Origin of the sequence: Shewanella yunxiaonensis (assembly GCF_018223345.1) — a bacterium.
Lineage (GTDB): Bacteria > Pseudomonadota > Gammaproteobacteria > Enterobacterales > Shewanellaceae > Shewanella > Shewanella yunxiaonensis.
Map to the genome: position 1 here is coordinate 3,649,646 of NZ_CP073587.1, position 57,671 is coordinate 3,707,316.

The window sequence follows — 57,671 nt, forward strand, 5'->3', positions numbered from 1 at the left end:
TGTCCGCCGCGCACTCAAACCGATTAGCGAACTGGGTCAGGCGGCACAAGCCTTTGCCCGCAACAAGCAGGTCCATGAAGTCAGCAATGACGGCCCTCGTGACCTAATGCCAACCATCGACGCATTCAACGATATGCAACATCAGGTCACTGATTACATTAGCGAACGAACCAAACTGCTGGCGGCGATTTCCCACGACTTACGAACTCCCCTCACCAGCCTGCGGTTGCGAGTGGAATTTATTGAAGAGGGAGAAGACAAACAACAGCTGTTGCGCACCATCAACACCATGGACAGCATGCTGACTGCGACCATGCGCTTCGCCAAAAATGATGCGGAAAAAGAAGCGCGGCAGATGACCAACATTGACAGCTTGTTGCAGACCATCGTCGATGAATATGATGAAAAAGGTGTGGCAATCCACTATCAGGCGCAAGATGGCCTAACCGGTAACATTCCGCCACTAAGCGTGCGGCGTATGACTGAAAATCTCCTCAACAATGCGATTCAGTATGCTGGCAACGATGCCCAAATCGCCCTGTCTGCGCTGCGGGATGCTGACAATCTTACGATCTGTGTCAGCGATAATGGTGTTGGTATTCCCGCCGATAAGTTGCAGGAAGTCGTTAAACCTTTTGCCCGGCTTAATGAGGCCCGAGACACCGAAGGTTCCAATGTCGGCCTGGGTCTGGCAATCACCCACTCATTGGCAACGGCTTATGGTGGCAGCCTGACGTTAGCGGCTAATCAACCCCACGGCTTAAAAGCCACTATCAGCCTGAGTCTGAGCTAAATCCACGGCTATCAAACCGCGAATAAAGACTTCTATCTCCGTTTTGTGATCCTTTCGCTACCCAAACGGCTCACCAGGCTGCAGTCTGGTGACTTTTCCACAACCGCTATGGAGAGAAAGGATGCGCCGCTCAATTTTCAGCGTTCTCATGTTGTCACTGACTATCACGGCAGTTCCTGGGATCGTCCCCCAAGCTTCAGCCTCAGTATTAAATATCAGCCGCCCATCACAGGGGCAGTTAGGCTTGGTGACCATTAATCCTTATGGTTATGCACCGCTGACCGCTATTATTGGGCTCGCCGGTCATATGCCCACCGATGTGCGGGTGACCGTCAAGGGTAAGGGCAAAGAGGGCGTCGATATCAGTTACAATGTCGGCCACACCCAACTGCTGACTTACGATGGGGTGCCGGTCTTCGGTCTGTATGCCAATTACCAGAACCAAGTGGAACTGCGTTACACCTTGGACGGTAAACAGGTCGATGAAACTTACCGGATCTTCACCCAGCCTTTGCTAGGGGTCAGTGTTGACAATGCGGTGTCAGCATATCCGACCGTAAAACCCGTTACTGTTGCCAAAGGCTTTAAACAACGTCTGTATTGGATCAATCACCTGGTTGCCGACCAGAACTCAGAATCTATCCGTTGGGCCAATGGTGGTGCGCTGGAGTGGGATCGCTGGCCGATTGAATTTATTACCGATACTCAAGGTGAAGTGCGCTGGTATCTGGATCCCTACAAAATTCACGATCAGAACGACATTGCCAAGCGCGGCATTCTGATGGGCGTGCATCAGCTCACCAATGGTGATGTGGTTTTTCTGCAAGGACAACGTTACTACCGCATGGACCTGATGGGCCGCATGGTCTTTCAGCGCTGGTTACCTCGGGGCTACATCGATATGTCGCATGACATGAAGGCCTTACCCAATGGTCATTTCCTGCTGAGAGCCGCCAAAAAAGATTATCATCGCCCCGATGGCAAAGTTGTGGATACGGTGCGCGATCAGATCCTCGAAGTCGATGCCGATGGCCGATTAGTCGATGTTTGGGATCTCAACCAAATTCTCGATCCCCTCCGCGATGCCTTGATGTCAGCGTTAGATCCACGGGCGGTGTGTCTCAGTGTCGACCTCAAAGCGAAGGATGCCAAGTTGGAGCCGGACGCGCCGTTTGGCGATCATATGGGCGTCGGAACCGGTCGCAACTGGGCGCATGTAAACTCGGTGGAATATGATCCGCACGATGACGCCATCATTATTTCACTCCGGCATCAAGGCGTATTCAAGATTGGTCGCGATAAACAGGTGAAATGGATTCTGGCGCCCCGCAAAGGCTGGAATGAAAAACTGGCCAGTAAACTGCTGACACCGGTGGATGCCAAAGGCCATCAGCTGGACTGCGACGAAAACGGCTTGTGTGACAACAGCAATTTTGACTTTGGTTATGCGCAGCACGCGGCTTATCTGGTCCCACAAAAAGGCACATTAACACTGTTTGATAATGGCGATGGCCGCCATCTTGAACAACCGCTATTTGCCAATCAGAAATATAGCCGTGCGGTCGAATACAAGATCGACGAACAGAAACTCACCGTGCAGCAAAAATGGGAGTTCGGTAAAGACAAAGGTTATGACTGGTACAGTCCGGTAACGTCTATCATCCGCTATCAGCCGGATACCGACACCATGATGGTGTTTTTTGCCACCGGTAAGTTGCTGGAACAGGAACTGACCGAACCCAAACTCGTCGAAGTCAAATACGGCAGCCAGCAGGTGGAAGTGGAACTGGATATGACCGCAACCACCTCACAACAAGCCTCTTATCGGGCCCTGGTGATCCATCCGGAACTGGCCTTCGGCCGTTAAGCACCATCAATAATCATCAGGCTGCTGTAATGGCAGCCTTTTTTTGTTTGGCTATATCCGCAGATAAGCTGTTTTCTTTTCAGTAATGCCCGTTACAATAATCGGCCAAGTTGTCGCCTCAAACTGTTGTTAACCGGTATTATTGAATGACCAAAAGCGCCCGAAATCTTTTACTGTTAGTTGCTGCACTGATCGTCGTTGCTGCCGCCGTTGCTGCTTATTTCTGGCAGACTCCCGCTCACAACCCAAATGCGTTATGGCAACTGATCAGTGAACGCTGCGTGCCAGACATGGAAGAGCATGGTAAGCCAGCCCCGTGCAGTGAAGTCAATGAATCGCTCGGGTATGTCACATTAAAAGATCGCAACGGCATTCTGCAATACCTGTTGATGCCGGTTGACCACATCTCCGGTATTGAAAGTCCAGAGTTGCTACAGCGCAATACCCCTAACTTTTTTGCCATCGCCTGGGAGCAACGCCAGTTAGCAAAAGCAATTATGGTGCAGCACCATCAACAGGTGCCGGATAGCGCACTGTCGCTGGCAATTAATTCCGAATATGGTCGTACCCAGAATCAACTGCATATCCATATTTCCTGCTTACGGCAAGATGTAAGACAGCAGCTGGACGTGTTAACCCCCTCGCTCAACGACCATTGGCAACAACACGAGCTGGGCCCCAACGATTATTGGTTACGAGAACTCAGTGACCAGCAACTGCATGATGAAAGTGCCTTCATCCGGCTTGCTCGGGAACTGCCAGATGCCAATGACAATATGGGTCACTATGGTCTGGCACTTGCCAATCTGCCGAATGGCAAATTGGTGCTGATGGCAATTAAGGCCAACTGGTTCGCGGCAAATAACGCTTCAGCAGAAGAGTTACAAAATCACAGCTGCCCGATCTTAAACACCAGGTTGTAACTGCGGGTTCGTGGCATCGTCTTTACCCTTTGCGATTCAGCCTAATCGCGCTTTAGGAGAACCACCACTTATGTATCGTTATTGCGGCTTTTTGTTGTTAGTACTGTCCAGTCAGGTACATGCCTGGGGCTTTACCGGTCACAAAGCCTTTTGTGAAGCGGCCTACGACCTGACTTCAGCAACCACCCAAAAAGCATTGGATGCTATTGCGGCAAAACAAGGGACTTACCATTCCTTTGCCGAAGCCTGCACCTGGGCCGATGACATCAAAAAAGACCACCAATGGGACTGGTCAAAACACCTGCATTACATCAATGTCAGTCGCAGCGAAACCACCCTGCACGATGCCGATTGCAATAAAGGGTGTGTGCTCAGCGCCATTGCCGAACAGGAAGCAAAACTGCAGCAAGATCCACAAAACTGGCAGGCACTGTTTTTCCTGGCCCATTTTGTCGGGGATCTGCATCAGCCGCTACACGTCAGCTATGCCGACGACTGGGGTGGCAATAAAACACAAGTCACTTTCTTTGGTGAACCGGCAAATCTGCATGGTGTTTTTGACTTTGGCATCATTGAACACATGGTAGGCGATGACTGGAAAGACTTTGGCGATCACTTGGCAAAACTCGCCAACAAGGACGATGCCAGCGGTACGCCTGAACAGTGGGGCGATGAGTCATTGGCGCTGACCCGCGAGATCTATGCTGGGTATCAGCCACATGAGATCCTGGGGCAACCTTACGTTGAACAATACGGCCCATTGATTGAACAGCAGATTGAAAAAGGTGCCGTGCGTCTGGCCAAAATTCTCGACCAAATCTATAACCCTTGAGCGTATCACTCAATAGCCCCAGCCCGGTCGTTCCAGGCTGGTCGCTATCTGAACAGGCTACGGCGTTCAGGCAAATACTGCTGACATGGCGCCAGAATAAAAGCCGCTGACAAACAGAAGTGCATCGCACGTCCGCATCGTTACCAGCGGCATGTTGGGGTCAGCCGAGATCAGGCATGAGCCACGGGATTGGCATGTTGCCCGGGCTTTCTCAGCAACATTAACAGGTAGAGGAACGAGACCCCCGCCATGGTCAGGAACAATAAGCCATCGGAATACTGCTGCATCAGCAGCGCGATCAAAGACGGCCCAAAAAGACTGCCGGTGGTGTAAGACAGCAATAATGCCTGATTCATCGAGACTAACTGTTGATGAGGCACTTTTTCACAGGCCCAGGCCATCGCTACCGGGTACAAAGTAAAACCCGCCGCACCGAGGATAAACAGGGCGGGGGTCAGTGCTGCATGAACCAGCATGGCTAATGACCCCAGAATCACCACGAACACCTGCACTCGCAACAACATCAGCCGGCCATAGCGATCTGCCAGTCGCCCCACCGGCCACTGACCTAAAATCCCTGCGCTCACCAGCAACGCCATCCAGAAGCCGACACTGGCATCAGACATCCCTTGATGATTGAGATATAACGGCATCAAGCCATAGAGCGACCCCAGTACCACCCCGGAAATCAAACAACCGTGAACGCCCAGTCGTGCCTGACGTAACTTCAGCATCGACCACACTTTCGGCGCCGGTTGACTCGGCTCCTGGGCATTGACAATGCGGGTAAACAACAGAGGTAGTACCGAACTCAGCACTAACACCAGCGCCCACGGCAACACACTCATCAGTGTCGTTGGTAATTTGGTCAGCAGTAACTGTCCGGCAACCGTGCCGAAATAGTACACCATCATATAGGCCGCCAATAAACGGCCCCGACTAGTTGAGGTACCACTGCACATCAAAGCGCTTTCGACGACAACCCAGATCATGGCACAGCCAACACCGGCAATAAATCGCCAGATAAACCAGCTGTAAAAACCCACCATTAACCCGAGACCGGCACAGCCGAGCGCAAACATCAGGGTTGCCACATAATAACTGCGATTAAATCCGTAACGACTGATAAATCGTCCGGCAATCAATGTGCCGAGCAAGTTACCGGCAAAATAGGAGGAACTCACCATACCCACTTGCCAGGTCGGTAAGCTTTCATGGGCCAGCCATAACGGCACCAGAGTGTTCAACACGGCAATCGCTAATGTCAGTAACAATAAGCCACTAAGCAGCAACAGCACAGGCCGGGTATAGATGGACATGCGGAGGAAACCGGAGAGGCAAGGAGTGAAAATGCGCGCATTATTCCACCGGCATCAACGGTGTCAATCGGCCGCTTTTGGCAGCAGCAGTGTCACGATATTTTTTGTATTAAAAAATTGACCGCAGCACATAAATAAACACATTAACATATTGATATGTATTTAATTATTTAAATTAGTCAGAACCAAAATAAGCGATATTCATCCAAAATATTTCATCAATATATTATTTCATGTGACACCAGCACGCCCCATAAAGACCTTGTTATCCCCATCATCGCGGCTATCTAGCTTATTGAAAATGCTGCGCTATGTGACGTGTTCATGCTATAACGCTGCTCAGCTATGTTAACGACTTGCCACAGTCCCAGTTTGCCATCCATGCCGACACCACATGAACAACATCAGTAGTCACAACAACCATCCTTCAGCATACAGCCTCAAAGGCCAGCGGGCGCAGTTGATAAAGGGGGCTATTGATATCATTCCACTGTGTCTGGCGGTATTGCCATGGGGAATTCTGGCAGGTTCGATGGCGATTCAATCAGGATTGGACGTGTGGCAGAGCCTGGGAATGTCAGCCATCATTTTTGCCGGGGCGGCGCAACTGGTCACCTTGAGTATGCTGATTTCCGGAGCCAACGTATTCAGCATTATTATCACTATCTTTTTCCTGACATCACAGCACTTCATTTATGGGTTAACGCTGCGTGAGTTTGTCACCCAACTAAAACTCAAATACCGATTACCCATCGGCTTTCTGTTGACCGATGAACTGTTTGCGCTCAGCGTGCCGAAAGTGCGCGAGCAGGCGCTGACCGTAAGTTATCTGATTGGGGCGGGACTGACGTTCTATCTGTTTTGGGTACTGGTGAGTGGTGTCGGCATCTGGCTCGCGGCGTCAGTTCCCGATCTGGCGAAATATCATTTGGATTTCTCCATCATCGCAACCTTTATCACCATCGTGGTGCCCATGATTAAAAACCTCAGCACATTGGCCGGGGGGCTTTTTTCGCTACTGCTGTCTGCGGTATTAACGCTAGCCCAAGTTGAAGGCGCTATCGTCATTGCCGGTATCGGTGGCATGGCCTTCGCCGTCACTGTCGCCCATTGGTTGCCTAAGCCCGCGGAGGAATCAGTATGAGTTGGCTGTTACTTCTGACGCTGGCCGTTATTGTCTTTTTCAATCGCTATCTGTTTCTGGAACCCAAACTGCCGCTGCGGATCCCGAAACTGGTGCGTGAAGCGTTATCTTACTCTGCCCCCTGTTTGCTTATCGCTATCTGTGCCCCGGTCATCTTGGTAGATCATGGTACTTTGCGACCGCTGCCAGACAATCCTTACCTTTGGGGAGCAATTATTGCCGTAGTGATTGCTTACGTTGTCAGGCACATGTTGAGTGCAGTAGCACTCAGTTTGTTGGCTTTTTATCTGCTTAACTGGTGGATGTCTGCGAGCTAAGCCCCGAACATCAGGCCATCTCCTCTTTACTGCTCAGATCAATCCTTCCTTTATGCAGCAATGCTTCCAACTGCTCAGCCGACATCGGTTTAGCAAATAAAAAGCCCTGTCCCTCTTCGCAACCGAGCTGTTGCAGCAGTGCCATCTGTTCAGGTGTTTCAATCCCTTCGGCAATAACCGTGCGATTGAGGGTATGACCAATCCCAATAATCGCCTCCACCAGTTGTTCATCCTTTTGGTCGCGTAGCGCGTTTATGACGAAGGAGCGATCTATTTTCAGTACTTTTACCGGTAAATCGCGTAAACGCGACAGGCTGGAATGCCCGGTGCCAAAGTCATCAATGGCCAGCGTAAACCCATACTGCTGCAAAGCCTGAAGCTGCGGCAAAATACGGCTCATATTGTCCATGAGGTTATTTTCGGTAATTTCTAGCTGCACATGTCGTGGATCAACCTCTAACTGCTGCGTTAACGACAGCACTCGTTCACTGATATTACGTCGCAGTAACTGCTTGGCCGAGATGTTGATGGCAACATCAACCGTAAACCCTTGTTGTTGCCACCATGACATCTGTTCAAATGCGCGCACCAGTACCCAGTCACCTAACTCCACGATTAACCCAGAGTCTTCCGCTATCGGAATAAACTCTGCCGGAGAAATCATGCCCTGTTGCGGGTGGTGCCAGCGCAATAGGGCTTCAACGCCGGCAATGCGACCATCGCGTAAGTCCACTTTGGGTTGATAAAACAACATCAGCTGTGCACAGTCACTCATCGCTAAGCGCAGTTCCTGATCCAACTTGATCCGTCGTGTCATCTTCGACGTCATAATGGGCTGGAAGAAACGGAAACAACTGCCGCCTTCATCTTTGGCAATCCGCATCGCCTGATTGGCATGCATCAGTAAACTACGGGCATTGGCACCATCGTCTGCATAACATGCCAATCCCAGTGATGCGGTCACATGTATGCAAAAGCTTTCCCCCTCAAACGGTTCCGCAATAGATTGCAGCAGTTGTCGCATCAGCTGCACTAACTCCAGATTTTCTTTGCGTTGGTCGAGGACAATGGCAAATTCATCACCGGTTATGCGCCCGAGAAACCCGTGATACTGCTGAACCAATCCTTGCAATCGCTCGCCGATCCCGATCAGCAGCTCATCGCCCTTATCGTGCCCCAGGCTATTATTGATGTCTTTAAAGCGGTCTAAACCCACCGAAATCACAACCAGTGAGCTGCCATTCTGCTGCGCCAACGTTATACAGGTCTGAATTTTTTCGAGCATGGAGATGCGATTGGGTAAGCCAGTCAAGGGATCATTAAAGGTTTGAAAACTGACCCGATGGGCAATTTCAGCATCCATCTTTCTAAGCAGCAGCAGGTACTGCTTTTCGCGACGATAGAGTGACAACAGCAGCGGGCGAAAGATAAACAACGCCTCCAGTAACAGCGTTATCAACATACCCATTAACGACAGTCGGTTGTACTGCTGTAATTTGGCAATGGCCGCTTCACTGTCTTTCTGAAATTGCAGTACCAGCGCATCCAACGCGTTAAGAATGTCATAACGCGCCATTGTGCTTAACGCCTGATAGGCTTGCTGTCGCGCAGTCAGCGGCAATGATTCGTCGACGATACTGTCAGCTAACTGAAAAAAAGCCTGTAGTCGTTGGTCGAGATTAATCGGCGGGCTGGTAAAGATTTTATGTATGGCGGCGGATTCCGGCGCGGGAATTTCCAGCGACAGAGACCCATGCATCAAGCCCTGATGGACTTTTTTCATGGTGGCAATAGCGTCGAGATATTCTCCCGGATAGAGCGTGATGGATTGATTACGTTTTTCCGCTAATAACTGCCCGGCGAACAGCGTAATACGTTGCGATAACATGCGCTGCCGCCCCGCTAGGTTTACCACTCTGGCGCTGGCTTCCTGCTGGTTGACGATGCTTTGCACTAAATAATGCGACAACAGTGCTAAGACCCCAATAATCAGCAATGCCAGTAGATAGGTCAGTGTGCCGCGTCGCCAATGCAACCGCAGAAGTTGAAGATTCTTAAACACTGGCCTTTTCATGCTGTAGACGCTCCTTGTTAACAGTATGCCCGACACGTAATTTTCCGATGGTGTAGCTACGGCGTTATCAGTAATGAGTGTAGTTTCAGCATCATCATAGAGCACAATTTTTCACCAAGCTAGATGCAGCCATATGAATAAGCGCTGTCATGCTTTTTATGCTGTAGCATCAGTTAGTCAATTTCACCGTTCATCGGTTAAAACCGCTAAGCAGTTCTTGATGCCTACCCACACTTAGTATTATCTATATGATTTTAATCGTAAATAATTCTGGCACAACATCTGCTATGTCTGAACCGAGAATTTCATCGCGGGGTAACGTCTATGGTTATTCCGCCCGATAACAAGGACTGACTGATATGTTTATCCGCTCAACACTGCTGGCAATAGCCTGCATGCTGCCACTTACCGGCTGCGTGTTTTATGTTAATGGCGCACCAAGTGAACCGTTGAATTTCGGTCACCGGACGTTGCAACTCAACGCTACCGATATTCAGCAGTTAAAAGCCGATACGGGTGCCGGGGATCTGGTGATTGTCGGTGTTGCCGGACAACAACAGATTACCGTGGATGCCGATGTTTATGAGTATCCAGATAACCCCGCCAAACTGACACTCGAACAGCATGGCACGCAAGCCGTGTTAGTCGCCAAGTTCGATAGTCACTTCAGCATCAATCGTAACTCGCCCCATATTAACTTGCGGGTTACCGTCCCGGCCGCTATCGCGCTTGATATCACCGATGGTTCCGGACAATTGGAGATCCGCGATATGACCGCCGATGTAACAGTCGTTGATGGTTCCGGCGATCTCACCATTCGCGGCGGCCATAACCTCGATATCGAGGACGGCTCAGGCAGTGTGTTGCTGGCAAACATCAGCGGTAAAATTCGCCTGGATGATGGTTCTGGTGACATCAACATCCGTAATGTCGCTGGCGATATTCGGATTGATGATGGCTCTGGTGGTATGACCGTTAAAAATGTCCAAGGCACTGTCACCATTGATGATGGTTCCGGCGACATTGATGTGCGCCACACTCTGGGGCTGAATATCGAGAGCGCGGGCTCTGGCGATGTGCACTTTGACGATATTAATGGGCCAGTAAAACTGAACAAGTAACAGAGCAGATGTAAAAAGCCGGGCATTTGTCCAGCTTATTTACGAGAACAACTTCAGCGTAACTGACTGTCTTTGGAACCCCGACGATTATACCCCGCAAAGGCCTGACGTTGTTTGTCTTGCGCTGCCTGACAATTCACGCACAAGCGCACACCCGGAATCGCCACACGTCGCGCCTCTGGGATCGTGTCGCCGCACTCTTCGCATTCAGTCAGACTTTCGCCCTTGGGAAGCTCACCGCGCACCCGGGCGAGCGCATCTTCAACAGTGCTGTCGATCTGTTGTTGCTCAGCCCCATCTTGTGCCCAACCTGATGCCACAATGACCTCCGCTTTTCTACTCAGTAACTGACGGCCGCGCCATCTCAAATTCGGTCGCGGCACTAATACCAAAATAGCTCGCCGGACCACCCGCACGCAAGATCGGCTCAGCCGCAATGGTTTGATAAATGCCATCTTTGATAAAACGCTTATCAATATGTACGCCCACGACTTCGCCCAGCACTAGCCAATTGTCCATCGGCTGTTTCGCCGCCGTTTGCAGCCGGATCAATTGTGTCAGCCTACATTCAAACGATGCCGGACTTGCCGCCACCCGCGGCACCTTCACCAACTGCGACGGCGCCTTTACCAAGCCCGCTAATTGAAACTCATCCACCTCGCTAGCAACGCCAGCACAACTGATATTCATCTGCGCCGCCAACGGCTTAGTGGCGAGATTCCAGCAAAACTCACCGGTTTGCTCAATATTGGCCACACTGTCTTTCCAACCCGAACTACAAAAGCCAATAATCGGTGGCACATCCGCAAACATATTGAAAAAACTATAAGGCGCGAGGTTCGCCACACCATCAGGATTACAGCTAGAGATCCAGCCAATCGGCCGCGGCGCAACAATCGATTTCAGCGGATTATACGCCAAGCCATGATCTTGCTTGGGCTGATAAAAATGAAACTGACTCGACATGCAGATCTCCTAACTTCCAAGGGTTTTTAGTAAGTTGCCATCAAGTGACTTAACTGGAGATGAGGTATCTATCTCAATATGGGTGTACAGATTCGGATTCAAGGAGTAACAGCTTATTCAGTACAACTCCAATAGAACACATGCGTTAGGCCTTATCACTCAATTGAATACTCATGTCGTACCACAATCTGTGACAAGAGCAGATAAACTATTACATGAATCAAACATGATGATACCGGATATACTATATGTAGTGTCATATCTAACTATGCAACACCATATAATCTAACAATAACTATATATTGTTGTTTTTAAAAAGGTTATTTTCAGTACGACTTGAATCGCAATATGAAAGTAATATCTTCACTATCTATTTTATTTAGGTTAGATTTATATTGATTCAGTACAAGGAAACTGTACAATTCGCGGCCAGTAAATGCGCATGTTCAAATGGGAGTCGATATGTTAACTCTAGTTAAGCAAGATAACGAAAATTCAAATGTAGATAAACGCTCGTCTAAAGCCGAGAGTTCTAATATCATTTGTTTATCTTCAAAGACTAGAACTAATGAAAAATCCCAAAAAAATGTGTTAGAAGCAGCAAAAAAATTACGTTGGTGATTTATTAATCCATTTTTTACTTATACTCTGTATTTCAATGCTCAAGGAATAGAGAGAGTAAAGAATGTCAACAACCAACACAGTTACAAATTTAGTTCCCTCAATTACTCCACAGAATACAACAAGACACATTCAGAATCGAAGATCTCAAGAACTTGTAATAGGTTTATGTGGGGCAATAGGCTCTGGTGTCAAAGCTCTAAATGAAACTTTAACTAGCGTTTTGCAATCTTCTGGCTATTTGGTTCATCACATAAGAGTGAGTAAACTAATTAGTGATATTGTTGGTGGAAACCTCGCAGATTTAAAAAGATATGATCGTTACAATAAGTTACAAGACGCAGGTGACACGTTAAGAAAGCAATATTCAAATACTTTTCTTGCTGAAGTTGCAATAAATCAAATAACTGTATTTAGAGATAAGCATTTTGGTTCTCAAGAGGAAAATGGAGAGATCGTTAAAACAGATAAAAAAGTAGCCTATATAATAGACCAATTAAAACACCCTCAAGAGATTGGATTATTAAAAACAGTTTATTCAAACAACTTTTATCAGATCGGACTTATTAGAACCGAGAAAGAGCGAAAGCTTAATTTAAGTGATGAACAAATTGATGCGGCGCAAATAGATGAACTAATCAGAAGAGATCGAAAAGATGATAACCCACATGGGCAACAAGTGGAAAAATCTCTTTATAGTGCAGACTATTTTATTCGAAATATTTCAAATCAAAGCAAACTCATGGAAACATCTGTAAAAAGATTTGTTAACTTAATTCATGGACAGGTTGGGAATACACCAACATATGATGAAATAGGTCTATTTACTGCATATTCATCAGCTTTAAAATCAGCCTGTCTATCTAGGCAAGTAGGTGCTGCAATTATGGATGATTCAGGAGAAGTACTGTCTACAGGTTGCAATGATGTTCCTAAATTTAAAGGAGGTCTATATGATGCTAACTCAGAAACAGACTTCAGATGCATTTACCAAAAAAGGTGCTCTAATGATAAGCATAAAGATATTCTTCAGTCAGAAATTGAAAAAGTATTACTAGAAAATAAAATTCCGACTCAGACAGCAAAAGATTTGGCATCTAAAATAATGCTAGACACAAAAGCTAAATCTATCATTGAATATTCTAGAGCTATACATGCAGAAATGGATGCAATTACGACTTTAGCAAGGTCACCATCTACATCCACTACCAATACTACATTATATTGTACAACTTATCCTTGTCATAATTGTGCAAGACACATTGTTGCATCTGGAATAAAAAGAGTTGTATATATTGAACCTTATGAAAAAAGTTTAGCTATTCAACTTCATAGTGATGCGATCACTGATAGCAAAGAACCAAACAAGGTTTCATTCGAACCTTTTGAAGGAGTATCCCCTAATAGATATCAATCATTTTTCAAGTTTAATAACAAAAGAAAGGACGAGTCAGGAAGAGCTATAGAGTTCAACATTATCGAAAGTCATCATGTAGATCCACAATATCTAGATAGTTATCATGATTATGAATATCGAATTGCTGAAATAGTTAATAAAAAACTAAATCCTCAACAAGAATAACGTACCAATACACTCCTGAATAAATGATTAAATTTCATATTGGTCAGTTTAATATTCAAGCGACACCGATTCCCCTTCGACGCTGCGTAGGTGCGTTGGGCAGGCATTGAGCAATTGACGCATGGATGCGTCAAAGCCGCGCCGAGGAATGGATTCCGAGTTGGCGGCAATTTGCGAAAATGACAAACCAGAAGCGCCGAAGCGTTTAGCGACGTGGGGCGTCGTCGGGGTTCCAAGGGGCGAGGGACGAGCATCGCCCCTTGGCTCTGGTGTGGAGCGAGTAGCTCCACGACTTTCGCAAACGCAGTTTGCAATCACGCAGTGATAAATCACAATCGTAGTGTGAGCACGAAAGCTCACGACGTTGCCAAGCGCAGCTTGGTATGGCGCAGCCATACATCTTTTGCAAACGAAGTTTGCAAGGCGCCAACCTCAGCGCTAGCAACCGCAGGTTGCCATCTCGCAGCGATACCGAACTAACCAAGCGGCGGCTTGGTATAGCTGCCCACAATTGCAGATTGCCCAATACAATCTGCAACCCACAAAAAAGGGAGCAAAGCAACGCTTTACTCCCTCCTTCCGGCTTACGCCCCCAACGCCAGACGGCGTCTTAAAAATCGTTACATATCACAAGGTTTCAGTGGCTTACGCAGCTGTGCCCGTACGTTATCCATGCCGGAGTAGAATTCTTTCATCATCAACAGCCCCATCATCTTGCCGTTGTCGGTGACGATCAGCTCTTCTGGATTTTCGGGATCATTCTTCAACGCCCCAATCAATTTCATTGAGGTCATCTCTTTCAGCAGCGCGGTATCCAGGTTAACGCCAAAGGTGTCACGGAAGTATTTACGCGACAGACGGCCAGAAAACATCCCCAACAGGAAGCGATACTGCATCACATCTTTTTGGCTGTAATTCTTTTGCTGCTCAACCCCCATTTTGCCGTTCTTGATCCGTTCTTCATAATTACGCAGCGAGAAGGTATTCACGTACAGGGTGTCATTGAGGAAACTGAAGGAACCGGAACCCACGCCAAGATATTCATCGTAATCAATCACATATTCATCAAAGCCTTCATTGTTGGCTTTACCGAAGGCCCAGGCTGAGAGCTGATTATATTGACCGACCAGGGTATTGAGGATCATCCGGTACTGGTTCGCCATGTCGGCATGCGGAGCAGCCAGCGTGGCTTTTACACTCTTGCGCGTCTGGTGAGTGACCATCAGCGGATAAGTGGTGATCTGCCGAGGGTCAAGACGGGACGCCATATCCAGATCATGCTGGATCACTTCATCAGTCTGCCCGCGGAAGCCAAAGATCAGGTCAACGTTGATGATCGGGAACAGCTCTTTGGCGGCCATGATCTTATCGAAAGTTTCCTGACCAGAACCGAATTTTTCCAGACGTTCGGTCATCCGCAGAATATCGTCATTAAAGCTCTGTACGCCAATGGACATACGGTCCACCAGCCCTTTCAACTGTTTGAAACCAGGGCTATCCAGATGTTGTGGATCGGATTCGCAGGAAACTTCCTTAATGGACGGGAACAGCGTCTTGGCGTGCTCAATGGTACGCGCCAGTTCATCTTCCAGCACTGTGGTGGTACCGCCACCGATATACATGGACTCAAAGTCATAACCCAAGGCTTTGACCATTTCCATCTCTTTACGCAACGCCACAAAATAGCGACGGGCTTTGTCTTCCTTAAACAGGAAACGGTGGAAAGTGCAGTATGAGCACAGGGTATGACAGAACGGCACATGGGCGTACAGCATGTACTTTTTGCCCTCTACCGGCGCCGGCATGATATCGGCGGAGATAGTATCCAGTCTCAGATTCTTATCAACGTAGTAGTGCATCACCCCTTCCATCGCCCGCAGCATCCAGTTAGGTACTGTGATATTGGATTGGTAGCTTGATACCAGTTGTTGATCGAGAGTTTGGATAACAGATGACATAACGGTTCCTGTCTGGGTTACATAATCCTTAAATACCACAACTAGTTAGTGAATATCCAAGGCAGCGTTTCGAGTTTGCAGGGTACATCCTAAGTCTTTTGCAAAACGTGAACTGGCTAGAAGTTAGCATCACCTATCAGCTATGGTCGCCCGGTTTTGTTAAGGTTGTCATGTTTTAGCTATTACGAATAAATGTCAACCATTAAGGTCAAATGTGCTAGGTATGTGGCATAAAAAAAGCCGCGTGTGATACGCGGCTTAATTCAGATTGAAAATCAGGATTCGCGGTATTTCAATGAGCCGTTAGCCTTGATTTCATCGAACCACAGGTTGTGATGCTGGGTCGCCCAGTTCTCATCGCAGTAGCCGGAAATCATACATTCCATACCACCTTCTGACATCACAGTCGCCATGAAGATGTGCACGATAGAGAACGCGCAAATGATGATAGCGCTGATCGCGTGCAGGATCAGGGAGATCAGGCTCAGGGTGCGGCTGGGCTCGAACAGGTTCGGGAACAGCAGCAACATACCAGAAGCAGAGATCACCAGACCAAACAAGGCGAAGGTCCAGAACCACATCTTTTCACCGGCGTTAGCAAAGCCAGAATCCGGATGTTTACCTTTGAAAGGTCCGAAGTTGATGTAACCACCCACCACCAGGAACCATTTCAGGTCATACATCTTCGGCATCTGGTTTTTCGCCCACATCAGGGTCATCAGCAACCAGCCGAACATGAACGGGATTGCCATAACGTTGTGCACTTGCTTGGCAAAATACACCACGCCAGCCCAGAACCCTTCACTCACCACCGGCTGCAGGAAAAAACGACCTGCCAGCAGAGTTAAGCCTGTGAGGATCAAGGTCAGGCAAGGAATCGCCCCTAACCAGTGGATAGAGATATCCAGTTTTGACCAGCGATGGACCATCTTGCCGGAGAAACCATGGTGCAGTTTGGAAATACCGTTAACCATGATAAATAAGGCAAAAATGATGATCATGCCGAACAGTGCCAGCATCAGACCTGGAGCCAACCAGCCACTGCGCAATTCCAGTACCCGCAGATCATAGCTATTGATCGGCTGGTTATGAAACTGGCTCTGGGAGGTGGTATACCCGGTAGCGCCGTTTTTAAGTTCGGTCCACAGCTGTGAATACTCCGATTGCTGAGCCTGCACCGCAGCCACTACCGCTTCTGGTTGTGCTGCAGGGGCCGGGGTCTCAGCGGCAAAGCTCACTGTGCTAAACAGCAGCGCAGCGGCTAAACCCAGTTGTTTGAACCATTTGTTCATTAAAAACCTCTCTCACCGACCCACAAGGAGTAGGTCGGTTATCTCTGTACGGACGGCTTACTTCCAGGCTGAGTTGTCAGCGCCACGATAGGCCACACGCTCACGGTAGATACCGGAAACCACTTCGGCATCACCGGCGAGCAGCGCCTTGGTCGCGCATAATTCAGCACACATTGGCAGCTTGCCTTCTGCAATACGGTTAGAACCGTACTTCTGACGTTCAGCTTCAGAGAAGTTCTCTTCTGGGCCGCCAGAGCAGAAAGTACATTTATCCATTTTGCCACGAGCAGCAAATGCGCCTTTTTTCGGGAACTGTGGCGCACCGAACGGACAAGCGTACAGGCAATAACCACAACCAATACACTTGTCTTTGTTATGCAGCACCACACCATTTTCGGTGCGATAGAAGCAATCTGCCGGGCACACAGCCATGCATGGCGCATCAGAGCAATGCATACAGGCAACAGAGATAGAAGCTTCGCCGGGTTGACCATCGTGCAGGGTCACTACACGGCGACGTTGAATACCCCACTCAAGCGCGGAGTCGTTTTCGTTTTTACAAGCGGTGACACAGCCGTTACATTCGATGCAGCGTTTGGTATCACACAAAAATTTCATGGTAGCCATAGTGGCAATTCTCCTCACTTACGCTGCAATCAAGCTTTGACGATCTGGCACAGGGACGCTTTGGTCTCCTGCATCTGGGTCACAGGGTCATAACCGTAGGTCAGCGCAGTGTTGGCAGATTCGCCCAGCACATACGGTGCAGTACCTTCCGGATAGTTCGCTTCCAGACTTTCACCATGCATGACACCGGCAAAATGGTATGGCATCCAGGTAACCCCCTGTTTAACACGCGGAGTCACCATGGCCTGTACCAGCACACGGCCGCCTTCAGCGCCTTCCAGCCATACTTTGTCACCGTTGCGAATGCTACGATCAGCAGCGTCAGCAGGGTTAATTTCCACGTACATCTGCTGTTGCAGTTCAGCCAACCATGGGTTACCACGGGATTCTTCACCACCACCTTCGTATTCCACCAAACGACCAGAAGTCAGTGCCAGTGGGTATTTGCCAGTCATATCCTGTTGCTGGATTGACTTGTACAGTGTGGGTAGGCGATGTACCTGCATGTCGTCATAAGTTGGGTATTTTGCAACCAGATCACGACGTGGTGTGTACAGCGGTTCGCGGTGTACTGGCACTTGGTCAGGGAAGGTCCACACAATACAACGGGCCTTCGCGTTACCAAATGGGATACAACCATGTTTCATCGCCACACGCTGGATACCGCCAGACAAGTCAGTCTTCCAGTTTTTGCCTTCGGCTTCGGCTTTTTCTTCAGCAGTCAGATCATCCCACCAGCCAAGTTGCTTCAGCAGCTTGTCGGAGAATTCAGGGTAACCATCCTGAATTTCTGAACCCAAGGAGTAAGAACCTTCGGCCAGAATGTTGTGGCCCTGGTATTCCACGCCGTAACGGGCACGGAAGTTACCACCACCCTGCAACACATGTTTGCTTGTGTTGTACAGAATTTGCGTACCAGGATGTTTCTGCTCTGGTGCGCCCCAACATGGCCAAGGCAAACCGTAAGTTTCGCCTTTGCATGGGCCGCCTTCGGCTTCAAGGGTCTTAGTGCTGAAAGTGCCCCAGTTCTGGGTGTGCGCTTTGATACGCTCTGGGCTTTGGCCACTCATACCAATGGTCCACATGCCGCGGTTAATTTCGCGGGTCACGTCTTCCACTAATGGAATGCCTTTCTCATCCAGTTGCATACGCTTGGTGTACTCTTTGTCAAAGCCTAATTTCTTAGACAACAGGTACATGATTTCCAAGTCATTTTTGGATTCAAACAGCGGTTCAATGACCTGTTCACGCCATTGTATTGAACGGCCTGAGTTAGACAGCGAACCACGAGATTCAAATTGGGTACAAGCTGGTAACAGGTAAACACCGTTTTTACGGCGGTGCATAACACCGGCCATGGTTGGTGTTGGGTCAACGACGACGATGGTATCCATCTTGTCTAATGCATCACGCACATCACGTTGACGAGTTTCAGTGTTGACGGATTGTCCCCAGAAAAATGCCATACGGATGTTGTCGCGTTGTGCCAGTTTAGCTTTGCCTTCCAGCACACCATCATGCCAACGAGAACATGGGATCCCCGGAGTATTCATGGGGACGCGATCAAGGTATTCACCGTTATCGAAGCGGCCTTTAACCCAGTCGAAATCCAGATCCCATACGTGAGACCAGTGTTTCCAGGCGCCGGTAGTCAGACCATAGTAACCCGGTAACGTATCGAACAGCAGACCAAGGTCAGTCGCACCCTGTACGTTATCGTGGCCACGGAAAATGTTAGTACCGCCGCCCTGTTTACCCATGTTACCGAGTGCTAACTGCAGGATGCAGTATGCGCGGGTGTTGGCGTTACCGATGTGGTGTTGAGTCCCCCCCATACACCAGACCACAGTACCTGGACGGTTATCAGCAAACAGTTTGGCTGTTTTATACAGCGAGTCTTCGCTGATACCACAGATGTTAGCCACTTCAGCAGGTGGGAACTTCTTGGCTTCTTTACGGATTTCATCCATGGCGAATACGCGCTGTTCGATGAAGGTTTTATCTTCCCAGCCGTTTTCAAAAATGTGCCACAACATGCCGTAGATGAATGGAATATCAGTACCTGGACGAATATTCACATGCAGATCTGCGTGTGCTGCAGTACGAGAGAAACGAGGATCAATCACGATGATCTTGGCGTTGTTACGTTCTTTCGCCAGCAGAATATGTTGCATTGCCACAGGATGTGCTTCAGCCGGGTTTGAACCGATGAAGAAAATCGCTTTGGTATTCTGGATGTCGTTGAATGAGTTGGTTTGCGCACCGTAACCCCAAGTGTTAGCAACACCGGCTACAGTGGTAGAGTGACAAATACGGGCTGAATGATCGACGTTGTTAGTCCCCCACATGGCCGCAAATTTACGGTACATGTAGCAGCCTTCGTTAGAGAACTTGGCGCTCCCCATGAAATACAAAGAATCTGGACCTGACTCGTTGCGGATCTTCAGCATCTGGTCGCCGACTTCTTCAATGGCGGTTTCCCAAGAGATACGTTTCCACTTGCCGTCTACCAGCTTCATTGGATATTTAACGCGTTTTTCCCCATGACCGTGCTCACGCAGTGCTGCACCTTTAGCGCAGTGGCCGCCTTGGTTAAATGGGTGATCGAATGCGGGTTCCTGACCAGTCCATACACCGTTTTGTACTTCAGCGTATAAACCACAACCTACGGCGCAAGCGCTACAGATGGTGCGTTTTACTTCAATAGGCGCATCATGTGGAACTTCTTTGGCTTCTGCGCGGCGCATCATGCCGGTACCAAGGAATGACGCAGCTGCAATACCGCCGGTGGCGATACCAGCGCTTTTCATAAACTGACGACGACTAATCCCCAGTGTTGGTGTGTCGGCCTTAGCGGCGACGGTGGAAGTGCGAGTTAACTTCATCGCTTAATTTCTCCTGGGTTAACGCAGGCTATTGTAATAATTACGGATATGCGCTGTTTCACGATAGCCATCCTGATGGGTGGTAGCGTTATCAGTGCTTTCATTTGCCTGTGCCACAGAGACCTGGGAGGCAGCAACGGCTACGCCGGCAGCTGTGCCTATGGTCAGGGCTTTCAGCAGGGATCTGCGTTGCAGATCGGGCTTCTGCTCTTTCACTTTGTTACTCCTGGGTTGGTTCATCCATGCGAGATACGAGGGAAATGCGGCATTTGAGAATTAACGAATCATTCACAAAGCCGACCAAATTTGACCAAAATTCAATCAATTGAATAGGGGATTATCATTAGGCTCGGGGAATATAAGAGAACAAAGAAATACAGATATTGATCTGGCGCAGTATTGCTGTGACCGTGGCGCTTAGGGTCACAAAAAGCGTTAACTACATCATGTTTTGTGCAGATTTAAATCCTTACATTTTTAAGGGATTACGCCTGCAATTTGTTAATCAGTTGTAGCTTAACTACAGCCCAGCAGATGAAAAAAAACACCCCGGCAAGCCGGGGTGTTTTATATAGCAAATTGCAATTATTCGCGATATTTCAGCGTGCCATTAGCTTTGATTTCGTCATACCACAGGTTGTGGTGCTGCATAGCCCAGTTTTCATCACAATAACCAGAAACCATACATTCCATACCACCCTCACTGAGGACAGTAGCCATCCAGATATGCACGATGGTGAAGGCAATGATCAGGATTGCGCTGATACCGTGAACCAGCAACGCTGCCATAGAGGCTTCACGTGGCAGATCCAAGCCAGGCAACACCATCATTACCCCGGAAATGGCGATGAACAACCCGAAGATTGCCAGCGTCCAGAACCAGGCTTTTTCACCGGCGTTAGCAAAACCGGAATCGGCATGCTTGCCCTTGAGCGGGCCGACGTTGAAATAACCACCAACGGTCAGGAACCACTTGAAATCGTAGCCCTTGAGCATTTGATGTGGCATCCATTTCACCACCAATATCGCCCAACAGACGATAAAGAATGGTCCCACCCAATCATGGATAGTTTTAGAGCCGTAGATCAGTGATGCCCAGATACCGCTTCCTTCCCCAACCATTGGCTGCAACACATGCTTACCCAGCATAATATTGAGACCAGTGAAAATCAGGGTCAGACAGCTAATTGCCACACACCAGTGGAGAATGAGATCCGCTTTACTCCAGCGAAATACCATCTTGCCGGAAAAGCCATCATTCAACCGCGCTGGACCGTTCACAAAGTAAAACAGCAGAAACGCACCAAATACGCCAACAACAGCAAAACCCATTACGGGTGTCACGTATTTATTGCGGATCTCCCGACCCTGCTCCCCGGTCACATTAATCAACACGCCCCGCTCCACCCCTTTGGCAGTGGTGGTTCCGGTATCACCGGCTCGCACCGCACGCCAAAGATCGGCTTCGCTGGTTTGCGCAGTTGCCTGCTGCTGACTGGACTGTTCATCGGCGGCAAAAGCTGTCGCTGACAGCCCCATACCACAGACCAACAACATCAGAGCGAACAGGCTACGCAGTGATTTGATTACCATAGTCACTCCTCGCCAGGACGGATTTCTCCGTCCCGGTTCACTCTTAGTTGATCACACCAGTCTTGGGGTTATATCCCCAGATCACATCAGGGCTGGCGCCACGGCGGGCCATACGCTCACGGTAGATACCGGAAACCACTTGGGCATCACCGGCGAGCAACGCTTTGGTTGAACAAAGCTCGGCACACATAGGCAACTTGCCTTCTGCAATACGGTTGGCACCGTACAATTTGTGTTCACGCTCGGAGAAGTTCTCTTCCGGACCGCCCGCACAGAAAGTACATTTGTCCATTTTGCCGCGACTGCCAAATGCGGTCTTTTTCGGGAACTGAGGCGCCCCGAAAGGACAAGCATAGAAGCAGTAGCCGCAACCGATACAGGTGTTTTTGTTATGCAGTACAATGCCTTCCTCGGTACGGTAGAAACAGTCTGCCGGGCAAACTGCCATACAAGGCGCATCGGTACAGTGCATACAAGCAACTGAGATGGAGGCTTCGCCGGGCTGACCATCATTGATGGTTACCACGCGGCGACGCTGGATACCCCACTCGAGAGCGGAGTCGTTTTCGTTTTTACAGGCTGTGACGCAACCGTTACACTCGATGCAGCGCTTGGTGTCACATAAGAATTTCATGACTGCCATAGTGGCTTATCTCCTCATCAAGTACGGTCAGGCTTTGGTGATCTGACACAGGCTGGTTTTGGTTTCCTGCATCTGTGTCACCACGTCGTAGCCGTAAGTCAATACGGTGTTAGCAGACTCACCCTGAACATAAGGCACTGTGCCTTCAGGATATTTATCTACTAAACTCTTACCTTCGAAGATCCCCGCAAAGTGATAAGGCATGAAGCACTCACCAGGTTGTACCCTAGGAGTTACCATCACTTTCACTTTGATCTGTGCGCCTTCAGGACTATGTACCCAAACATCGTCTTCACTGCGCACGCCACGGTCAGCAGCATCACCAGGGTTCATTTCAATGAACATCTCCTGCTGCAATTCAGCCAGCCATGGGTTAGAACGGGTTTCTTCACCGCCGCCTTCATACTCAACCAGACGACCGGAAGTCAGGATCATTGGGAAATCTTTAGAGAAATCCTTCTCCTGAATTGACTTGTACAAGGTAGGCAGACGCGCCACCATGCGGTCTTCATAAGTCGGATATTTCGCTACCAGGTCGCGACGCGGTGTATACAGCGGTTCGCGGTGCAGCGGGATATCATCCGGGAAGTTCCACACGATACAACGGGCCTTAGCGTTACCGAATGGGATACAACCATGCTTGATGGCAACACGCTGGATACCACCAGACAGGTCGGTTTTCCAGTTTTTGCCTTCAGCCGCAGTCTTTTCTTCGGCAGTCAGATCATCCCACCAGCCAAGTTGCTTCAGCATCTTGTCACTGAACTCAGGATAACCATCCTGGATTTCGCTACCTTTTGAGTAGGTACCTTCAGCCAGGATATTCACACCATCGTGTTCCACCCCATAACGGGCACGGAAGTTACCACCACCGAAGCGGACTTCACGATCGGTACGATAGAGGATTTGAGTACCAGGATGTTTCATCTCTGGTGTACCCCAACAAGGCCAAGGCAAACCGTAGGTTTCGCCTTTACATGGGCCACCGGGAGCTTCCAGTGAATCAAAGTCGAAAGTACCCCAGTTTTTCTGGTGTTCTTTCAGACGTTCTGGACTCTGACCTGTGTAACCGATGGTCCACATACCGCGATTAAATTCGCGGGTAACATCTTCAACCAACGGCTCGTCATTGTTGACCTGGATGTGTTTACAGAATTCTTTCTCAACACCCCATTTCTTCGCCAGTTTATACATGATGGTGTGATCAGGCAGCGATTCGAAATGCGGCTCAATCACTTTGTCACGCCACTGCAGTGAACGGTTGGAAGCAGTGACGGAACCGTAGGTCTCAAACTGAGTACAGGCTGGCAGAATATACACGCCATCCTTACGTTCAGGCATAACAGAGGCCATAGTTGGATGTGGATCAACCACTACCACGGTATCCATCTTGTTCAATGCTTCACGCACTTCACGACCACGGGTTTCGGTGTTAACAGACTGACCCCAGAAGAATGCCAGACGGATATTGTCCTTCTGTGCAATCTTGGTTTTGTCTTCCAGTACACCGTCATGCCAACGTGAACATGGAATACCGGCAGAAGTTTGTGGCTTCTGGCCCAGATATTCACCTTGGTCAAAGCGGCTGGCAACCCAGTCAGCTGGCAGGTCCCACACGCGGGACCAATGTCCCCAGGCACCAGTGCTCAAGCCGTAATAACCTGGCAAGTTGTCGAACAGCAGACCAAAGTCAGTTGCACCCTGCACGTTATCATGACCACGGAAAATGTTGGTACCACCACCGACGATGCCCATGTTACCCAAGGCTAACTGCAGGATACAGTAAGCACGGGTGTTCGCATTACCGATGTGATGCTGTGTACCACCCATACACCAAACGATGGTGCCAGGCTTGTGTTCAGCCAACATCTTAGCGACGCGGAACATCTGCTCTTTGCTAACGCCAGCAACATTCTGCACTTCTTCAGGGGTGTACTTGGCGGCTTCTGCACGGATACGTTCCATACCGTAAACACGTGATTTAATGAAGTCTTTATCTTCCCAGCCATTCTCGAAGATGTGATACAGCAGACCATAGATGAAAGGAATGTCGGTGCCGGGACGGATATGCACGTACTCATCAGACTTAGCTGCAGTACGGGTGAAACGTGGATCAACCACAATAACTTTAGCGCCGCGCTCTTTCCCTTCCAATACGTGCTGCATAGCAACCGGGTGAGCTTCACTTGGGTTTGAACCAACGAACAGGATCAGCTTGGAGTGATGCATGTCGTTGAAAGAGTTGGTTTGCGCACCGTAACCCCAGGTGTTGGCCACACCGGCTACAGTGGTAGAGTGACAAATACGGGCTGAGTGGTCGACGTTGTTAGTGCCCCACATAGCCGCCAGTTTGCGGTACAGATAAGACTGCTCGTTAGAGAACTTAGCGCTACCCATGAAATATACGGAATCTGGACCGGATTCTTCACGGATTTTCAGCATCTGGTCACCAATCTCGTTGATGGCCTGTTCCCAGCTCAAACGTTTCCACTTACCGCCTTCCAGCTTCATTGGATATTTGTTGCGCTTGTCGCCATGAGCCACTTCACGCAATGAAGCCCCTTTCGCACAGTGACCGCCACGGTTGAATGGATGGTCAAATGCGGGCTCTTGGCCAGTCCACACGCCATTCTGTACTTCGGCATAAAGACCACAACCTACAGCACAGTGGGAGCAGATGGTACGTTTAACTTCAGTAGGTGCATCATGAGGCACTTCAGTTGCCTCAGCCCTGCGCATCATTCCAGCCCCAAGCATGGACGCAGCGGCAATACCACCAGTGGCTAAGCCCGCAGACTTAAGAAACTGACGGCGATTCAGGCCCAACGATGGCTTTTCAGCCACAGGTACCTGTTCGGATGTACGGTTTAATCGCATCTCACACACTCCTTTTTATCATTTACTACGCAAAGTGTCGTAATAACTGCGGATATGCTCGGTTTCACGGTACCCGTCTTGCGGCTTTGGCTCAGTTGAAGCCTCTGGCGCAGCTGCCATTGCTTGACCACTCACAGTGGCTACAGCTCCGGCGGCACTGCCGATAGCTAATGCTTTCAGCAGTTGACGGCGACTCATATCGGAAGCTTGCTTCTTCATAGCGTCTCCTTGTTTTAATGTAAGTGGGAGCGAACTCCCACATCGCATGATCTGTTAGATCACAGACCTGTCAATCAAGCCATTTCACTGGCTTTAGGCTGGATCTGAACGTCTGAGGTATCGACCACAGGGGTACTTAACACCAGCCGTTCAAATTCAGCGATTTCGGTTTCAAAAAATGCGCGACCCAATTGCGCAACCACGGCATAAAAGGCAGCACTCTGACAACGTGAAAGTGTGTCAAAGAAGCGCACAATCCAACTGCCAATGTGACGGCGGTAAAACCCCAGTTGCTGATGTGATGGTGCTTCAAGGATTAACACACTCATCACTTCAAACAGTGCCGCTACGTGGTCTTCCGGCTCTTTTACATCTTCCTGGCGTTCAAACCCCAGTTGCATCAGGTCTTGACGCAACAATGCCAGCGGTTTATCCATCAGCGAGCCGGTCATAAACCAGCTGCCATAAGGCAGAATTTCACCAGCGCCGACGCCAATAAACAGGTTGAAATATTCATCCTGTAGTTGTTCTGGTTTGAACTGTGCCGCCGCCAGTTTTAATGCCAGCCAGGCACGGGTCATATCATTGTCTTCGTTGGCATCCACTTCCAAATTAGCAAGAAACTGCAACAACTCCTGAGTGGGTTCGCGTCTAAGCAACGCCGCCAGCAGCTGATAAATGTCGGCCCTGAGTTGATCGTTTTCGGATATTTGCTTTGTTGTTTCGGTCATAACGGCTCTCTTATCTCAGTTGCTTTTCTGGGTCGTTGAGGATCTCTTCAAACATATCCTTCACCCGGCAATCACCACACATCTTCAGGCGTTCAATATTGGCACTAAACGCACTGTGGGTTCCGACCATCTCCAGCATCCGATGCACCATAGACTGGGTCGCAAATGGCGCGCCGCAACGAATACATTCGAACGGCGCTTCTTCTTTCAATGTCTGACGCTGCTGGCGATTCACCTTATCTAGGTTAATCGCAGGTTCAAGACTGATCACTTTTTCTGGACAAGCGGCTTCACACAAACCACATTGCACGCAATCCTGTTCGACAAAATACAGTGCCGGTTTATCACCACCATCCTGTAACGCTTGGGTCGGACAGGTCGCAACACATGACATACACAAGGTACAGTCATCCGTCTTTACCTTAACCCGGCCATAAGGCACGTTGCTCATAGGTAGCAACTGCTTTGCCTGTTTACCATGGTCATTCAGGTAATCCAGAGCCGCGAATAATGTGGCGCGCTTACTGTCAGCGGCGAATGTCGCTGGCACCATAACCGGCCAGCTCAAGCTGCTATCAAGTATAGGCCACAGATCTGCAAGATCCTGCTCACCAATCAAAGAGATACGTTGTGGCTGACCAATTTCTTGCAACAGCGTATTGGCAAGCTGCAGCTCGCCTTGCAACATCTGGGTTAGACTGGGAGCCGTGGCGGTGGTATTGAAAATCAGTACCTGACGCGCCCCCCAGGCCAGCGCCGCGAACCAGTGGTCCATACCAGCAACGGTGATTTCCTCAAGCTCTACCGCCAATACATCACCAGGCAGCTCATCGGTGATTAATGCTGCACCTTGCGCTGCATCATGAAACAGAATCACCGGTGCGGTACCCGATTTCTCGATAAAACGATTGATCAGCTTATTCAGGTAGGAATGCAGGGCTTGTGGGGTTGGCAGGTCGTAAGTCAGTGCCCCAGTAGGACAAGCATTACTACAACTGCCAGCACCGTGACACAGGTACGGGTCTACGGCTATCTGCTGGTCAACACTTTTAATCGCGTCCGCAGGACAGAAATTCAGACAACGATTACAGCCATTGATGCCGTTGCGGTAATGGGCGCAGATATCCGCATTGATTTTCACATAACGCGGCTTATCAAACTGTCCCACCATCTGTGGCAATTCTTCTAACGCCTGCGCGAGTTTTTCGGGATCCTGACCGACATAAAAATAGCCAGGGGGCAGCATTTCCAACTGAATGAGTGGTGTCTGGCTTAAATCGAGAATCAGATCAAAATGCGCCTTGCGTAGGGCAATTTTGCTTAACTCAGCGACACCCTCGTTATGTTCAACAGTGACCTGAAACTGCCCCAAAAACCCTTTTACAGACATGATTTTGTTGTAATAGGTTTCTACATCTTCGGCGGCCGCCATCACTTTTTCCAGATGGGCTTCATCCTGACTGGTGATCGGCTCATTGGCTAAAATGACCCTGCCAGCCATACCGGACAATTTGTCCGCGGCCAGTCTGGCAAGATCCTCAGGCCCAATCACCAACACACTCCCCTCTGTGGTGTAACTGACGGTGGGCGGGATTAGGTTTTGCAGAATACGAGTCTGCTGTTTTACCTCATTACGCACCTGCCGCAGCGCTTGCTGGGCGGGGCTGTTGCTCACACTATTGCTCACTTTGCGTTCCTGAACAGGTATTTGGCTGTGGTGATTGTTAGTATCTCTATGCTTTTCTTATTGATTTATAAACTTTTCCACAACCTGATTTATTGAAACTATCAGCAATTCACATACCATAATTATGGTATTTGGATACTGCTAAACTGACGTCAAACAACTCTTTTGTCCGAGGTTTGCACTACAGATGCGGCATTTTGGCTATCTGCCGTCAAGCGCTCGTCCAAATTGTCCGCCAAGTGCTCTTCTGCTGGCGGTTGTGTTAATACTTCACTGTTAACTGCTGGCGCATCGGCTAGTTCGGTGACCGCATCCTTTACTGCATCCTCAGTCTTTTCAAGCAAATGACGAAAGACCTTTTTGGCCAACTGGCTGGATACTTCAGCACTCAGCGTCGGCTGACAACTGTAATCCAGCGCATATTCCATCATGCCATCAATTTCGCTGAAATGCGGCTGTTTCCATAATGCACGCAATGCATTTTTCTTCACATCGGGATCAACATTATTTGCCATAAAGCTGGCAAAACTGCCGCCGATTTCAATGCTATCCGGATCGGGTAAATCGTCCGCAGTCAGCAGCGAGTCAGTGTCGGTAGCACTCGCTGGCACATTTTGTGCTGCCACCGATATCGCTGTTTCGGTTTCCGCAGTGACCGAAGATGCAATAACCTCGTCGTCCACCACAATTTCTGGCTCATCGGGAATATCCGTACCTTGCTGGGCCTGCTGCTTGCGCTGGGCCCATCGGCTGAGAAAACTGCGCTCTTCCGCCATCAATGCCTCCGCTGTTCTTCGGCCACTTCCTTACGGCGATTCACATGTTTACGACGATGAGCAGAGATTTCCACTTCTCCATGCTCAGAGATAAATGCCTCAATCCAGCACGCGATCGCTTCGGGCATCGGCAGATTCAGCACTGGGGTATCACCTTCAAGACAACCTGCAGCCACATTCTGATCTGCTGAAATCGCGGCGGGTACCCAGGTGCCATCTTCCAACTCATCGCACACCACATAGAGCATGGGATTATCCATATCGAGATTCAGTCGATAGCTGGCGCGTTCATCAAGAAACAGTTCCAGTAACACCAGGGTGGCTCCGGCGGGGGCTTCGTGAGTACCGGGCACCACTTGATCAAGTTCCCAGCTTTCCGACAACCAGCGCCCAATTTGCTTTTCCACCTTTTTCAGTGAAACGTACATGGGCCATACGCTTTGAGTATGCTGCATAAGGATTCTTCCTCCCGAGTCATTATTTTCGGGTTACAGGGTTAACGATAGGCTCATGCAAAAAATAAACCAAACGCATAATCGAAATATTTTTTGATAGCGGTCAAGTATTCTGGCCAGGGTAACGGACAATATGTCGCACCTCGAATGACACTTTGCACAATATACGCTCCCGAGTCACGGAGCATTGGCGTGGATCACGCATTTATACGTTCGGTTCTGAGCGGGTATGATTATTGCTATCATCTGAGTCTTAATTTTTTGCATGAGTCCGATCATGACCCAAGCCAAATTGCATTTGATAAAAACCGCCGCCGAAGTACCGCTGACAATCAATGTCACCGCCGTCGATGAAACTGGCACAGTACAACAGAAATCGGTGGCTTGTGAGCGCCCACTTACTGTGTATCTTAACTGGCGACCGATTGTCACGCTGATGACCTTGGGTGCCCGACCAGAGTCATTGGCATTGGGTTACCTGAAAAATCAGGGATTCATCAAAGATATCAAGCAACTGGAATCTGTCATCGTCGATTGGGATGTCAACTCTGCCGCGGTCATTACGCAAGAGCAAACCACAGATCTGGATGCCAAGCTGGCTGAAAAGACGGTCACAACCGGGTGTGGTCAAGGGACGGTGTTTGGTGGATTTATGGAGGGGCTGGACGATATCAGCTTGCCGCAACCCCACTTAAAGCAAAGCATGATCTATAGCCTGTTACGCAATATCAGCCAGTATAACGACACCTACAAAAATGCCGGAGCAGTGCACGGTTGTGGCTTGTGTGAAGGTGATGTCATTAACTCCTTCGTGGAAGATGTCGGCCGTCATAATGCAGTCGATACCCTGGCAGGCGAGATGTGGCTGCAACAACAAGGTGGTGGCAATATGATTTTCTATACCACTGGCCGATTGACCTCAGAAATGGTTATTAAAGTCGCCAAAATGGGCATTCCAGTATTGCTGTCCCGCAGTGGCGTCACCCAAATGGGGTTAGAGTTAGCACAAAAGCTTGGGATCACTATGATTGCACGTGCCAAGGGACGGCATTTTTTGGTATATCATGGCGCTGACAATATCGACTTTGATGAACCCCAAGCCGTTAACCTTAAGGTTTCGCAGGAGTAGCAATGACCGAACCCAGTGAACTGGTATACATGAGTGCCAAGCAGGTAGCTGAATATCTCGATCTCAATGAGAAAAAAGTCTACGCCATGGCCAATGACCGGATGCTGCCAGCCACCAAAATCACTGGCAAATGGCTATTCCCCAAAATCCTGATCGACCGCTGGCTGATGGATTCCTGCCATAGCGGCATGTTATCTGACCGACTGCTGATCACCGGCAGCGACGATCCACTATTATCAATGCAAGTGGCCCGGTTGATGGCAGAAGTCGGCAGTCGGGAGCTGATCAGTTACAGCGCTACGGGTTCGCGGTTGGGACTGGAGCTTTTATCTAAAGGCTATGCAGATGTTTGTACCCTGCATTGGGGCAGCGCTGAAGAACGGAATGTGCGCCATACCGCCTTGTTGAAAGGCTATCCGAATCATCAGCAGTGGATTATGGTGCACGGCTATAACCGGCAACAAGGGCTGATCGTCCGCCCGGAACTGCATCATCTGTGTCAGGAAGAGGATAAAGTCATTGACCTGCCGTGGCGCTGGGTTAATCGTCAGGGTGGTGCTGGCAGCCAACAACATCTTGAACACTGGCTATTGAAACGCGGCGGCAGTATCAAGGATTTGAACATAGTGCTGACGGCCTATAGCGAACGCGAATTAGCAGGCTATCTGGCACGTGGGGATGCCGACATCGGTTTTGGTTGTCAGGCGGTCGCAATGGAAAGTGGTTTAGGCTTTGTGCCACTGGTAACCGAATCCTTTGATTTCGTGATGCCACAGGGCATCTATTTCCGCCGTCAATTACAGCAGCTATTCAAGTCGTTGTCTGGCGCAGCGGCCAGGCAGATGGCAGCGATGCTGGGCGGCTATGATCTGACCGACTGTGGTCAGTTATTGTGGAGTCCGCAGTAACACTGATCAGATTAAAAAAGCCCGCAACCGCGGGCTTAATGTGATGGTCCGCCTCCCTTCTCAGCGACTATGCTGAGATTAGGCTAGACAGGAGGTAGACCATCATGTTTATTCAAGTACTCGGTATCGATTTAGGCAAGTCAAACTTTCATCTTGTAGGCCATGACCGTGCAGGTAAAACGGTTGTGCGTAAGAAGCTTTCCCGCAAACAACTCATTCTTTTTCTTCAGCAACTACCACCTACCACTATCGCTTTTGAAGCTTGTGGTGGTGCACATTGGCTTGGACGTCTTTGTCAGCAGTTTGAGCATCACGTCAAACTCATTCCACCGCAGTATGTAAAACCTTACGTCAAAGGTAACAAGAACGACTTTATTGATGCCGATGCGATAGCTGAAGCTGCCGGACGGCCATCGATGCGCTTTGTCGCGGTAAAAACAGAAGCGGCACAGATGATGTCAGCGATTCATCGCGTGCGACAAGGCTATATCAAAGAGCGCACAGCTTGTATGTCACGCATTGGGGCGTTGTTATTGGAATTTGGTGTCAGTCTGCCAAGAGACCATAGCGTCATGAAGCGTTTATTCCTGTGGTTGGCAGAGCATGCTGAAAAACTGCCAGCGCAGTTCATCGCTGAACTTGCAGGGCTTCATTCGCATTATGATGACCTCTCAGCGCGGATTGCCGAGCAAGACATCAAGCTTAAGCAACAACTGGCTACGCACGGTGATGCACAGTTATTGAAGTCGATACCGGGCATTGGTGACATCACGGCTTCTCAATGTGTAGCAGAGTTAGGTAATGCTGCGCAATTCAAAAATGGGCGCGATTTAGCAGCTTGGCTGGGGTTAGTGCCTCATCAACACTCCTCCGGAGGTAAGCCGCGATTACTCGGGATTAGCAAGCGCGGGAATAAGCACTTACGTACGCTGCTCATCCATGGCGCGCGTGCGATTTTAGCCAGGCCAGAGACATCTGGAGCAGTCTTTGGTGAATGGTTGATAAAGCTGAGGGCTACGAAACCGTTTAATGTAGTCTGCGTGGCACTGGCCAATAAACTGGCGAGAATTGTATGGTCAGTATTAAGAAGTAAAGAAGCGTTTAATGCAGCAAAGCTGCAACATGAGTTTGCATGAATAGAGTGAAGATGACGAAAACGGTAGAACCACCGGAGTAAAACCTGACATAAAAAACAGCAGTAAAAATGCTTTGGGCTTTTTTGAGGATATTCCGGCGCGGAACTCATCGTGGAGCGGTAGGCGAGAGCCTCCAACAGAGACTCCGAATACATTAGCGCAGACCCACCTCGTTATTGAATTTTATTCTTGCAACAACGAGGCGGACCATACATTTTTATCAGTCAGGACGGGGTTTGCTCCGTCGCCACTGCTGACGGGCTTTATCGTTCAGGTAGCTCCAGGCCAGTATGCGAGTCTGCTTATTACCTTGCGTCATCGGCAATGTTTTCACAGTTGCCACCTGCTGTTGCTCAAGCAATTTATAGCATAATGGCAAATTTTCAGACTTGGAAATCAACGAGGTAAACCACAAGACCTGTGCAGCATAGTGCTGACTTTCGGCAATCATCCGCCGTAAAAATCCGGCTTCACCACCGTCACACCACAATTCGTTTGCTTGACCACCAAAATTCAGCGACACCTTATGCGGCACTTTTTCACCACGATTGGTAGCAAGGTTGTGGAGCTTGCGTTGGCTACCTTGTCTAGCCTCCGCCGCCGAGCGGTGAAAAGGCGGGTTACACATGGTGAAATCAAAGTGGTCTTCTGACTGAATGACCGCGTCGAAAATATGCTGCGACTGCGGCTGATGACGCAACCTTATCAACTTGGCCGCTTGGGAATTACGGTCGATGATGTGTTGCAGATGTTGTAGCGCCTGCGCATCAATATCGCTGCCAACAAATTGCCAGCCATAAATGGCACTGCCGAGTAACGGGTAAATACCGTTAGCCCCTGTGCCAATATCCAACCCTACGGTCTGTTGCCCTTGGGGAATTTTGTGGCCATCGGCTAACAGATCGGCCAAATGATGCAAATAGTCTTCGCGACCAGGCACCGGCGGACACAAATAACCGGCCGGAATATCCCAGCCAACAATGCCATAATGTTGTTTGAGCAAGGCGGCATTCAGTGCTTTAACCGCCTGAGGTTGGCTGAAATTGATCGATAGCTGGCCGTAAGCAGTAGTCAGCAAGTGTGATTTCAACGGCGGGTATTGCTTAGCCAGCGCGACAAAATCATATCCTTGTCGATGACGATTGCGCGGATGCAATCCCTTATCCCGCCGCAATACTGGCGATTTCGTTGGTATCATTAACGGCGATCAGTCGTAGAGATAGCTGGTAAACAACAGGTTGACCACCAACTCCTTGCCGGTTTCTTGCTGCAGCAAGCGGTTGACGGTGTCAAAACATTCTTTACGGATCTCTTCGCGGCCGGTGAGGGATTTCACCTTATCCTCAGTCTGATTCCCGAGAATTTCGACAATTGCCGACCTTAACAAAGGATCATGATGCTGGATCTCCAACAGGTCATCGGGATTTTTCACCATCAACTCAACACTGATGCGCACAAATCCTAATTTCTTGCGGTTAGAGATGTAGTTCGTGACGATTTCCGGCTCGAAACCGTAGTAAGCATAGTTGTCCTCAGTCGCTGCAGGTTGCTCTTTTTCAGTCTCTGCGGCATGCACTGGTAGCCACGCACCCATCATCGTCAATAATGCGAGTAACAGTAATTTTTTCATGGGATGGCATCACTCCTGTTGGCGACTGCAAGTTCCCCGGTTTAGCCTGAGCACCAGTCGTGCTAGACTCCGTCAGTCTACCTATTGTATCGGCTAACTGATGAATCTGACCAGTTCAAGCTTTCCTTTTGGTGATATTATCCAATGGGTTGTTGATCACCAAGTATCTTTTCCTGTTTCCCCACTGAAAGACTGGCTCATCGCTGATGGTAGTCTGACGCAGCGGTTAAAGCAGTGCTGTGAACAATTTGAAGTGCAATTGCTCGGAGAACGTGAACTCACACCGTTACCGGGAGAATGGCCGGATATCACCCAGCAACTTTGGATCCGTGAGGCGCTACTATGCCTTGACGGTCGACCTTGGATATTTGCCCGCACGCTGGCACCGCTGACGTTATCTCAACAACAATTGCAGCATCTTGGTAACCGTCCATTGGGTGAGTTGTTGTTCAGTGACTCGCAATGTCATGCGGGCATGATGGAATGGGGATTAGCCCCAGCAACCGGTAACATCCAACAGCTGGCTCGTGCCCTCGGGCAAGTCGAAGGGGTAACCGAAATCTGGGGCCGCCGCCGACACTTTAGTTATCGGCAGCAGCCATTAGTGGTGGCGGAATTCTTTTTACCGGAAGCGGTTAAGCGTTTGCCACCACTGATCTGAGTAATGACTTACGCCGTCCAAAGGCAGTCAACGCTAATCCGAGCAAACACCAGAGACCCATACTGCCCCCACCAGAGCTGCTAGTACTGGCCGTTGGGGCCGAGACAGCGACACTGGCACTCGCGCTGCTGCTGGCATTATTACTATCGCTAACGGTTAATGTGACCGTGTAACTTCCCGCTGCACTATAGGTATGCGTCGGGGAGGTCAGGGTACTACTGCTCCCATCACCAAAACTCCAACTGTAACTAAGGGAGCCACTGCCACCACTACTCTGATTGGTAAACTGCACGGTCAAGCCACTGGTACTGCTACCAAAGGCAGCCGTTAGTGTGGAACTGAGCGTGATCTGTTTGGTAATCGTGGCCGTTTGAGCAGCAGCATCCGTCACCGTAAGCGCCACAGCGTATGCCCCGGCTGAGGTGTAAGTATGCGTTGGATTCTGTTCACTACTGCTATTTCCGTCCCCAAAACTCCACTGATAGTGATACGGCGCAGTGCCACCACTGGCACTGCCGCTGAAACTCACCGTAGTATTTTGTGCCGAAACACTGATACCGGCAGCCAAAGCGGCTGGCTGGCTAGTTCCAGCCAACGCGACACGAACGGTAGCCTGGCTGGAATCCTGCTCCTGCGACACCACTTCAATGGTGACACCCAGGGCTGGTAGGATAATGCCAGCCTGCGGCATTGTTGAACCGCTGTAATCCTCCCGGTCATCAAAAAAGCTATTTGCTAACCGATAACTGTCATTAGGGTAATAACTCTGGTTGTAGAGACTGAAAGCTGCGTCATGAACCTGCACTAACGTTGATTCTGTGCCTATCACGTGTTGGTCAGCATCCACGACCCCAATGAATACTTTGCCGGGATGCTCGGAAACATTGTTATCACTGACTTCATCATCACGCAGCCACACCAACACGCCAGGATCATAAGCTGCCAACTGCAAGCCGCTGTCCACACCATTGTAACTACGTAACTGCACCAGATAACTGCGACCTTTGCCTGGACGGGTGTCACCAGTGCGGATAAAGCCACCTAAAGTGACCGCCGCATTATCCTGCTCCGCGTTGTCGGCAAACACGCTGCTAGACCCACTATTAATCAACAGATTATCTATCTGGAAACCTTCACCACCGAGCGATTCATCGGTTTTATAAACCAGGCTGATCTGCTTGTTCAGTCCCGCATAGGCACTCAGATCATAAGAGAGCGTTACCCAGCCATTATTGTCGGCTGCCGATAACGTGGAGGAGTCGCCTGTAATGATGTTGGCTGCATTGTTGATACTATTGCTACTTAGCGTGTAATTACCGGCAATTGCCACACCATCGACCAGTACCTGAGCGTAATCATAATATTTCTCGGTATCCCAGCGAGCTTTCATTGTCAGGGTCAAACTGCTACTGCTTGGCAACTGCACATCAAAGGACATGGCGTTATTCAGGTTATTTCCCTCACCTGAATAATACTGATATGCGCCAGCGTAGGGTGCGGTTATAGCCACAGTGCCAACCGGTAAGGTTATCGCCAATTGGTTGATATTATTTGCATCTGTTGCCTGATTCAGCACAACATCGGTACCATCTGCGGTCAACGCTGAGTAGTCAATAGTCTGTTGATTCAGCCACAGACCTTTATAACGCTGCTGTAAAAAGTCACGGGCATAAGGGCTAAACCCAGAAGGCGCTGAGCCACCAGGAGACCCAGTCCAACTGCCGCTCGACATCAAGGACCACAGGGCTACCGGCTCGCCATCCTCAACAGCACCGGTGTCATACTCATCCGGCAATCCCAGATCATGACCGAATTCATGCACACATACGCCAACGGAGGAATCAATTGGCTGAATCGTGTAGCCAAACACGCGTTTTGACGTTCCCGGGATCAGCTGACCATAGCCACCAGACGATGGCACATAGAAGCGGTGCGACCAAATGGCGTCAGAGCCTAACACCCCGCCACCAGACTCCTCACCAATACTGGAGTGGAACACCATCACGTGGTCGATAATGCCATCGGGCTCATCGAGGACACCATCACCATCAAGGTCGTAAGGGTCTTCAACATCATATTGTGCCAGCTCATCGGCTGACATAGTCGCGGCGGCCTTGGCCACGGCCTCTTCCACTAAATCCGTGGCACGGATGTCGCTGTCGTTATTATCCGGATCATTCGCACCGTAATATGCCGCATCATGGCTAGCGGTAAACCAGCCTTTAACCGCACCGCTAAAATAGAAAGTGCTGCCGGACACGGCTTGGTAATATTGGTAAGCCGACTCCAGATTCTGCCCTGAGGGGCCGCTAAAGCCAGCGTCTGAGAACAACAAATCGTTGTAGTGTGACGCCGGATAACTGCTGTAGTACATGTCAGTATCGGCAGACGTTAACCGATTGTTGTCATACGGCAAGTCAGGAAAATCGATCAACACCGCTAACACTTTCACTGTCTTAGTTACACTCGCATCAGCCGCGGATACCCGCTGCAATTTACTGCTAAGGCCACTACTCTGACTGCGCAGCAATGCCGTTTTCATTAATTGCTGTTGCTGGCTGACAACGGTTAACTGCTCTTTTGTCAACTTGCCGGCCGCCATGTATGACGCCAGCGCCTGTTGTTTCGCTAAGTCTGAGGCATCAACCGCCAATTCCCCTCTTTTTTGCAGCCAGTAGAGGATCTGTTGTTGATTGGCAATCGCCGGATCTCGTGGGGCTGGAGCAGCGCTGACACCGCCAGCAAACAGCAAACTGATACCACTAATAAAGGAGAGCAAATCTCTACGGTTCATGCTTTGGGCTCCTTTTTACATTTGCTGTAAGCTTGTTGGCGTTTGCGAATATAGTCACTGAGGATCTGTTGCTGCTGTTCTTGCGTCATCTCTGGAGTCAGCACACCTTGCTCCAATAACAACTGTTTGATTTTCTCGCGATCAAGGTGCGGGGCCCCACTCCCACAGGGCGTCAATGGCACTGGCGCGACCGTTGGCGCAGGTGTCGTGGAATTTTCAGCTTGAGGCGAAGACTGGCAGGCACTGGCCCCCATCAGCATAAATGCTACAGGCAGCCCGAGAATAGAATAGCGACTGATCACTGAACACCCCCATAACAACTCAGGAACATCACATTAACTGTAGACAACAATAGAAGACAAGCAGTTCAGATGTAAAAAAGGGTAATTGTTCAGCGGCAGTTAAGCCGGGCTAACGAGGCCCAGCTCAGCGCGGCAAATTCGCAAGGTTATTGGACTGAAGAGAGATACCGCGCGATACCATCAAGGAACATCTGTACGGAAATCATCACCAGCACCATGCCCATCAAACGCTCAACGGCGGTCAGACCTTTATCGCCAAGTATTTTATTGAATACTTTATAAAACAACAAAATAAATGCACTAACTGCCCAAGCAGAGACCAAAGCCACGGTCCATTCCAGCATCTTACTGCTGTCGGTATGTGCCAGCAGGATCAAAGCAGCGAGGATTGACGGGCCAGCCATCAGCGGAATGGCCATCGGCACAATAAACGGCTCTTCACCAGCCGCCAAGCCAACAATGCCGCCTGGCTGAGGGAAAATCATGCGAATAGCGATCAGGAACAAGATAATACCACCTGCAATACTGACGCTTTCAGAACGTAGATTCAGGAAGTTAAGAATAGCCTCACCCGCATAGAGAAACATCAACATGATGACCAGCGCGAACACCAGTTCGCGGACCAGCACGTGGCGGCGCTTTTTCGGATCAATATGCCGTAATATCGAAGCAAAAACTGGCAAGTTACCCAGCGGATCCATAATCAAGAATAACATCACGGCAGCAGACAGAATATCCATGGTTTGTCAGCCCGGCAGATTTCAACAAGGTGGCATATTGTATAGGTTTTCTAACGGAATTTCGGCATTCTTGGCAGGATATTTTTCTCTGGCGGCAAGTAAATTACCTGCTGCTCATTATCAGCACACTTGCTATACTACAACGCTTTTCAATTTCATTAACGGTACCCATGTTATACCTTGTTGCCAGCTGCGTGGCCCTTTTGCTCGGTCCGATCTTTTATCGTTGGTTATCATCAGGTAGCGGCCTGCATAAAGGACTGGATGGCTTCATCTTCGTTTCCTTAGGTGGCCTGGTACTGGTGCATATTCTGCCAGAACTGCTGGAGCATGGTGGTTTGCTGGCACTGGTATTTGTGGTACTCGGACTCTGGGGACCATCTGCCAGCGAAAAGTTGTTCCATCGCTATTCGGACCTCACTCACAACGTTACGCTGATTTTAGGGATCACCGGTTTGTTGCTGCACACCGTCACTGATGGTGGCGCCATTGTGCTGGCACAGCAGGACAGCAATTACAGTCTGTTGGCACTTGGTGTGATCCTGCATCGATTACCTGTAGGATTGGCCATCTGGTGGTTGTTAAAACCTCATGCCGGTGCACGTTGGGCATGGGCCGTGCTGGTACTGATGATGTTATTAACCAGTGTTGGCTATGTCGCCGGGGAGCAACTCCTGCAACATCTCAGCCTGGACAATACCGTCTACCTACAAGCCTTTGTCACTGGCTCTATTCTGCATGTGGTGCTGCATCAACCACATGGTAATGACAATGACAGCAACGGCCATTACGAACTGTATGCCGGATTCGGAAGTTTGTTGGGTTTAGGGTTACTGACCGTACTGATGCTGATGGATTCAGGTGAACATGCCCACGAACACGCCCATGAATCTGTGCAACTTGTCGACTGGTTATTAATGCTGGCTCCTGCCTTGATACTGGCCCATGTTGCCGCGACGCTGCGTTATGCATGTAATCTGAAACCTGATAGCCAAAATCCACTGTTGCAATGGCTGCAACGACTGGCCGCCCCCGAAGTTCTGTTATTGACGCTGCTATTACTGGGACCCGCCTTTGCAGGACTACAGTTGCTGTCACTGTTATTAGTGGGCGGGTTGCTGACTGTGCTTAAAGCAACGCCAGTAGATGTACTGCCGCGGCCACACACCAGCGCTTTGGCATTTGGCTTCAGCTATGGTGTTGATCGCAGCGCGCCATGGATTCTGCTCAGTCTGTTATTGGCCAATTTAATCGGCCATCCTTCGGTACCATTAGACAACAATTGGGTACAAGTTGCTGTACTCGCGCTAGTTTTCATTCCATTGCAGTTCAGCCCGCTTGGCAGCACCGTCATGGCTGCTACCCTCGCCTATAGCGGTTGGAATTCACCGGCATTGGTGATGTGCCTTTGTGGTGCCCAGTTGCTCAGCATCAGTCAACTGCGAGTGTTGTCATTGCTTCAAAAGTCGCTGGCATTAGCAGTATTAGCTGTCATATTAGGATTAGCAACTTACTGGCAGCCACAGTGGCAGTTGCTGCTACCTCAGCAAACAACGATCAGCACTATCGCGTTAATGTTACTGGCGATCCTGTTTGCTATTAGCTTATTACGCCAGGGACCGAGACGATTTTTACGGGCACTGAAACCGCAGTTACAGCTTGCTAATACCGCTGCACACCACCACAGTCACGCGGAACATCATCACTGAGTTAGGGCTTTTGGGGTCAGGCAGGCTATGCTGCGACCATAAGTTGATGGAGGATTGATGATGTGTATTCTGTTTGTCGCATTGCAGCAACACCCAGATTACCCACTAATCCTGTGTGCTAATCGGGACGAATACCATCATCGGCCTTCGCAGGCGGCACATTTCTGGCCGCCACAGCAGCAACTACTGGCGGGTAAAGACCTGAGCGCTGGAGGCAGTTGGTTAGGCGTAAATAGGCAAGGCACCCTGGCGGCGATCACCAATATCCGCGCACCTCATTTGCTCCGCGATAATTGCCGTAGCCGTGGTGAACTGGTCATTCGGGCGCTCAGCCAGTCTGTCAGTCCCCAGTGGTTACAGCAGCACCGACAAGACTATAACCCTTTCAATCTGCTTTACGGCGATGCTGACCATTTGTATTGCTATAACAGTCTTGGTGAGAATCTGCAGCCACTGACACCCGGCTTTCATGCGATCAGCAATGGCGCCCTTGATGACATCTGGCCGAAGATGGCGCGAGGAACGCAGGCATTGCAGCAAAAAATTGTCGGTGCTGCGCCTTTGGATTACGCCACATTGCTAGACATTATGCAGGATGATACCGAAGCAGAAAGCGCACAATTACCGGACACCGGCATTGATAGTGAATGGGAACGGAAATTATCAGCGATTTTTATTCGGCACCCGCAATATGGGACTCGCAGCACCAGCTTACTATTACAGAATCATGCGGGGGAGATCCATTTCCATGAGGTGCGGTATAACAGCGATGGCAAAGTGCTGGGGCAGGAGAGTTTCCACTTTGCAATTTCGGGTTGATGTTCAGCAGTAATGATGTGTGGTCATAGACAATAACCCGTTGTTCATTATGGTTTTCTACTAATAAGGTAAACACGCCTGTCGGTGGGCTGTTGCAATGGCGATTGTCCGATAACTAACGCCGCATAATGACTGAGCATGTGGACAGCGCCCACCTGCAAGCAAAGTTATCCCACGGTTTTCTTATCGAGGTAATTTTGCTGATAGGTGCTAAGCATCGCCGTCCAACCGCTGACACAGCGTTTACCTGAGACAAAACGCTACTTGTCATTGTGCCAGTAACCCTGCGTATGGGCCTTAATATCGCCCCGATTCCAGGTCATCTTGAAGTGGCAGCAACGCCATAGTGTTATCAGTAGGCACCGCTGTCGCCATGCAACGGCATAAAATGCCACAGCCTAGTAACGAGGTTCGCCAAATTGTCATGCGCCATCCTTATCCATAGTTGCTTGTAACTCTTTTCAAGATAATCAACAAGCTACTATCAGTTAACTGGCGCATGACAGCTTACCCAACGCTTATTTGTCTGCCAGCGGCACACCCCGCAGACTACGGATATCATTACCGGTTGGCGCCTGAAATGCCCGCAGATCAAATTGCGGTAAAATGGCAAAGATATGGTCAAAGATATCGGATTGGATCTCTTCATAATTTACCCAGCGGGTATCATTAGTGAAGATATAGAGTTCCAGCGGTAATCCTTCTGTCGTTGGTGCCAACTGCCGCACCATCAGGGTCATATCCTGATGCACCTTGTCATGGTGTTTCAGATACTCCACCAGATAGGCGCGAAAAGTGCCGACATTGGTCAGCCGGCGGCCATTAACCGGCATATCCATATCCGATACCTTGGCGTTGGATTGCCCGAGCTCACTGATTTTTTTCGGCAAGTATTCTTTCAGATAGTTGATTTTCGCCAGTTGCTTGCGGTCTGCCTCCGTCAGAAAGCGGATGGAATTGATATCAATATTCAACGCACGTTTGATGCGTCGGCCACCCGATTCCGACATGCCACGCCAGTTACGAAACGCATCCGAAACCAATGCATAAGCCGGGATCATGGTGATGGTTTTATCCCAGTTACGCACTTTAACGGTGATGAGCGATACCTCTTCTACAGCACCATCTGCGCCATACTTATCCATCTGGATCCAGTCCCCTGGACTGACCATTCGGTTAGCCGCCAGCTGGATCCCCGCCACAAACCCTAAGATAGTATCCTTGAATACCAACATCACTAAACCGGTGGCGACACCCAAGCCGCTGAGGAAATAAATAGGTGACTGATCTGCCAGCACCGAAATACTGACAATCAACGCGACGAAAAACAGGAACAGTTTAAACAACTGCACAAAGCTTTTGATAGGCAGGCGCCGACTGATCAGTTTGACATCTGCGACTTCATTGATGGCATCCATCGCCGCATACAACGCCCGGACCATCACCACCACCAGCCAGATACTCAACAGCTTGTCGATGAGACCGCTGGCCAACCGATGTTCTGTCAGCACCAGCGGCACTAAAGAATTGAGCACTATTGCCGGAGCGAGCAATGACAACTTCTCCAACACCCGGTGCTTCAAAAAGATATCATCCCAGGTGGCTTTGGAGTGCACAATCATCAGATTCATCGCTTGTACCACCCCGCGACGGATGATGATATAAACGATAGCCGCGACCAACAGACTGCTCAGGATCAGAATTGATGTTGCCAGCCAACCCGAAGGTTCACTGTTAACACCTAGCCGCGCCAACCAGTCCGACAACACAACACGAATATCTTTTTCCAAAGCTGCAATCTCCACACCGCTAACTGTGCCGACCCCCGTCGGCAGATGCTAGCGTAACATACCGTTTAACTTGTTGGTTTAACAGTTGTTGAATGGCAGATCTAAAAAATTATTGTGGTGATAAGACCAATGAAATCTCACGGATGATCGGTTGCTCAAAATGTACCCGCTCATTAGCCGGAACACCGCTTACATGCAGCTGACCATCAGCCAGCCCGTCGACAGCCAGTGGTTCGTGGCGCCCCTTCACCACCATCAGCGCCGAATATCGCTTACCAGCAATTTTGTCGATTAATGCTAAATAGCTGTACCACTGATGCGGATGACCGGTGTTGCAATTCGAATAACTGACTTCAGCACGCCATTGTTGCCGTGGGGACTCGGTGATTTGTAACGGTAACACCTCGCAAAACGCCTTGGCAGCTACGGTATCCGCCAGTCCGGTGACATGAAACCACAAGTATCCCGCCAATAACGCCAAAATCGCCGTAATACCACAATGGATACTTTGACGGGCAAACGCTCTGAAACAGGTCGCCACCCTTCATCCTTATAACAGCAGGGAGAGTCGCTCAGGCTAACGGCTTTTATTGGTCTGGTAACTATACATAATGCTATGAAATGTCTAGCATTATCTATTATATAACAATAATAATGACACTCCGTCACAGTCGCTTCACTAATGCTGCTGCGATATCCCATACCGATTTCAGCGACCAGTTTTTAGGGACTTGCTTGCTTTTAGGGATGTATTTGTTTTACGAGCCGTGGGCTGACACACAGGGCAAAATACGGTACTGCGTTGACCGAGACGAATTTCAGATAATTCCTTACCACAATGCAAACACGGCTGACCACCGCGACCGTAAACCAGCAACTTCTGTGCAAAATAACCCGGTTTACCATCAGCGTTGACGAAATCCTTAAGAGTGGTACCGCCCTGTTCAATGGCTCGTGCCAAAATCGCTTTGATCTCGGTGACCAGCAGCAGTAACTGCTCGGGTTTAACGGCGGCCGCAGGCAGTTGCGGATGAATACCCGCAGCGAACAGGGCTTCATTGGCGTAGATATTTCCCACGCCCACCACAACGGCGTTATCCATCAAACACTGTTTAATGGCTTTCGTTTTCCCACGAAGCGCCTGTTGCAGATAAGCAGGGCTGAAGGCATCGGTCAGCGGCTCTGGCCCCAGATGAGACAGCAGCGGATGCGCTTGCTCCGGCAACTGACACCATAGCCAGGCACCAAAACGACGCGGGTCATTAAACCTGAGCACTCGGCCGTTCTCCAGCTCCAGGTCGATATGGTCGTGTTTTGCTGGTGGCGTCGCGCGGGTGAGAATGCGTAAACTGCCAGACATGCCCAAATGTACAATTGCCGTTCCCGCTTCAGTGTCAAGTAACAGGTACTTAGCGCGGCGACGCACGGCACAGATCGTTTGACCCGCAATTTGCTGGGCCAACTCTGGTACCGGCCAGCGCAAACTGCCATTACGAACCACTAATCGACGTACTGTCTGCCCCACTAACCAGGGTTCAATACCACGACGAGTAACCTCAACTTCAGGTAATTCAGGCATAGATAGACAATCTCTTGGCGTTAATGCGATTGGGGCTGAGCATTGAGCAATGGTAACAGCGCGGGGCGTAAACTTGGCGGGATCTGATACCAATTACCCGCAGCAGATTTCAGCAAGCCCGTCTCAGGAAATAACAGCCAGATCTGGGCTTCGCGGTCAGACAACTGCAACAACAGTTCTTGTGGCTTGGCCTTATTATCAGGTGCTGGCGCGGCTAATAGTGGGGATACGCGAATATGTAACCAGCTATCGACCCATTGCTGGCAATTCAACACCTGTGGGTCGCATTGCCATTCACCACGGGCATTGCGCGCCATCCACATCCCGGATAACTGTAACTGCGCCAATTGCGCCTGTGCATCAAACAGCGGTACGGTTTCCTTGGGGGTATCGCGGGTATGTTTGTCCAACAGTGTTAGCAATCCGACCATTACGATTGATGCAATGATCAGGATGTTATTCCACTGTCTGCGCGACAACGCCATATTTGCTACCCCGGAGAAACCTGGCGTCAGTGTAGCACTGACAATACCTTAGCCACCAGTGGCGTTCATAAAACGCAAAATTTGCGGCGCGTCAGGCTGATCAAACTGATGGGAACGCGGCTTGCGTTGCAATGACTCGGCGATGGTTTGCTGCAACAACTCGAGGTCATCCGGATGTTCACGCACCACTTGCCTTAAATCCACCGAGTTTTCGTTACCGAGGCACAATAACAGCCGCCCATCCGCTGTTAACCGTACCCGGTTACATTCATTACAGAAATTGTGGCTATGAGGGGAGATAAAACCGATATGGATATCGCTATCAGGCATTTGAAAATAACGACAAGGGCCACCCGTGCGCCGATTCGACAGCGTCAACGGATAATGTTGCTCGATCGCCTGCTGTACATCATCACTGGACATATAACGTGGCGATTGCCGCTCTGCCATTTCGCCCAACGGCATCTCTTCAATAAACGCGATGTCCAGACCGCGACCACGGCAGAACTCCACCAGCGCCAGGATCTCATCTTCATTGCGTTGTTTGAGGATCACTGCATTGACCTTGATCCGCTCAAACCCGGCATCTAAAGCGGCATCGATTCCAGCGATAACGCGCTCCAGCTTACCAATCCGCGTCAGTTCCTGAAAACGTTCCGGGTTAAGCGTATCGAGGCTGATGTTAAGGCGAGAGAGTCCTGCTGCTTTTAATGCGGGCGCCAGTTTGGTGAGATGCGAGCCGTTGGTTGTCATCGACAGCTCACGTAATCCAGGTAACTGATTTAAGCGTTCAACCAGCTGCGTGACATCACGGCGCATCAGCGGTTCGCCACCGGTCAAGCGGATTTTGGTCACACCCATTTCGGTAAAAGCCTGACAGACATGGGCCATCTCTTCCAGCGACAACACCTGCTGCTTGGGCAAGAATCTGGGATTATCGCCCATGCAATAAACACAGCGAAAATCGCATCTGTCAGTTACGGATAATCGCAGGTATTCAACTTTACGAGAAAAACCATCGCTGAGGCCCATAACAATACCTCACAGCAGCGCGCCAAACGGCAAAATATAAAGCGGCTGACCGGCATCAACTCGCTCATCCTGATCGCCAATGATAGCCAGGCAATTACCTTTAACCATTGAACTGAGCATGCCAGATCCCTGGGAACCGGTAGCCCGCACATGCAGCTGACCATCATTACCCAGGGTAGCGATTGCCCGACTGAATTCAGTGCGGCCCTGACGGCTTTTAAAGGTTTCATCTGCAATCGCTGGCAATAATTGCGGCTGCCAATGCTGCTCGCCGGCAAGCTTACGCAATGCTGGTTGCACAAACATCAGGAACACCACCATGGTCGCCACCGGATTACCGGGTAAGCCAAAGAACAGGGCATCGTTCACTTTGCCAAATGCCAATGGGCGCCCCGGGCGCATATTGATACGCCAGAAGTGAATTTCACCAATCGCCGCCAGCACTTTTTTGATGTAATCGGCGTTGCCCACTGATACACCGCCAGAGCTAATCACCATATCGGCTTTAGCTGCAGCCCCGGCAAGAGCAGCCGTAAGCGCGGCTTCAGAATCTTCAATAATGCCCAGATCAATAACATCGCATCCTAATCGCTTCGCCATTGCCTTAATGGTGTAGCGGTTGGAGTCATAAATACAGTTTGGTTTCAGTTCGCTCCCCGGCTGACACACCTCATCGCCAGAAGAAAACACGGCAACCACTGGACGACGCACCGCAGTAATTTCAGCAAACCCGAGCGAAGCCAATAGCCCCTGTTCTGCAGCTCCGAGCCGACTGCCCGCGGGCAGGGCAACTGCGCCTTCGGCGATATCTTCACCGGCCAGCCGCACGTTCTGACCCAATTTCATTTTGCCGGAAAAACTCACATAACCAGCGGTCTCATCGGCCAGTTCCCGCGGCTGCACCGCATTAGCGCCTCGCGGTAGCGGCGCACCCGTCATGATACGAACCGCTTCGCCTGGCTGTAGCTCAGCGTCATAACTGTGACCGGCTAATACCTCACCCTTCACGACAAAACGCTCAGGCAGCGGCTCCTGATAGACAAAGGCATAGCCATCCATCGCGGAATTGGTCTGTTGCGGCACGTTAACCGGGGAGATGGCATCCCGCGCGAGAATACGGTTATCACTATCATCCAGCGCCAGCGGTTCGACAGCCGTAATCGGCTGCACTTGTGCCAGGATGTTATCAATCCCCTGACGTACTGACAGATTGTCACCATCACCGGTTTCACAGGCGTCCAGAGGCAACGATTTGCTTTTGGGTATTTCGGGCTGCCATTCGGCGGCATACTGCAAGACGAAATCCGCAATCTGCGCGATATTGTTAATATCCAGTCGCGGGATTTGTGCTGGCAACTCGGTATCGGCACAGCAGGCAACCGCCAGAATGTTAGGATCCTCGGTATAGATAAACGGCTTACCTAATGCTGCGCGATGCAATTCAATTTTGGGCAGTGCCAGTTTTTTAAAGCCTTCCACTAACACCAGATCAGCTTTATCGGCTTCCAACTGTTGCAGCAGATGCACTAAGTCAGGGTCAGACTCCTGCGGATCTTCTGTCATCAAGGCCCAACGCACATGTGATGCCACCAGCATCTGCCGGGCACCGGCTTTGCGCATCTCGTAGCTGTCTTTGCCAGGAATATCCACATCGAAATTGTGATGGGCATGTTTGAGCACCGCCAAGCGCAGTCCACGTTGGTTAAGTACGGGTATCAGCTGCTTCAGCAAAGTGGTTTTGCCGGTGCCGCTGTATGCACAAAACCCCAAAACAGGAATGGGAAGCGGGTTATGAAAAACGGTGCTCATATAAACCTCTTAAGCTTTTGATATCACCTCAGCCAACTGCTGTTTCTGTTCATGCGTGTTGACATTGACAAAGGCGTTGGGCTGATCGGCAAACGATACTCTGGCCACGTTAAATTCGTCATACCAGCTCTCAACTCGGCGCTGGCCAGTTTCCAGATACGTCTTTAGCGATTGCCGTAATTCGGGCTTTAACAGCATCACCACCGAATGATCGCGTTCGCCATCAGTGGCGACCGCCAAATCAGCATTTGCGGCCAGTAACTGCTGTTGCATGCGGGATACTAAATCCAAGGGTAACAGCGGACAATCGCATGGCACCACCAGCATCAGCGATGATTGGCATTCAGCCAGACCACTGTAGATCCCCGCCAACGGGCCGAGAAAACCTTCCAGCTGATCGGCAAAGACGTCCAAACCGAGTTCAGCATACCTGTCCTGATTTTTATTGGCGTTGATCCGTATCTTATTTACTTGATCTTTAAGTCGGCCAATAACATGAGCAATCATGGGTTTGCCCAATAACTCAATCAATCCCTTGTCTTCACCACCCATTCGCCTTGCCAGTCCACCAGCAAGGATTATTGCTTCAATCTGCTGCGACATGATGTCTGTTCAACTCCACGGGGGTACCCGGAATAAATATTTGGGAAGTTGTAATTGTTTGTGACTCAATCAGCCAGCGCTCATTGCATAACCGAATTAACTCAGAGTCCTGATGACTGCTGAGCAACAGTCCGGTACCCTGATTTTTCAGCTCTTCAATCATGCTGAAGACCAGTTGCTGTGACACCTTATCCATATTGGAAATGGGTTCATCGAGCATCAGCAATACCGGTTTTAATAACCATGCACGAGCTAACGCCAGTCGTTGCCGTTCCCCTCCGGAAAGAGTCGCTGCATTCGCTTTTAACAGGTCACCTAACTGCGCAAGTTCAATTGCCGACGACATCCGTTGCCGTTGTTCTGCAGCAGACAACACGCTATAGCGTTGAGCCAATTTCAGATTGTAGCTGACATTGCCCTCAAACAGGTAGGGATGCTGGTGCAAATACAACGCTTTGCCCAGCAAAGAATCTTTACGCCAGCGTGAAATTTCGCCAAAGTCTTCAGCACGGATTTGCCCTTGAGTGGGTGGCATTAATCCGGCGAGCAGTTTCATCAGCGTGGTTTTGCCGGAGCCATTGTCCCCTTGCAGAAAGATCACATCTTGCTTGCTGAAACACAATTGCGGCGCGGTAAACAGTAACCGTTCACCAAAGTACACCGCTATGTCACTGGCGATAATTCGGCACATATTACATCCTAATGACTTCGAGGCTGGGCAGCCCCGCGCAATATACCCAACATAAAATTCAGGATCAGAGCCAGGATCAGCAACACCAACCCTAACGCTATTGCCTGAGCAAAATCACCTTTACTGGTTTCCAGAGCAATGGCGGTGGGAATATTGCGGGTAACGTGATCAATGTTACCACCGACCATCATCGAACAGCCCACTTCAGTGACAATCCGCGAAAATGCCGCAATTATCGCCATCAGTAATGGTACTCGCAATTCCCGGCAGATAATCCATACGGCGCCTAACCAACTGGCACCCAAGGTACGACAAGTTTCCCAGGCGCGCTTATCGACACTGGTGAACGCTGCATGACTCATAGCAATCAGCACCGGCGCACAGATCATCATCTGGCCCAAGATCATCCCTTTTTGAGTAAATAACCAGCGCAGATCACCCAGCGTGCCATTGCGGGTCAGCAGCAGATAGACCAACAAACCTATGACCACAGTGGGTATTGACTGTAGCGTCTGCACTAAGTTGATCACTATCCAATGGCCACGAAAGCGGCTAAATGCCAAGGTAAAGCCCAGGACAAGCGACGGGATCAGCGTGATGAGAAGTGCCGCGAACGACACGGAGAAGGAAACAGAAATAATGGACCAGACTTCCGGGTCCAGCGTAAACAGCAGGCGAAACGCCTGCTGTATCAGGGCTAACCAGCCTTCTGTCATTTGTGATAAGTGGCTTTAAACAGCTGCTGTCCTTGCACTTCGAAACTATTGATCAACTGTTGACCTTTGTCGCTGATCAGCCAGTCACTGAACGCACGCGCACCTTTGTGGTTCAGATCTGGATATTTCTTAGGATTGATCAGGATAACCTGGTAAGGGTTGGCTAAGGTCTTGCCGCCATCAAAATCCACTTGCAGATCCAGTTTACCTTTATACGCGATATAGGTACCACGGTCAGACAGTGTATAAGCCTGCATTTCGTTGGCCATCAACAAAGTTTTGCCCATGCCTTGGCCAATAGACTTGTAACCGGCAAAATCTGGAGTCACGTTAGCCGCTTTCCAGATCAGAATTTCTTTTTTGTTGGTACCGGAATCATCACCACGAGAAATGAAAGGAATGCCGGATTTGGCAATCTTGGTGAAGGCTTCTTCAGCGGTCTTGCTGGCGAGGATCTTGGCAGGGTCATTTTTTGGCCCTAACACTACGAAATCATTTTCCATAATGCCACGTGGCTCTACACCGAAACCATCTTCAACAAATTTTGCTTCGGCCTTAGGAGCGTGGGTCATCACCAGATCCACATCACCCTGGGTTCCCAGTTTCAATGCTTTACCCGTACCAGTTGCAATAACCTGCACTTGATAACCGGTGTCTGCTTCAAACTTTGGCAGCAGATAACCCAGCAAACCTGAGTTTTCGGTACTAGTAGTGGTCGCCAGTTTGATAACTTTTGTATCCTGGGCGTACGCAGTGACGTTTAACAGCATCCCTGCAGCAGCAACAAACCCCATCAGTTGCTTCAGTTTCAACATAATTGCTCCTTGAACATTAGTGACTAGGTCTCCACATCCTGAGAGAAAAACCCTTCTATTTTTATTTCTGCCGGTTGAAGCAATAAGAATGCCAGCACCAACTTTGTGCAATTTTCAATCGGAACTGTGCAAGCAATGTGAACTTTATCACATGCTTATTAAAAACCAGCCAGACAATTTGTCACACACAGGCTTTTATATGGCCCATACTGACCTATTTATGCAACATCAATGCTAGAATGTTACGCTTCTGAGTCAAAATGTCTTGCCGAATAATTCTATGAGCCAAATTGATCCACCATTAAAACCACTGCCATCCGCCGTATCGGTACTGATTGTCGACGATGAACCCGGCATGCGCAGTTTCCTGAGCAAGGCGTTAACCAAAAAATTCGCGTTGGTCGAGACCGCTGCCAGCATTGAAGATGCTGAAAATTTGCGCAGTCGCTGCCATTTCGATCTGCTGATTGTGGACATTCGCCTGCCGGGACGCTCGGGTATTGAGTGGCGCGAAGCCTTGGATGATCAGGATCGCCGTTCTGACATCATCTTTATGACTGGCTATGCCGATATGGATGTTGCCATTCAGGCACTGCGGGCAGGTGCCTCCGATTTTATCCTTAAGCCATTCCATCTGGATCAGATGATGAAGTCGGTGGATCGCTGTATAGAGCGACGCTTGTTGAAACGGGAAAACCTGATGCTACGGCGTGAGGTATCCATCGGTTATTCCTCCTCAATTATCGGCAATAGCAATGCCATGAAAGAGGTGAAGCGCATCATTGAACGCGTTGCCCCCACTAACTCGGTCATCCTAATTGAGGGCGAATCCGGCACGGGTAAAGAGCTGGTCGCCAGACAATTGCATATGCTTAGTGGTCGCCAAGGCCCTTTCGTGCCAGTTAACTGTGGCGCGATTGCGCCAGAGTTGCTAGAAAGTGAGCTATTTGGCCATACTGCGGGGTCGTTTACCGGTGCCAAAGGCAACCGCGAAGGGCTGTTTAGTTTTGCCTCCGGCGGCACCATCTTCCTTGACGAAATTGGCGAAATGCCACTCAAAATGCAAACGTCACTGCTACGAGTACTCGAACAGAAATCGATTCGACCCGTTGGCAGTGAAAAGGAAGTGGCGATTGATGTGCGAGTGATCGCGGCCACAAACCGTAAACTGGCTGAAGAGGTTGAAGCTGGCGAGTTTCGGCGAGATCTGTTTTACCGGCTTAACGTGTTGAATATTGTGATCCCACCATTGCGTGATCGTCCGGAAGACGTCGTGGAGTTAACCCACCACTTCACCCGCCAGTTAGGCACTGAGCTGGGAGTGCGCGAAGTGGTGTGGAGTCACGAAGATTTGCTCAAGTTGCAACAATATGCCTGGCCAGGAAATATTCGTGAATTACGCAATATGATTGAACGTTGCTTATTGTTAGGGAAGCCACCAGCAGAATACTGGAAGGAATTGCCCAAATTGGAGCAGCCGGTACAAACGGGTTACCCGTTAGATTGGACCTTAAAAGACGTAGAACGTGACCATGTTACCGCGGTGGTAGATGCTAACGACGGCAATAAATCAGCCGCCGCTCGCGTCCTGGGCGTATCCCGTAAGACGCTCGACCGTAAATATAAAGAATGGTTCGATACCGATCCCGAGGCGGAGGATTAAGTGTCCCTGTTTCAACGCATCTTTGGTGTAACCTGGCGTCAAATGCAGGCCAAGGTGCGTTATCGCATCCTGATCCTGACGCTGCTGCCTATCCTGCTGACGCTGGTAAGCCTGGTATTTATTACTATCTACTGGAATATCAGCTACACCGGCAAGCAGCTCTTTATGAAGGTGAAGGCTGATCTTACCGTTGCAATAAATACCCTATCTTCAGTGCAGGACCATCAGGAAAAGCAGCTCGAAAGAGTGATGCATTCCTATGAATTCCAGAATGGATTTCGAGCCTTAGAAGCCGGGGATGAACAGCAACTGCAAAACATTCGGGAATTTTTGCTACAGCAACAAAAGCTGCTCAATCTGGATTTTCTGCGATTGGTGACGATTGACAATGTCGCCGGTGATCCACAACTGCGACAGATGTTGCCCAGAATAATCGGCCATCAGGCCTATTCGGGACTGATGGTACTAGGCGTTTCTGATCTTACCCGTATTGATAGCCAATTAGCACAACGGGCACGGATATCGGTCATCGCCACCCCTAGAGCACAACCGCCCAAAGAAGCCGAAGAAACGCATGGATTATTGAGCCGCAGCCTGCTACCAGTGCCGGATGCCCAGGGTCATGTCAGTTGGTATCTGGATGGTGGCACCCTGATCAACGGTGATACCCGTATTGTCGACCACATCCGGGATCTGGTTTATGACAAAGGGACCTTACCGGAACACTCGATTGGCACAGTAACTATCTTCCTCGACAATATTCGCATCAGCACTAACGTCCCCTTGAGCATTGGCCCTGGACGCGACAAATATGAGGGACGGGCACTGGGCACCTTGGTCTCAGAGGAAGTTAAAGAGAAGGTTTTAGATCAAGGTAAGCTGTGGATTGACCGCGCATTTGTGTATAACGATTGGTTTATCTCCGCTTATGCACCGCTGGAGGATATTCGCGGCCAACGGATTGGAATGATTTACAGTGGTTTTTCCGAAGCCCCATTTATCCATAACTATCTGCTAAATATCATTGAGCTTGGCACCATTCTGATGCTGGTACTGCTGATCTCCGGCATGCTGGTATATCGTGGCGCCTACAGTTTATTGCTGCCTATCGAACGAATTCATCATGTGGTGAATGCGGTACAATCCGGTCGCAATCTGCGCATTGGGGCCCTTGGGCTGGATCGAGACAACGAGCTGGCGAATCTGGCAGAACAGTTTGATCGCATGCTGGATCTGCTACAACATCGCAATGCACAAATTCAAGCCGCCGCCGAACAGTTGGAGATGAAGGTAGAAGAACGTACGCGCAGTCTGCAGGAAAAAACCGAAGAACTGCAACAGAACGTCAAACTGCTCAATGAAACCCGCCATCAATTGGTCACTAACGAAAAACTGACGGCGTTGGGTGAATTAACTGCGGGCATCGCTCATGAAATTAACAACCCAACGGCAGTGATCCTGGGAAACATGGAATTGTTACGCTATGAACTGGGTGACAATGCCACAGCAGTGCAAGAAGAAATCGATCTGATTATCCAGCAAGTCGGTCGGATCAGCACCATCATACGCAGTCTGTTACAGTACAGTCGTCCTGGAGAATTCAACGCCCCATTGGAGATCCAGCAGCTCACCCCCATTATTGAAGAGATGCAGTTGCTGGTGCGCCACTCGCTAGGTAAGCAAGAAGTGGTGTTGCTACCAGAGTTAAATGCTTCACAATCGGTAGAGGTGAATCGTCCACAACTGTTGCAGGTATTGATCAATATGGTGATGAATGCCGCACATGCAATGGACGGCAAAGGACGGATTTGGCTGCGTACCTATGATTGGGTGGTTCAGGACGAGACCATCGGTGCCAAAATAGAGATTGAAGATGAAGGCCGAGGCATTCCTGCCGATCAAATTGGCCGTATCTTCGACCCGTTCTACACCACCCGTAAAGATGGTACAGGACTGGGCTTATCGCTGAGTTATGGCATTATTAACCGCCTCGGTGGCACCATCAATGTCAGCTCAACAGTAAACAAAGGCACCATCTTTACGATTAGCCTGTATGCACGAGCCAAGGAACCCTTCAACCCGCCAAATGTTGACTTGCTCTTTGACCAAAAGGACGATATCTCACCTAGCGCCTGACAAAAAGGCAAAAAAAGACCGGGTAATTAACCCGGCCACAAAGAGTGTGTGAGCAATGTCGTGCTGTCAAACTCAGGAACGCCATAATGCAAAGCCATTACCACAAAACTTATCATTAAGGGTGAGTTTTGGAACGCACATTAATAGTAATAATTCTCATTTAGATTTGCAACTATTTTTTGATACTTTCCTGCTTTTTTCTCAGAGCCGGTTGTCGCCGACGCTGCAAGCAAGAATGCGGCTTATCTGCGCCATGCTACGACCACTGCTCTGTTGCCAATGGTTAAATACCGCCTGCACCTCATTCAACCCGCTTTGTGAGGTAAAACTGGCATCCACCAACTGGTGCGCTTTCAGGTAGCCTTTCACATCTTCCGTTAACAGGAAGGTATCCTTGCCGATACTGCGTAAAAAATAGGGACCGGTATTTCCCCCGAGTCTGGCACCCCGCTGCTTTAACTGCTGCCATAAACCGGTAATCTCCTCCACCGGCCATAACGCAATGTAGCGCGCCAGACTGCCGTGCTCTTGGGCAATTTCGCGGGTCATCAGCGCATTTTCATAGATAGCCTGTGTTTTTTTCAGATGACGGATAAGGGCCGGATCTTCAGCACGCTGCTGGATCTGCTCTGGCGACAACATCAATACTTTCAATGGGTCAAACTCAAAAAAGGCCTTCTGGTATTGTGGCCATTTTTGCTCCACCACTTTCCAGACAAACCCACTCTGGAATACTTGTTTACTCATGGCTGACAACAGTTCAGCATCGGAATACTGCATTAACTCGTCCTGACTCAGCACTTCCGGAAGCAGACTCTCCAGCCGTTCATTTCCCCCCTTGCGTTCACTGGCTCGGGCGTATATCTCTTCAAACGCTTCAGGTTTATTCATGGCTTGCGTCCCTACGTAAACAACAAATTCTGTGCGCTAAACGCTCTGCGCAACCTAGTCGTATTATCTGATTATGCTTCACTTATAGTTTTGTTTATCCTGGCAAACCAAGCAAATTTATCGCCATTAATGAACGTGATCATCTGCAACTATTAGGCAAAAAGCGGCTACCAAATAAACCCGCAAATGCGAACGATCGATTCACCTGCTAAAAGCGATTTGTCATCGCACCGAATATCCCGGTGTTTGAACGGACGTTAAAGGTTTTTTACGCGCCTCACTAGGCAAATAGCTCATACCCGCTACAGTTAAAGTGACGCAATTTTCGGAGTCGCGCCATGGAGCTTTTCTACTATCCCCTGTTACGCCACTCGCAAAAAGTACTGCTGGCCATGTTTGAAAAACAGCTTAATTTCTTGCCACGGGTGACCGACTTACATGATCCGTTGCAGCGTCGCATGTTTTCGGAACAGTATCCGCTTTGCCGACTGCCATTACTGATCTGTGCCGATGGCACCGCATTACCCGAATCTAGCATCATCATTGAATACCTGGATCAACTGGCTCATGGCGGTACCAGGTTATTGCCGGAAGAACCCGCGCAGCAATTGCAGTGTCGACTTTACGACCGCCTCATCGATAACTATTTGAGCTATCCCTTGTATCAATTAGAACAACAACGGCGGTTACCCAAAGAGCTGCAACAACCCCTCCTACAACGCCAGCTGGAAAATCGTATTCAGCTGATGCTGACAAAAATAGAACAACAGTTAGAACAACATCACTGGTTATGTAGTGACAGTCTTACTTTGGCCGATTGCGCACTGATCCCCAGTCTGGCGGCGTTACCCGACCGCTTTAATTTGCTGGATTTTCCTGCCTTAGGCAGTTACTGGTTACACGCGCAATTACGCGGCTCGTGGATGCTGGTGCAAGATGAAGTGGAGCAAACGTTACAGCAAGCGCAAACTGGTCAGCGTACCAGCTAAGCCGATATTGTTACTGGTTCTGCTGCTTTTTAGCCTGAAGCAGTTGCTTCCAGGCCAGCACATCTGCTGCTAACGCTGGTGCTTCGCCCTGAAATGCCGCAGCTTGTAACAATTCTGCGGTGGTAATTTTACGGCCTTTGCAAACGAATAAGCCTCTGACGTTGGCTATCGCATGTAATCCTCGCTGGCTGACAAACCGCTGTTCAATATAAAAATACTTGTCGTCCCAGCCAAGCAACCGGGTATCGATATTAAATTTATGTAATGGCTTGATATCACGAATAAATGTGAATTCTGATGCGTTGACAACTGGCAACCATTTCCGTTGTAAAAACGGCTTTAATAAACCCATTTCGCTAAGCATGTAGGTACGAGCTAAATCCATTAGCGCGGGATACCGCGCATTAGTGAGGTGCAGGTTAATATCACAATCAGTGGGCCACGCCCGAAACTCCAGGCGGGAGACATCCAGAAAATCAATCGTACGCGCACGGCGCATGCGCCAGAACAATAGCCAGAACAGCCGGAAATACAGATTCATCAACTTGGCTCTATCAACTCGATTGCTCTCAGGCTAGCAGAGGTCATACCAGTCAACAAGCATTAACTAAAACACGAAAGGCGCCATCAGGCGCCTTCCATTGAGTAAACGCCTGGCGTTACTCAGGCAGCGATTCCGGAATGACGCAACAATGCATCAATCGTAGGTTCGCGACCGCGGAAACGCACGAACAGTGCCATAGGGTCTTCTGAACCGCCTTTTTCCAGAATGTTGTGCAGAAAATCGCGCCCAGTCTGTTCGTTGAACACGCCGTCCTCTTCAAAACGGGAAAACGCGTCGGCTGACAGCACTTCGGCCCATTTATAGCTGTAATATCCAGCAGCATAACCGCCGGCAAATATATGGGAAAAGCCATGCTGGAAACGGTTAAATTCTGGCGGGATCATCACGGCAACCTGACGCCGCACTTCATCGAGCATTTCCTGAATATGAGCGCCCTTGGCCGGATCATATTCATGATGCAAACGGAAATCGAACAGCGCAAACTCCAACTGCCGCATCATCATCATGCCAGACTGGAAATTCTTGGCGGCCAGCATCTTGTCCAGCATGGCTTTGGGCAGGGGTTCACCGGTTTGGTAATGACCCGAGATCTCGCCTAACGCTTCTGCTGACCAGCACCAGTTTTCCATAAACTGGCTTGGTAACTCCACGGCATCCCACGGCACGCCATTGATCCCAGCCACCCCACCAACATCAACCTTCGTGAGCATATGATGAATACCGTGGCCAAATTCGTGGAACAGGGTGGTCACTTCATCATGTGTAAACAACGCCGGT

General features: G+C 49.6%; 52 protein-coding genes (2 of these 52 running past the window's edge). 17 read left to right on the plus strand and 35 right to left on the minus strand.

Annotated elements, in window-relative coordinates; all coding sequences use genetic code 11:
• The 4 genes from KDN34_RS16705 to KDN34_RS16720 form a co-directional block, all read left to right on the plus strand.
• A protein-coding gene (locus tag KDN34_RS16705; protein WP_212594817.1) for a sensor histidine kinase crosses the window boundary here: on the plus strand, positions 1–793 show its 3' portion. 668 nt of this gene lie to the left of the window's left edge; only the last 793 of its 1,461 coding nucleotides appear in the window; its start codon lies off the left edge, out of view; it ends in the stop codon at positions 791–793.
• Between the two features lie 121 nt (positions 794–914).
• The gene (locus KDN34_RS16710) at positions 915–2,660 is read left to right on the plus strand and encodes an aryl-sulfate sulfotransferase (protein ID WP_228730379.1); all 1,746 of its coding nucleotides are present in this window, start codon (positions 915–917) and stop codon (positions 2,658–2,660) included.
• A 146-nt stretch (positions 2,661–2,806) separates the two neighbouring features.
• Positions 2,807–3,583 carry a CDP-diacylglycerol diphosphatase gene (locus KDN34_RS16715; protein ID WP_212594818.1) on the plus strand — a complete coding sequence of 259 codons (777 nt, stop codon included), beginning with the start codon at positions 2,807–2,809 and terminating at the stop codon, positions 3,581–3,583.
• Between the two features lie 70 nt (positions 3,584–3,653).
• Positions 3,654–4,415, plus strand: coding sequence for a S1/P1 nuclease (locus KDN34_RS16720; protein WP_212594819.1), 762 nt, complete (start codon positions 3,654–3,656; stop codon positions 4,413–4,415).
• 170 nt (positions 4,416–4,585) lie between these two features.
• Here KDN34_RS16720 and KDN34_RS16725 read toward each other — a convergent pair whose 3' ends face one another.
• On the minus strand, positions 4,586–5,734 hold the full coding sequence (locus KDN34_RS16725) for an MFS transporter (protein WP_212594820.1): 1,149 nt from the start codon (positions 5,732–5,734) through the stop codon (positions 4,586–4,588).
• Positions 5,735–6,128: 394 nt separating this feature from the next.
• Between KDN34_RS16725 and KDN34_RS16730 the strand changes: the two genes are divergently transcribed.
• Together KDN34_RS16730 and KDN34_RS16735 are read left to right on the plus strand one after the other, a co-directional pair.
• Positions 6,129–6,878 (plus strand): AzlC family ABC transporter permease, encoded by a 750-nt coding sequence (locus KDN34_RS16730; protein ID WP_212594821.1) that lies wholly within the window; start codon positions 6,129–6,131, stop codon positions 6,876–6,878.
• Positions 6,875–7,195 (plus strand): AzlD domain-containing protein, encoded by a 321-nt coding sequence (locus KDN34_RS16735; RefSeq protein ID WP_212594822.1) that lies wholly within the window; start codon positions 6,875–6,877, stop codon positions 7,193–7,195. Before KDN34_RS16730 ends, KDN34_RS16735 begins: the two co-directional genes overlap by 4 nt.
• Before the next feature lie 10 nt (positions 7,196–7,205).
• On the opposite strand, the gene KDN34_RS16740 is transcribed toward KDN34_RS16735, so the two are convergent.
• Positions 7,206–9,269 carry a putative bifunctional diguanylate cyclase/phosphodiesterase gene (locus tag KDN34_RS16740; protein WP_212594823.1) on the minus strand — a complete coding sequence of 688 codons (2,064 nt, stop codon included), beginning with the start codon at positions 9,267–9,269 and terminating at the stop codon, positions 7,206–7,208.
• 359 nt (positions 9,270–9,628) lie between these two features.
• On the opposite strand from KDN34_RS16740, the gene KDN34_RS16745 reads away from it, so the two are divergent.
• Positions 9,629–10,390 carry a DUF4097 family beta strand repeat-containing protein gene (locus KDN34_RS16745; RefSeq protein WP_212594824.1) on the plus strand — a complete coding sequence of 254 codons (762 nt, stop codon included), beginning with the start codon at positions 9,629–9,631 and terminating at the stop codon, positions 10,388–10,390.
• A 53-nt stretch (positions 10,391–10,443) separates the two neighbouring features.
• On the opposite strand, the gene KDN34_RS16750 is transcribed toward KDN34_RS16745, so the two are convergent.
• Both KDN34_RS16750 and KDN34_RS16755 read right to left on the minus strand, forming a co-directional pair.
• Positions 10,444–10,710, minus strand: a complete 267-nt coding sequence (locus tag KDN34_RS16750) for a DksA/TraR family C4-type zinc finger protein (protein WP_212594825.1) — start codon at positions 10,708–10,710, stop codon at positions 10,444–10,446.
• A gap of 16 nt (positions 10,711–10,726) precedes the next feature.
• Positions 10,727–11,356, minus strand: coding sequence for a flavin reductase family protein (locus KDN34_RS16755; RefSeq protein WP_212594826.1), 630 nt, complete (start codon positions 11,354–11,356; stop codon positions 10,727–10,729).
• Positions 11,357–12,041: 685 nt separating this feature from the next.
• Between KDN34_RS16755 and KDN34_RS16760 the strand changes: the two genes are divergently transcribed.
• A complete protein-coding gene (locus tag KDN34_RS16760) occupies positions 12,042–13,559 on the plus strand; it encodes an anti-phage dCTP deaminase (RefSeq protein ID WP_212594827.1) in 1,518 nt (505 codons plus the stop codon).
• Between the two features lie 620 nt (positions 13,560–14,179).
• Here the strand turns inward: KDN34_RS16760 and KDN34_RS16765 are convergent.
• The 13 genes from KDN34_RS16765 to KDN34_RS16825 form a co-directional block, all read right to left on the minus strand.
• On the minus strand, positions 14,180–15,517 hold the full coding sequence (locus KDN34_RS16765; RefSeq protein ID WP_212594828.1) for a coproporphyrinogen III oxidase family protein: 1,338 nt from the start codon (positions 15,515–15,517) through the stop codon (positions 14,180–14,182).
• 275 nt (positions 15,518–15,792) lie between these two features.
• The gene (locus KDN34_RS16770; protein WP_212594829.1) at positions 15,793–16,809 is read right to left on the minus strand and encodes a formate dehydrogenase subunit gamma; all 1,017 of its coding nucleotides are present in this window, start codon (positions 16,807–16,809) and stop codon (positions 15,793–15,795) included.
• A gap of 57 nt (positions 16,810–16,866) precedes the next feature.
• On the minus strand, positions 16,867–17,436 hold the full coding sequence (gene fdh3B, locus KDN34_RS16775) for a formate dehydrogenase FDH3 subunit beta (RefSeq protein WP_212594830.1): 570 nt from the start codon (positions 17,434–17,436) through the stop codon (positions 16,867–16,869).
• 29 nt (positions 17,437–17,465) lie between these two features.
• Positions 17,466–20,321 (minus strand): formate dehydrogenase subunit alpha, encoded by a 2,856-nt coding sequence (locus tag KDN34_RS16780; protein WP_212594831.1) that lies wholly within the window; start codon positions 20,319–20,321, stop codon positions 17,466–17,468.
• Between the two features lie 18 nt (positions 20,322–20,339).
• The gene (locus KDN34_RS16785) at positions 20,340–20,537 is read right to left on the minus strand and encodes a twin-arginine translocation signal domain-containing protein (RefSeq protein WP_212594832.1); all 198 of its coding nucleotides are present in this window, start codon (positions 20,535–20,537) and stop codon (positions 20,340–20,342) included.
• A 369-nt stretch (positions 20,538–20,906) separates the two neighbouring features.
• On the minus strand, positions 20,907–21,914 hold the full coding sequence (locus KDN34_RS16790) for a formate dehydrogenase subunit gamma (protein WP_212594833.1): 1,008 nt from the start codon (positions 21,912–21,914) through the stop codon (positions 20,907–20,909).
• A 43-nt stretch (positions 21,915–21,957) separates the two neighbouring features.
• Positions 21,958–22,557 carry a formate dehydrogenase FDH3 subunit beta gene (gene fdh3B / locus KDN34_RS16795; protein ID WP_212594834.1) on the minus strand — a complete coding sequence of 200 codons (600 nt, stop codon included), beginning with the start codon at positions 22,555–22,557 and terminating at the stop codon, positions 21,958–21,960.
• A 27-nt stretch (positions 22,558–22,584) separates the two neighbouring features.
• Entirely contained in the window at positions 22,585–25,434 is a 2,850-nt protein-coding gene (locus tag KDN34_RS16800; protein ID WP_212594835.1) for a molybdopterin-dependent oxidoreductase, read from the minus strand.
• An 18-nt stretch (positions 25,435–25,452) separates the two neighbouring features.
• The gene (locus KDN34_RS16805) at positions 25,453–25,653 is read right to left on the minus strand and encodes a twin-arginine translocation signal domain-containing protein (protein WP_212594836.1); all 201 of its coding nucleotides are present in this window, start codon (positions 25,651–25,653) and stop codon (positions 25,453–25,455) included.
• 74 nt (positions 25,654–25,727) lie between these two features.
• A complete protein-coding gene (locus KDN34_RS16810; RefSeq protein WP_212594837.1) occupies positions 25,728–26,384 on the minus strand; it encodes a TorD/DmsD family molecular chaperone in 657 nt (218 codons plus the stop codon).
• Between the two features lie 10 nt (positions 26,385–26,394).
• Complete coding sequence (locus KDN34_RS16815; protein WP_212596706.1) at positions 26,395–28,059, minus strand: 4Fe-4S binding protein; 1,665 nt, start codon at positions 28,057–28,059, stop codon at positions 26,395–26,397.
• Between the two features lie 164 nt (positions 28,060–28,223).
• On the minus strand, positions 28,224–28,847 hold the full coding sequence (locus KDN34_RS16820) for a DUF3306 domain-containing protein (protein WP_212594838.1): 624 nt from the start codon (positions 28,845–28,847) through the stop codon (positions 28,224–28,226).
• On the minus strand, positions 28,847–29,302 hold the full coding sequence (locus KDN34_RS16825) for a DUF3305 domain-containing protein (RefSeq protein ID WP_212594839.1): 456 nt from the start codon (positions 29,300–29,302) through the stop codon (positions 28,847–28,849). Before KDN34_RS16825 ends, KDN34_RS16820 begins: the two co-directional genes overlap by 1 nt.
• 277 nt (positions 29,303–29,579) lie before the next feature.
• Between KDN34_RS16825 and KDN34_RS16830 the strand changes: the two genes are divergently transcribed.
• The 3 genes from KDN34_RS16830 to KDN34_RS16840 all read left to right on the plus strand — a co-directional run bounded on the left by KDN34_RS16830 (position 29,580) and on the right by KDN34_RS16840 (position 32,475).
• Positions 29,580–30,431, plus strand: coding sequence for a formate dehydrogenase accessory sulfurtransferase FdhD (locus tag KDN34_RS16830; protein ID WP_212594840.1), 852 nt, complete (start codon positions 29,580–29,582; stop codon positions 30,429–30,431).
• A 2-nt stretch (positions 30,432–30,433) separates the two neighbouring features.
• Positions 30,434–31,339, plus strand: a complete 906-nt coding sequence (locus KDN34_RS16835) for a helix-turn-helix transcriptional regulator (protein ID WP_212594841.1) — start codon at positions 30,434–30,436, stop codon at positions 31,337–31,339.
• Positions 31,340–31,443: 104 nt separating this feature from the next.
• Positions 31,444–32,475, plus strand: coding sequence for an IS110 family RNA-guided transposase (locus tag KDN34_RS16840; protein WP_407695776.1), 1,032 nt, complete (start codon positions 31,444–31,446; stop codon positions 32,473–32,475).
• Between the two features lie 220 nt (positions 32,476–32,695).
• Here KDN34_RS16840 and rlmF read toward each other — a convergent pair whose 3' ends face one another.
• Both rlmF and KDN34_RS16850 read right to left on the minus strand, forming a co-directional pair.
• Complete coding sequence (rlmF, locus tag KDN34_RS16845; RefSeq protein WP_212594842.1) at positions 32,696–33,673, minus strand: 23S rRNA (adenine(1618)-N(6))-methyltransferase RlmF; 978 nt, start codon at positions 33,671–33,673, stop codon at positions 32,696–32,698.
• Between the two features lie 9 nt (positions 33,674–33,682).
• Positions 33,683–34,105 carry a flagellar basal body-associated protein FliL gene (locus tag KDN34_RS16850; RefSeq protein ID WP_212594843.1) on the minus strand — a complete coding sequence of 141 codons (423 nt, stop codon included), beginning with the start codon at positions 34,103–34,105 and terminating at the stop codon, positions 33,683–33,685.
• Between the two features lie 100 nt (positions 34,106–34,205).
• Between KDN34_RS16850 and KDN34_RS16855 the strand changes: the two genes are divergently transcribed.
• The gene (locus KDN34_RS16855; protein ID WP_212594844.1) at positions 34,206–34,766 is read left to right on the plus strand and encodes a chorismate--pyruvate lyase family protein; all 561 of its coding nucleotides are present in this window, start codon (positions 34,206–34,208) and stop codon (positions 34,764–34,766) included.
• On the opposite strand, the gene KDN34_RS16860 is transcribed toward KDN34_RS16855, so the two are convergent.
• From KDN34_RS16860 to KDN34_RS16870, 3 genes are all read right to left on the minus strand, one after another.
• Complete coding sequence (locus tag KDN34_RS16860) at positions 34,741–37,560, minus strand: immune inhibitor A domain-containing protein (protein ID WP_212594845.1); 2,820 nt, start codon at positions 37,558–37,560, stop codon at positions 34,741–34,743. The genes KDN34_RS16855 and KDN34_RS16860 overlap by 26 nt on opposite strands.
• Positions 37,557–37,862 carry a hypothetical protein gene (locus KDN34_RS16865; protein ID WP_212594846.1) on the minus strand — a complete coding sequence of 102 codons (306 nt, stop codon included), beginning with the start codon at positions 37,860–37,862 and terminating at the stop codon, positions 37,557–37,559. The genes KDN34_RS16860 and KDN34_RS16865 overlap by 4 nt, the downstream gene beginning before the upstream one ends.
• Positions 37,863–38,008: 146 nt before the next feature.
• Positions 38,009–38,602, minus strand: coding sequence for a YhgN family NAAT transporter (locus tag KDN34_RS16870; protein WP_212594847.1), 594 nt, complete (start codon positions 38,600–38,602; stop codon positions 38,009–38,011).
• 170 nt (positions 38,603–38,772) lie between these two features.
• Here KDN34_RS16870 and KDN34_RS16875 point away from each other — a divergent pair, with 170 nt between their 5' ends.
• Positions 38,773–40,311 carry a metal transporter gene (locus tag KDN34_RS16875; protein ID WP_212594848.1) on the plus strand — a complete coding sequence of 513 codons (1,539 nt, stop codon included), beginning with the start codon at positions 38,773–38,775 and terminating at the stop codon, positions 40,309–40,311.
• Between the two features lie 60 nt (positions 40,312–40,371).
• Entirely contained in the window at positions 40,372–41,130 is a 759-nt protein-coding gene (locus KDN34_RS16880; protein WP_212596707.1) for an NRDE family protein, read from the plus strand.
• A 518-nt stretch (positions 41,131–41,648) separates the two neighbouring features.
• On the opposite strand, the gene KDN34_RS16885 is transcribed toward KDN34_RS16880, so the two are convergent.
• The 10 genes from KDN34_RS16885 to KDN34_RS16930 form a co-directional block, all read right to left on the minus strand.
• Positions 41,649–42,920 (minus strand): mechanosensitive ion channel family protein, encoded by a 1,272-nt coding sequence (locus KDN34_RS16885; RefSeq protein WP_212594849.1) that lies wholly within the window; start codon positions 42,918–42,920, stop codon positions 41,649–41,651.
• Positions 42,921–43,029: 109 nt separating this feature from the next.
• On the minus strand, positions 43,030–43,461 hold the full coding sequence (locus tag KDN34_RS16890; RefSeq protein ID WP_212594850.1) for a hypothetical protein: 432 nt from the start codon (positions 43,459–43,461) through the stop codon (positions 43,030–43,032).
• 168 nt (positions 43,462–43,629) lie between these two features.
• Positions 43,630–44,499 carry a bifunctional DNA-formamidopyrimidine glycosylase/DNA-(apurinic or apyrimidinic site) lyase gene (gene mutM / locus KDN34_RS16895; RefSeq protein ID WP_212594851.1) on the minus strand — a complete coding sequence of 290 codons (870 nt, stop codon included), beginning with the start codon at positions 44,497–44,499 and terminating at the stop codon, positions 43,630–43,632.
• 20 nt (positions 44,500–44,519) lie between these two features.
• Entirely contained in the window at positions 44,520–44,984 is a 465-nt protein-coding gene (locus tag KDN34_RS16900; protein ID WP_212594852.1) for a hypothetical protein, read from the minus strand.
• Positions 44,985–45,032: 48 nt separating this feature from the next.
• A complete protein-coding gene (moaA, locus tag KDN34_RS16905; protein WP_212594853.1) occupies positions 45,033–46,016 on the minus strand; it encodes a GTP 3',8-cyclase MoaA in 984 nt (327 codons plus the stop codon).
• 9 nt (positions 46,017–46,025) lie between these two features.
• A complete protein-coding gene (locus tag KDN34_RS16910; RefSeq protein WP_212594854.1) occupies positions 46,026–47,825 on the minus strand; it encodes a bifunctional molybdopterin-guanine dinucleotide biosynthesis adaptor protein MobB/molybdopterin molybdotransferase MoeA in 1,800 nt (599 codons plus the stop codon).
• Between the two features lie 9 nt (positions 47,826–47,834).
• A complete protein-coding gene (gene mobA / locus KDN34_RS16915) occupies positions 47,835–48,428 on the minus strand; it encodes a molybdenum cofactor guanylyltransferase MobA (RefSeq protein WP_212594855.1) in 594 nt (197 codons plus the stop codon).
• Positions 48,412–49,119, minus strand: a complete 708-nt coding sequence (locus KDN34_RS16920; protein WP_212594856.1) for an ABC transporter ATP-binding protein — start codon at positions 49,117–49,119, stop codon at positions 48,412–48,414. The genes mobA and KDN34_RS16920 overlap by 17 nt, the downstream gene beginning before the upstream one ends.
• 8 nt (positions 49,120–49,127) lie before the next feature.
• Positions 49,128–49,835 (minus strand): ABC transporter permease, encoded by a 708-nt coding sequence (locus KDN34_RS16925; RefSeq protein WP_212594857.1) that lies wholly within the window; start codon positions 49,833–49,835, stop codon positions 49,128–49,130.
• Positions 49,832–50,650 (minus strand): substrate-binding domain-containing protein, encoded by an 819-nt coding sequence (locus tag KDN34_RS16930; protein ID WP_212594858.1) that lies wholly within the window; start codon positions 50,648–50,650, stop codon positions 49,832–49,834. The genes KDN34_RS16925 and KDN34_RS16930 overlap by 4 nt, the downstream gene beginning before the upstream one ends.
• A 280-nt stretch (positions 50,651–50,930) precedes the next feature.
• Between KDN34_RS16930 and KDN34_RS16935 the strand changes: the two genes are divergently transcribed.
• On the plus strand, positions 50,931–52,313 hold the full coding sequence (locus KDN34_RS16935) for a sigma-54-dependent transcriptional regulator (protein WP_212594859.1): 1,383 nt from the start codon (positions 50,931–50,933) through the stop codon (positions 52,311–52,313).
• A gap of 42 nt (positions 52,314–52,355) precedes the next feature.
• Positions 52,356–54,449 carry a sensor histidine kinase gene (locus KDN34_RS16940; RefSeq protein WP_212596708.1) on the plus strand — a complete coding sequence of 698 codons (2,094 nt, stop codon included), beginning with the start codon at positions 52,356–52,358 and terminating at the stop codon, positions 54,447–54,449.
• Positions 54,450–54,650: 201 nt separating this feature from the next.
• Here KDN34_RS16940 and KDN34_RS16945 read toward each other — a convergent pair whose 3' ends face one another.
• Complete coding sequence (locus KDN34_RS16945; protein WP_212594860.1) at positions 54,651–55,340, minus strand: DNA-3-methyladenine glycosylase I; 690 nt, start codon at positions 55,338–55,340, stop codon at positions 54,651–54,653.
• A 338-nt stretch (positions 55,341–55,678) separates the two neighbouring features.
• Between KDN34_RS16945 and KDN34_RS16950 the strand changes: the two genes are divergently transcribed.
• Positions 55,679–56,329 carry a glutathione S-transferase family protein gene (locus tag KDN34_RS16950; protein WP_212594861.1) on the plus strand — a complete coding sequence of 217 codons (651 nt, stop codon included), beginning with the start codon at positions 55,679–55,681 and terminating at the stop codon, positions 56,327–56,329.
• Between the two features lie 10 nt (positions 56,330–56,339).
• On the opposite strand, the gene KDN34_RS16955 is transcribed toward KDN34_RS16950, so the two are convergent.
• The gene (locus KDN34_RS16955) at positions 56,340–56,870 is read right to left on the minus strand and encodes a thioesterase family protein (RefSeq protein WP_212594862.1); all 531 of its coding nucleotides are present in this window, start codon (positions 56,868–56,870) and stop codon (positions 56,340–56,342) included.
• A 122-nt stretch (positions 56,871–56,992) separates the two neighbouring features.
• On the minus strand, positions 56,993–57,671 hold the final stretch of the coding sequence (gene prlC / locus KDN34_RS16960; protein WP_212594863.1) for an oligopeptidase A. The gene runs 1,361 nt beyond the window's last position; the window shows 679 of its 2,040 coding nt (coding positions 1,362–2,040); its start codon lies off the right edge, out of view; it ends in the stop codon at positions 56,993–56,995.

Coding starts and splice junctions, on each gene's coding strand:
- KDN34_RS16720 (WP_212594819.1), top strand. CDS start 3,654: ATGTATCGTTATTGCGGCTTTTTGTTGTTAGTACTGTCCAGTCAGGTA.
- rlmF (WP_212594842.1), bottom strand. CDS start 33,673: ATGATACCAACGAAATCGCCAGTATTGCGGCGGGATAAGGGATTGCAT.
- KDN34_RS16740 (WP_212594823.1), bottom strand. CDS start 9,269: ATGAAAAGGCCAGTGTTTAAGAATCTTCAACTTCTGCGGTTGCATTGG.
- KDN34_RS16840 (WP_407695776.1), top strand. CDS start 31,444: ATGTTTATTCAAGTACTCGGTATCGATTTAGGCAAGTCAAACTTTCAT.
- KDN34_RS16715 (WP_212594818.1), top strand. CDS start 2,807: ATGACCAAAAGCGCCCGAAATCTTTTACTGTTAGTTGCTGCACTGATC.
- KDN34_RS16770 (WP_212594829.1), bottom strand. CDS start 16,809: ATGAACAAATGGTTCAAACAACTGGGTTTAGCCGCTGCGCTGCTGTTT.
- KDN34_RS16935 (WP_212594859.1), top strand. CDS start 50,931: ATGAGCCAAATTGATCCACCATTAAAACCACTGCCATCCGCCGTATCG.
- KDN34_RS16820 (WP_212594838.1), bottom strand. CDS start 28,847: ATGGCGGAAGAGCGCAGTTTTCTCAGCCGATGGGCCCAGCGCAAGCAG.
- KDN34_RS16870 (WP_212594847.1), bottom strand. CDS start 38,602: ATGGATATTCTGTCTGCTGCCGTGATGTTATTCTTGATTATGGATCCG.
- KDN34_RS16735 (WP_212594822.1), top strand. CDS start 6,875: ATGAGTTGGCTGTTACTTCTGACGCTGGCCGTTATTGTCTTTTTCAAT.
- KDN34_RS16880 (WP_212596707.1), top strand. CDS start 40,372: ATGTGTATTCTGTTTGTCGCATTGCAGCAACACCCAGATTACCCACTA.
- KDN34_RS16900 (WP_212594852.1), bottom strand. CDS start 44,984: ATGGCGTTGTCGCGCAGACAGTGGAATAACATCCTGATCATTGCATCA.
- KDN34_RS16835 (WP_212594841.1), top strand. CDS start 30,434: ATGACCGAACCCAGTGAACTGGTATACATGAGTGCCAAGCAGGTAGCT.
- KDN34_RS16940 (WP_212596708.1), top strand. CDS start 52,356: ATGCAGGCCAAGGTGCGTTATCGCATCCTGATCCTGACGCTGCTGCCT.
- KDN34_RS16810 (WP_212594837.1), bottom strand. CDS start 26,384: ATGACCGAAACAACAAAGCAAATATCCGAAAACGATCAACTCAGGGCC.
- mobA (WP_212594855.1), bottom strand. CDS start 48,428: ATGTCGCAGCAGATTGAAGCAATAATCCTTGCTGGTGGACTGGCAAGG.
- fdh3B (WP_212594834.1), bottom strand. CDS start 22,557: ATGGCAGTCATGAAATTCTTATGTGACACCAAGCGCTGCATCGAGTGT.
- KDN34_RS16725 (WP_212594820.1), bottom strand. CDS start 5,734: ATGTCCATCTATACCCGGCCTGTGCTGTTGCTGCTTAGTGGCTTATTG.
- KDN34_RS16825 (WP_212594839.1), bottom strand. CDS start 29,302: ATGCAGCATACTCAAAGCGTATGGCCCATGTACGTTTCACTGAAAAAG.
- KDN34_RS16910 (WP_212594854.1), bottom strand. CDS start 47,825: ATGAGCACCGTTTTTCATAACCCGCTTCCCATTCCTGTTTTGGGGTTT.
- KDN34_RS16830 (WP_212594840.1), top strand. CDS start 29,580: ATGACCCAAGCCAAATTGCATTTGATAAAAACCGCCGCCGAAGTACCG.
- KDN34_RS16755 (WP_212594826.1), bottom strand. CDS start 11,356: ATGTCGAGTCAGTTTCATTTTTATCAGCCCAAGCAAGATCATGGCTTG.
- moaA (WP_212594853.1), bottom strand. CDS start 46,016: ATGGGCCTCAGCGATGGTTTTTCTCGTAAAGTTGAATACCTGCGATTA.
- KDN34_RS16920 (WP_212594856.1), bottom strand. CDS start 49,119: ATGTGCCGAATTATCGCCAGTGACATAGCGGTGTACTTTGGTGAACGG.
- KDN34_RS16850 (WP_212594843.1), bottom strand. CDS start 34,105: ATGAAAAAATTACTGTTACTCGCATTATTGACGATGATGGGTGCGTGG.
- KDN34_RS16930 (WP_212594858.1), bottom strand. CDS start 50,650: ATGTTGAAACTGAAGCAACTGATGGGGTTTGTTGCTGCTGCAGGGATG.
- KDN34_RS16955 (WP_212594862.1), bottom strand. CDS start 56,870: ATGAATCTGTATTTCCGGCTGTTCTGGCTATTGTTCTGGCGCATGCGC.
- KDN34_RS16800 (WP_212594835.1), bottom strand. CDS start 25,434: ATGCGATTAAACCGTACATCCGAACAGGTACCTGTGGCTGAAAAGCCA.
- mutM (WP_212594851.1), bottom strand. CDS start 44,499: ATGCCTGAATTACCTGAAGTTGAGGTTACTCGTCGTGGTATTGAACCC.
- KDN34_RS16925 (WP_212594857.1), bottom strand. CDS start 49,835: ATGACAGAAGGCTGGTTAGCCCTGATACAGCAGGCGTTTCGCCTGCTG.
- KDN34_RS16950 (WP_212594861.1), top strand. CDS start 55,679: ATGGAGCTTTTCTACTATCCCCTGTTACGCCACTCGCAAAAAGTACTG.
- KDN34_RS16780 (WP_212594831.1), bottom strand. CDS start 20,321: ATGAAGTTAACTCGCACTTCCACCGTCGCCGCTAAGGCCGACACACCA.
- KDN34_RS16875 (WP_212594848.1), top strand. CDS start 38,773: ATGTTATACCTTGTTGCCAGCTGCGTGGCCCTTTTGCTCGGTCCGATC.
- KDN34_RS16745 (WP_212594824.1), top strand. CDS start 9,629: ATGTTTATCCGCTCAACACTGCTGGCAATAGCCTGCATGCTGCCACTT.
- KDN34_RS16805 (WP_212594836.1), bottom strand. CDS start 25,653: ATGAAGAAGCAAGCTTCCGATATGAGTCGCCGTCAACTGCTGAAAGCA.
- KDN34_RS16760 (WP_212594827.1), top strand. CDS start 12,042: ATGTCAACAACCAACACAGTTACAAATTTAGTTCCCTCAATTACTCCA.
- fdh3B (WP_212594830.1), bottom strand. CDS start 17,436: ATGGCTACCATGAAATTTTTGTGTGATACCAAACGCTGCATCGAATGT.
- KDN34_RS16860 (WP_212594845.1), bottom strand. CDS start 37,560: ATGAACCGTAGAGATTTGCTCTCCTTTATTAGTGGTATCAGTTTGCTG.
- KDN34_RS16855 (WP_212594844.1), top strand. CDS start 34,206: ATGAATCTGACCAGTTCAAGCTTTCCTTTTGGTGATATTATCCAATGG.
- KDN34_RS16730 (WP_212594821.1), top strand. CDS start 6,129: ATGAACAACATCAGTAGTCACAACAACCATCCTTCAGCATACAGCCTC.
- KDN34_RS16945 (WP_212594860.1), bottom strand. CDS start 55,340: ATGAATAAACCTGAAGCGTTTGAAGAGATATACGCCCGAGCCAGTGAA.
- KDN34_RS16790 (WP_212594833.1), bottom strand. CDS start 21,914: ATGGTAATCAAATCACTGCGTAGCCTGTTCGCTCTGATGTTGTTGGTC.
- KDN34_RS16765 (WP_212594828.1), bottom strand. CDS start 15,517: ATGTCATCTGTTATCCAAACTCTCGATCAACAACTGGTATCAAGCTAC.
- KDN34_RS16710 (WP_228730379.1), top strand. CDS start 915: ATGCGCCGCTCAATTTTCAGCGTTCTCATGTTGTCACTGACTATCACG.